Below are 51705 nucleotides of genomic sequence, written 5' to 3' on the forward strand. Positions count from 1 at the left end.
CGTATCCGGGGGCCCGGGAGTGGTCGCAGGAGCTGGCCGCGCTGTTCGGACCGGGCATCCGGGAGGAGGTGCTGGCGGCGGCCGCGGCGTCGGGCCGCAAGGACGTCCTCGCGGAGCTGGACGCGGACAGCGTGCGCCCCTCGGTGGAACTCCTGCACACGGTGCTGCGGCACGCGGGCGGGCTTCCCGAGGCCCGGCTCGCCGCGCTGCGCCCTCTGGTGCGCCGACTCGTCGACGAACTGACCCGGGAGCTGGCCACACGGCTGCGTCCCGCCCTGCACGGCACGGCCCTGCCGCGTCCCAGCCGACGGCCCGGCGGCGGTCTCGATCTGCCGCGCACCCTGCGCGCCAACCTGACGACCGCACGGCGCGGACCGGACGGCGTGGTACGCGTCGTCCCCGAGCGCCCGGTGTTCCGCAGCCGGGCGCGGCGGGCCGCGGACTGGCGGCTGATCCTGGTCACGGACGTGTCCGGTTCCATGGAGGCGTCCACGGTGTGGGCTGCGCTGACGGCGTCGGTGCTGGCCGGCGTGCCGACGCTGTCGACCCACTTCCTGGCGTTCTCCACGGAGGTCATCGACCTCACCGGTCACGTCGAGGACCCGCTGTCGCTGCTGCTGGAAGTCAGCGTGGGCGGCGGCACGCACATCGCGGCGGGTCTGCGGCAGGCCCGCGAGCTCGTCACGGTGCCGTCCCGGACCCTCGTCGTGGTCATCAGCGACTTCGAGGAGGGCTATCCGCTCGGCGGGCTGCTCGCCGAGGTGCGGGCGCTCGTCGGGTCGGGCTGCCATGTGCTGGGCTGCGCGAGTCTCGACGACTCGGGCCGGCCGCGCTACTCCACGGGCGTGGCCGGGCAGCTCGTCGCCGCGGGCATGCCCGTCGCCGCCCTCAGTCCGCTCGAACTCGCCCGCTGGGTAGGGGAGAAGATCGCATGAGCCCGGAACTGTTGCCTCCGGTCGCCCCGTCCGTCACCGCCGACCTGGTCGAGGCGCTGTCGCCCCGGCTGCGCAAGCGTCTGGACGCGGGCATCGCCAAGCTGGCGGCTCGTCCGGTCGTTCGGGACGGGGACACCGTGCGGATCGCCGTCGACGACGAGACCGACCTCGAACTGCACGCCCCGGACGGCGTGGTGAGCAGCGCGGACGCGATCCGCTGCGGTTGTCTGCTGGCTCCCGACTGTCTGCACCGTGCGGCGGCGGCCTCGGCCGCGCCGGTGGCGCAGGACGTCCCGGCCGCCGCGGCGACGCTCCCGCCCGGACAGGAGCCCGAACAGGCACGCTGGGACGGACCCGCACGAGAGCAGTCGCCGGGGCCGGGCTCGGCGGCGGGGACCACCGTTCCCGACGCGTCCTTGGCCCCCGACGCGTCCCCCGCCGTCGAGGCGCCCGACGCCGGAGACGCGCCCGCCGTCGATCTCCCCACGCCCGCCCAACTCACAGCCGTGCAAGCCGTGTTCGACGCGGCGGCCGCCGTGCTCGACGCCGGGACGGACGGGTCCGGCGCGGTGCTCCAGGCGGCGCTGCTGCGTGCCGCGCACACCGCGCGACTCGCGGGACTGCCCCGGGCCGCCGCAGCGGCGGTCTCCGTGGTCACCGGGGTGCGCGCGGCCCGCTCCGCCGACCCGGCCTACCGGCTGCCCGAACTGGCGGACGCGCTGAGGGACGTCCTCGCCGTGGCACACCGTCTCCCGTCCGCGAGCGGAGCGGCGCTGGCCGAACTGCGCGGGACGGTGCGGCAGCCGTACACGCCGGACGGATCGCTGCGCCTGTACGGGGTCTTCTCCGAGCCCGTCCTGACGGCGACCGGTCACGCGGGGGCCGTCACCTGGACCGCCGATGCCGAGGGCCGCCTGTACACGGTCTCCGACGTGGCTCCCGGCGGTCCCGGCCGGGCGACCGGCGCCGCCGACCGGACCGTGCGGATCGGCGACACCGCGCTGACCCACCGTGAGCTGGCGCGCGCCGGCCTCGCGGTGTCGGGCGCGACCGTCTCCCCGACCGGCCGGCTCGGCGCGGGGGCCCGCGTGCGGGCGGTGCGCGCTTCCGGCGCCCTCTGGAGCGCCGAACCGCTGGACCGGCTGTGGCAGGTCCCCGTCGCCGAGCAGGTCGCCGGGGCCCTGGCCGGTGGCCGAGACCTGCTGTTCCTCACGGTGACCCTCGCGGGCGCGGCCCGGGAGGCGACGGGCGAGTGCCTGCTCGCCGACTGCGAGGGGCGAGCCCTGCGGCTCGTCGCGGCCCACGACCACCCGGCCCTGCCCTACCGCGACAACCTCCGTCTGCTGGCCGCCGCCCGTGGGAGCCGCCTGCGGATCGTCGTCCGACTGACCCCGGGGCCGCTCCCCCGCGCTCAGTTGCTCGCCGCCGAGCACCCGAGCGGGTCCGACGCCCGGGTGGACCTGGGTCTGGACCGTCTCCGCCGCGCCGACCTGCCCGGCGTGACGGACGTCCCCGCGCCCGGCGCCGTCCCCGTGGCGGACGAGGCCCCGCTGCACCTGCTGCGCCGGCGCGTGCACCAGACCGTGTCCGGGGGCCGCCGGGTGCTGGCCCTCCCAAGCGGCGGGAGGGGTGACGGCTCCCGGCTGCGTCGCGTGGGCCTCGGTACCGCGGGCGACCTCCTGGACGAACTGGGGGCCGCCGCCGCGGACCGCTCCCGCGACGCCTTCGGCCGGCTGCTCCCCGCCGACACGAACCGTTTCGCCCGCGCATGGCTCGCGTCCGCCCTCTACACCGGCGAGGTCGAACGAGCACTGTGCGCGGCGGCATGGGGTCCGGCAGGGAGGTGACCGCCCCGGCGTTTTAGGTCAGGATCTGACCTCAATCGCTCCTACTGTGGTCCTCGACCGCGGAACAGGATCGACCGAGGACAGAACTATGAGCGACTCCCCCACCCTCACCCCGTCCCTCACCGGCGAGCGCGCCGACCTGCTGGCAGCACTGACCAAGAGCCGGCACTTCCTGCGCTTCACCACGCGGGACCTCACCGACGAGCAGGTCGGACAGCGCACCACGGTGAGCGAACTGTGTCTCGGGGGGCTGATCAAACACGTCACCTCCGTCGAGCGGAACTGGGTCGGCTTCATCCTCGAAGGCCCTTCGGCGATGCCCGACTTCACGAAGATGACGAAGGACGACTGGGCCGCGCGGGCCGCCGAGTTCCGGATGCTGCCCGGCGAGACGCTGTCCGGTGTGCTGAAGGAGTACGCCGAGGCGGCCTACCGCACGGACGAGCTGCTCACCACGCTTCCCGACCTGGACGCCGAGCAGCCGCTGCCCCCGGCTCCCTGGTTCGAGCCGGGCGCGCGTCAGACGGCCCGCCGGGTCCTGCTGCACATCATCGCCGAGACCGCCCAGCACGCCGGGCACGCGGACATCATCCGCGAGGCCATCGACGGGGCGAAGAGCATGGGCTGAGGCGCGCTGCCCTCATCGGTGCGGGCGGCTGGCGCCGCCCGCCGCCGGCTCAGCGGCCCACGCCGATGAGGCCCGTCAAGTAGCGCCAGAGCGAGGAGCGTTGCCGGATCGCCGGGTCCGGCAGTGTCGGGTCGGGCGCCGTCGAATCCGCCGTCGGCTCGGAAGGATCCGTGTCCGGGGCCGGGCTCGGCTGCGGTCCGGGCGTCGCGGCGAGTTCGTACCGTACCGGGAGCGAGCGCAGGCCCCGCATGAACGGCGAGGAACGCCAGGGCAGTTGGTCGACGGGCAGGGCGAGCTCCAGATGGGAGAACCGCTCGAACAGCCGGCCCACGCCGACCGCCGCGACCGTCGAGGCGAGCTCGCGCGCCGGGCACTGGCGGCGGCCGGCGCCCCAGGCGAGATGCGCCCGTGTGCTGACCGTGGTGCCGGACTCCACATGACCGGCGAACAGCGGGTCGGCGTGCGCCGCCGCGGAGGACACCCACACCGGGTCGCCCGCCCGGATGACGTGGTTGCCCAGCGGGGTGTCCGCGGCCGCGAAGCGCGGCACGAAGTTGACCAGTGGCGGCTTGCGCATGACCACCCGGTTCATGCTCTCCCGGACCATGCCCGCGGACAGGCTGGCCCGCGCGCCGCCGCCCTCGCCGGAGATGACCTCGACCACCGTGTTGGAGATGAGGATGCCGACGTGGTCGGAGGTCATGCCCAGCAGCATGAACAGCTCACGGGCCAACTCGTCGAGCGACAGGTCGGGATGGGCCGCCAGCAGGTACGAGGGGAAGTCCTCCCCCGGCGTCCTCACCTTCACCGCCGCCAGTTCCGCGAGCGCCGCCAGCAGGCGCTCCAGCGCCGGCTCGGCGTCCGGGCCCGCGTCCAGCACCCGCCACATGTCCATCAGCGCGTCGTCGCCCTGGGATCCGGGGAACCCGAGCAGTCGGCTCGCGACCATCAGCGGCAGCGGACGGGCGAACTGGGCGGACAGATCCGCCAGGCCCGTCCCGCCGGCCTGGCCCACCAGAGTGATCAGCTCGTCGGCGTAGGCGGTGACGGCCGCCTTCAGACGCTTGGCCTGGGGATGGCGCGGATCCTGGAACGGCTTGAGCGCCGCGTCCCACGCCGTGCGCAGCGCCGGGTAGCCGGGGCCGCCCTGGATCAGCACGTGGTTGACCTCGAGGGACGGTCCGAGCGGCCAGTCGGCCGGCACCCTGCCCTCCGTGCGGGCCCGCCAGTTCTCCAGCCCCTTCGGCCACGCGGCGTCGTCCTGGAGCACCTCGAGCGACTCGCGGTAGCCGAGGACCAGCCAGGCGGGAACGCCCAGCAGGTCGACCGGCGCGACCGGGCCGTGGCGCTGGCGCAGCCGCTCGTACACGAGGGAAGGGCGCGTCTCGTAGTCCCGGGTCAGCAGCGGTTCGAGAGTCATCGACTCCAACCGCGCGCCGTCGAGGTCCACGGATCCGCCGCCGTCCACCTGCGATTCCACTGCTCTGCCGCCCCCTTGGCACTCCCCACCGGCGCGTCGTCGATCGGCAGCCGGAACCGGGGGGACCCTATCCCAGGCCCAGGCCACGGGGAAACGGCCGGGGCGCGACCCGGCCGCACGAACCAGCCCGCGGCCGACGGGAGACGTGAGGGGACCCGGTCGGCGATTGCTGGTCACGACAGGACGAAGCCGCGCCCGCCGGGACTCATCTCCCGCAAACGCGACGGCGATCACCGGGGGCCGCGGCGACATCGCCGCCGTATCCGAGAACCACTTTCGCAGGCGCCTGTGACGCGACAGGCGACAACACCCCAGGCGGACATGACCGGTTCGGCGAACGCCGCCGCACGCATCACGGACCTGAATTCCCGTCCACAGCACCCCTCCGAGAAACGCGAATACCTTGGGACTTCCCTTTTCCGTAGGCGCGCACGCGCCGCATCCTCGAAGGCTTCCCATGCGTATGCGCCTTGCTTCGCCGCACTCTCCCTCGTCGGCGGGGGCGGATGGACCGCCCTCACTGCCTCCACGGCATCCGCCACCGCCTGCTCGAACATCGGCGTCGTGGCAGCTCACGGCACCTTCGAGCCGGGCACGCCGGGCCTGATCGTCGGCGACCCGGTGAATTCCGCTCTGCAGAGGAAACCGACCGAAAACAAACTCTCCAGCTATGCGGTGAACCATCCCGCCGGCCTTCCCTGACATCCGCCGCGCAGGGCGTGTCGGCGCACCTCGGCTACACCTCCGGCGCAGGCGCGGCGCGTCGCCATGTCCTGCCTCTGCCGGGACTCGTCTTCCCGGTCTTCACCGACGTCGTGGCCGTCATGCGCTTCAGGGATGTCATGCGCTTCAGGGATGTCATAGATTTCATGGACTTCATGGGGGGGACCGTAGGGCGGCGGGAAGCGCCCTGTCGGGGAGTGCTCACCACAACGCAGCGCCCGACGGCGTCCTGGTCACCGGCCCGCGGTCACCAGCCCGCGGTCGTCGACCGTCACCCGAACGCCGGAACGGCAGCCGTACCCCGCCGTGGCCGGTGACGCCGACCGGTGGTTGGCTGGTCCCGTTCCGGCAGCCAGTCCATCCGCAGGAAGGCCCCCAGACATGAGCAACCCGCACGCACTCGAGTACAAGGTCGTCACCTTCCGGGAGTCGCTGATCGGCGACGCGCTGGACAGCGACAAGCTGGAGAAGGTCCTCAACAAGCACGCCGAGGACGGCTGGGCCCTGAAGGCGATCACCTCCGCCGACGTCAAGGGCCGCATCGGCCCCGGTGCGGTCGAGGGCCTGCTCCTCACCCTGGAACGTCCGCGCCGCTGACGAACACGGGCCGGCCCGTCGTGGTGAACGACGGGCCGACCGGACCTCCGCGTCGGAGAAGGAACCCGAGGCGACCGCGACGGGCCCGTACCGGCCCGTGCGGGCTGTCGCGCTGTGCGGGCTAGGCGCCGCGCCGGATCCGGGCCGCCTTGCGGGCCTCGGCGATCTGGCGTGCCTCGGCGGACCTGCGGGAGTCGCCGCCGGCCCTCCCGGGGCGGGTGCCCATGCCGCGGAAGGGGGCCCCGCCGCGCTTCGGACTCTCGGTGGCCGCACCGCTGCCGGGGAGCGGGACGCCTGAGGGAGCCTGGGCGCCGGTGATGCGGCTCAACTCGGCCTCGCCGGAACGGACCTGCGTGATCTGCGGCCGGATGCCCGCGTCGGACATGAGGCGGGCCATGTCCCGGCGCTGGTTGGGCAGCACCAGCGTGACCACGCTGCCCGACTCGCCTGCGCGGGCGGTGCGTCCGCCGCGGTGCAGGTAGTCCTTGTGGTCGGCGGGCGGGTCCACGTTGACGACCAGGTCGAGGTCGTCGATGTGAATGCCGCGGGCCGCGACGTTGGTGGCGACCAGCACCGTCACATGACCGGACTTGAACTGGGTCAGGGTGCGGGTGCGCTGGGGCTGGGACTTGCCGCCGTGCAGTGCCGCGGCCTTCACTCCGCTCCCCAGCAGGTGCCTGGTGAACTGGTCCACCGCGTGCTTGGTGTCCAGGAACATCAGCACGCGCCCCTCACGCGCGGCGATCTCGGTGGCGGCGGCGTACTTGTCGGCGCCGTGCACCTGCAGCAGGTGGTGCTCCATCGTGGTGACCGCGCCCGCCGAGGGGTCGACCGAGTGCACGACCGGGTCATGGAGGTACTGACGGACCAGGAGGTCGATGTTGCGGTCCAGGGTGGCCGAGAACAGCATGCGCTGGCCGTCGGGGCGTACCTGGTCGAGGAGTTCGGTGACCTGGGGCATGAAGCCCATGTCGGCCATCTGGTCGGCCTCGTCGAGGACGGTGATCTTCACCCGGTCCAGGCGGCAGTCCTTGCGCTCGACGAGGTCCGCGAGGCGGCCCGGCGTCGCGACGACGACCTCGGCCCCGGCGCGCAGGGCGCCGGCCTGCCGGCCGATCGACATGCCGCCGACCACCGTGGCGAGCCGCAGCTTCAGCACCCGTGCGTACGGGGTGAGCGCGTCCGTGACCTGCTGGGCCAGTTCGCGGGTGGGGACGAGGACCAGGGCCAGCGGCTTGCGCGGCTCGGCCCGCTGACCCGCCGTGCGCACCAGAAGCGCCAGGCCGAAGGCGAGCGTCTTGCCCGATCCGGTGCGGCCGCGGCCGAGGACGTCGCGCCCCGCGAGGGAGTTGGGCAGGGTGGCGGCCTGGATCGGGAACGGCTCGTGCACACCGAGATCGGTGAGCGTGTTCAGCAGTTCGGCGGGCAGGTCCAGTTCGCCGAAGGCCGTGACAGCGGGAAGCGCCGGGGTGATGGTGTCCGGCGGCGCGAACTCCCCCTGCTGCGCGACGGGGCGACGTCCGCCGCCTCCCTGAGCGGCGCCGGTGCGCCCCCGGCCCTGCGGCCGGAAACGGTCGTTCGAGCGAGCTGAACGGCTCACGGAGAACCTTCCTCGAGGGCACGCATCGAGGAATTCCCGACAGATATGAGCCGGATGAATTGCAAGTACGAGCCGAATACATGAATGACAGCGTTCCGAAGGGACGTTCCTACGGAACCACTGGACAGCTGGAGAGCTGGAGAGCTGGAGAGCTGGAACCGGTGTCCTGGTGGTACTGGTGGAACACAGAAAGCAGCAAGCTGGGGCCCCACCGAGCGGTGGGACCCCAGCTGTCGCGGTTATCGCGCGCGCTTCGGCATCAGGCGGGGGTGATGTTCTCCGCCTGCGGGCCCTTCTGGCCCTGCGTGACGTCGAAGTTCACCTTCTGGCCTTCCTGGAGCTCACGGAAGCCGGACGAGGCGATGTTCGAGTAGTGGGCGAAGACGTCGGGGCCGCCGCCGTCCTGCTCGATGAAGCCGAAGCCCTTTTCCGAGTTGAACCACTTGACGGTGCCAGTAGCCATGTCACATCTCCTTCGGGGCAGTGCCCAGAGGTTCACACCGTGCGAACCTCTTGTGTTGTCACAAATGAACCCCGTCCGGATAAGCACCGGAGATACAAAAAACGCCCCACGGCTACGGCCGTAGAGGCACTTGAAGATTCGGGAACCACAACTGCAACTAGGTCCAGACTACCACGGCGTGCACAAACGCACTACCTTTTCGCCGCGCGTGCCGCGCGCGCCGCTCGCGCCCCATTGGCCGCACGGATCGCAGCCACCGCGCGGATCGCGAAGACCGCCCGGACGGCAAGGGCCGCAGGCGGCCTCGGGGCCGCGCGAACCCCCGCGGGCGCCCCGGCGGTGATCCGCACGGGGCGCCACCCTGCGCTCATGAGCCCGTCCGTGGCGGCTCAGCTCCCCAGGAAGCTCAGACGCACCTGGCGGTCGGCGTTGTCGCGGTTAGTGTCCACGAGGCACACGGACTGCCAGGTCCCGAGCTCCAGCCTCCCGTCGACGACCGGCAGGGTCGCATGGGGCGGGACCAGGGCCGGCAGTACGTGGTCGCGGCCGTGGCCGGGGCTGCCGTGCCGGTGCTGCCAGCGGTCGTCGGCCGGCAGCAGCGTGTGCAGGGCGGTCAGCAGGTCGTCGTCGCTGCCGGCGCCCGTCTCCATGATCGCGACGCCGGCCGTGGCGTGCGGCACGAAGACGTTCAGAAGACCGTCGCGGCCGTGGGCCGCCTCGCGCAGGAACGCCTCGCAGTCACCGGTGAGGTCGACGACCCTCTCCCGGGAGCCGGAGGACACATGGAGGACTCGGGTGGTGAACGCGTCTGACATGCCCTCCATCCTGACGCATGGGCCGGATGCGCACGCGCCCGGCGGAGACCTTCTGCGCTCGGGGAAGATCCACGCCCGTCGCGCCGTTGGTAGAAGCGTGAACAATGTGCGTGAGGTCGAGGTCGTCGTCATCGGGGCGGGTCAGGCCGGTCTGGCCGGGGCCTACCACCTGCGGCGCAGCGGTTTCGAGCCGGAGCGCGACTTCGTGGTGCTCGACCACGCCCCGGCGCCGGGCGGCGCCTGGCAGTTCCGGTGGCCGTCGCTGACCTTCGGCAAGGTGCACGGAATGCACGCACTGCCGGGCATGGAACTGACGGGCGCGGATCCCTCCCGGCCGTCCTCCGAGGTGGTCGCCGAGTACTTCGCCGCCTATGAGCGCGCCTTCGACCTGCGCGTGCGGCGGCCCGTGGACGTGAAGGCCGTGCGGGAAGGCGTCGACGGGCGCCTGCTGGTGGTGACCTCCGACGGCGTGTGGTCCACACGGGCGCTGATCAACGCGACCGGCACCTGGGACCGGCCCTTCTGGCCGCGCTATCCGGGTCAGGAGACCTTCCGGGGACGGCAGCTGCACACCGCGCGGTATCCCGGCCCCGAGGCTTTCGCCGGACAGCGGGTGGTCGTGGTGGGCGGCGGCGCGTCGGGCACGCAGCACCTGCTGGAGATCGCGCCGTACGCGGCCGCCACCACGTGGGTGACCCGGCGTCCGCCGGTCTTCCGCGAGGGACCCTTCGACGAGGACGCGGGCCGTGCCGCCGTCGCGCTCGTGGAGGAGCGGGTGCGGCAGGGACTGCCGCCGAAGAGCGTGGTCTCGGTGACCGGACTGCCGCTGAACGACGCGATCCGGCAGGGGCTGGCCGACGGGGTACTGGGGCGGCTGCCCATGTTCGACCGGATCACCCCGGACGGAGTCGCATGGGACGACGGCCGACAGGTCGCCGCCGACGTGATCCTCTGGGCGACCGGTTTCCGGGCTGCCGTCGACCATCTCGCGCCGTTGCGACTGCGCGAGCCGGGCGGCGGGATCCGCGTCGAGGGCACCCGTGCGGTCGCCGATCCGCGCGTCCACCTGGTCGGCTACGGACCGTCGGCCAGCACGGTGGGCGCCAACCGGGCCGGGCGCGCAGCCGTGCGGGACATCCGGCGGCTGCTGGCTCGGGAGCCGGTCGCCGCCTGATGGCCCGCCCGGGCGCTCGGTCGCCCCGGCAGCTGGCTCCGGTCGGCTCATCCGGCCGCCGAAGCGCTCCCCGGCGTCTTTACGGGGCTCTTCTGCGGGGTCGCCCCGGGGCTCTGCCGGCTGCGGTTGAACTCGGCGACGTTGCGCTGGTGCTCCGCGAAGCTCGACGTGAACCGGGTGTCGCCGGGCCTCACCGTGACGAAGTACAGCCAGTCGCCCGGCGTCGGGCTGACGGCCGCGCGCATCGCCTCCTCACCGGGGTTGTCGATCGGCGTCGGCGGCAGGCCCATGCGCTGGTAGGAGTTGTAGGGACTCTCGATGCGGGTGTCGCTCTCGGTCGTGTTCAGGGTGGAGCGGTTCAGCGCGTAGTTGATGGTCGAGTCCAACTGCAACGGCATCCCGCGCTCGAGGCGGTTGTACACGACCCGGGCCACCTTGCCCATGTCCGCCTTGGTGGCGGCCTCGGCCTGGACGAGGCTCGCGACGGTGACCGCCTGATACACGTTCAGGGCGTTGCGCTGGGCGCCGGCCGCGACGGGCGCTCCGTTGAACCTCTTGTTGGCGGTGTCGACCATGTAGGCGAGCAGCGACTGCGGCGTCGACTTCTTGTCCAGCGGATACGTCGCCGGGAAGAGGTAGCCCTCGGGATTGCCCGCGGCCTCGGTCGGGAGCTTCAGAGCTGCCGTCGGCAGCGCCCTGCCGGTGGTGCCGGGGGCCAGGCCGAGTGCCTTGTCCACGGCCTGGAAGACCTGGTTCGCCCGCCATCCCTCGGGGATGAGGAGGGTCGGCGGCGCCTTGGCCGCCTTGACGGGCGGCGTCTGGATGCTCAGCAGCGGCACCGCCACGGCGGCGCCGGCCACGACGGCTCCGGTCGCGATGAGGACGATGCGGCCCCGGCGCGTCAGTCGAATCGCGCTCCGTGGCGGAGTGTTCTTCTGCATGCGGGCACGGTAACCCCCATACCGTCACAAACCTCGGATAACCGGGCATATTTTCATTTTGTCGGCTCCAGTCGGGCATCTCGGCGCAAGAGGGCCGCATACCGGCCGCCCTGTCTCGACAGCTCCTCGTGGGTGCCTCGTTCGGCCACCCGGCCCGAGTCGAGGACGACGATCTGGTCGGCGCCGCGAATGGTGGAGAGGCGGTGGGCGATGGTGAGCGTGGTGCGGTTGGCCGAGAGTGCGTCGATGGCCTCCTGGACCGCGCCCTCCGTCCGGGTGTCCAGGGCACTGGTCGCCTCGTCGAGGATCAGCACCGGCGGGTCGCGCAGGATCGTGCGGGCGATCGCCAGGCGCTGCTTCTCGCCGCCGGAGAACCGGTGACCGCGCTCGCCGACGACCGTGTCGTACCCGTCGGGCAGGGCCGCGATGTGATCGTGGATCTGCGCCGCTCGTGCCGCCGCGTACAGCTCCTCGTCGGTGGCGTCCGGCTTGGCGAAGCGCAGGTTGTCGCCGACCGTGGCGTGGAAGAGGTACGTCTCCTGCGAGACGACGCCGACCGCGCGGGCCAGCGTGTCGAAGTCGAGGTCGCGCACGTCGACGCCGTCGAGGGTGACGCGGCCTCCGGTCACGTCGTACAGACGCGGCACCAGATAGCCGAGCGTGGACTTGCCGGCGCCGGTCGGACCGACGACGGCGAGACTTCCGCCGGCCGGGACGGCGATGTCGACGCCGTCGAGGATCGGCTCGCCCCTGTCGTCGTAGCGGAAGGTGACGTCCTCGAAGCGGATCTCGCCCTTGACGTGGTCGAGGTGGACCGGCTCTTCGCGCTCGGTGATGTCCACCGGCAGGTCGAGGTACTCGAAGATGCGCTGGAAGAGCGCCAGGGAGGTCTGGATCTGCACGCCGGTCGACAGCAGGCTGACGGCGGGCCGGAACAGGCCCTGCTGGAGCGAGACGAAGGCGACGACGGTGCCCAGCGACACGTCGGGGCCGCCGATCTGGAGCGTCATGCCCGCGGTCCAGTAGATGACTGCCGGCATGGCGGACATGACGATTCCGATCACGGCCATGCGCCAGCGGCCGGCCATGTTCGACCTCACTTCGAGGTCGACGAGCTGCTCCGACTCCGCCGCGAAGGACCGGGTGAGGGAGTCGGCGCGGCCCATGGTGCGGCCCAGCAGGATGCCGCTGACCGACAGCGACTCGGTGACCGTGGCGGCCATCGCGGCCATCTGCTTCTGCCGCTGGGTGGTGATCTTCTTGCGTTCGTTGCCGACGCGGCGGCTGATCCACACGAAGACGGGGAGCAGGACCAGCGAGACGACCGTCAGCCGCCAGTCGAGCGCGACCATCGCGATGATCGTGGCGACGACACTGGTGAAGTTGGAGACCAGGGAGGTGGCGGTCGAGGTGACGGTGGCCTGCATGCCGCCGATGTCGTTGGCGATGCGGGACTGCACCTCGCCGGTACGCGTACGCGTGAAGAAGGCGAGGGACATGCGCTGCAGGCGCCCGTAGACGGCGGTACGCAGGTCGTGCATGACGCGCTGGCCCACCGTCGTAGAGATCAGCGTCTGCAGGACGCCGAAGACCCCGCTGAGGAGGGCGCTGAAGATCATGCCGAGGGCGAGCAGGCTCAGCAGGCCGGTGCGCCCCTCGGGGATGGCGACGTCGAGCGTCTCCTTCAGCAGGAACGGGGTGGCCACGGCGACCAGCGACGAGGCGGCCACCAGGAGGCCGACCACCGCGAGGCGGGCGCGGTAGGGCTTGAAGAGTCGGAGGATGCGGCGCACCTGCCGGGGCTGATCGGGCGCGGCGCCGGGCGAGGGGGTCCAGTCGATGTGATCGCGGGGCATGGCTCCTACGGAGGGTGAGACGATGACGACTGACGGAGCATAGCTCATTGTTACCTATACTCACAATGAACGGCGTCCTGATATTGTTCCCCCATGACCACCCCCGATTCCGACGGCCTGCTCGCCGAGCAGCTGCTGCGGCTCACGCGTCGGGTGCACCGCATCCAGAAGCGCCATCTGCAGCAGAGCGGTCTCGGCGTGACCCCGGCCCAGTCCCGGTTGCTGCGCACGCTGGCGCACTGCGACGCACCCCCACGCATGGCGGACCTCGCCGCGCGGCTGGAGGTGGTGCCCCGGGCCGTCACGACACTGGTCGACGGGCTGGAGGCGAGCGGCAAAGTACGGCGGGCGCCCGACCCCACCAACCGACGGGTCATCAGGATCGAGCTCACCGACGACGGCCGTGCCGCCCTGCGCGAGCTGCAGGGCGCGAAAAGGTCCGCCGCGGAGGAGATCCTGGATCCGCTGACGGACCTGGAGCGCCAGGTCCTGGGCGGGCTGCTGGACGCTCTGGTGGGCGTCGGCGATCCGGCCGATCCGGAACACGGGGCGCACCGCGCGGGACGGACCCCGGGTCAGACCTGCTGAACACGCGCGAACGGGCCGCGGCCGCGCCCCCGACAGTGCCGGGGAGGCGGTCGCGGCCCGTGGCAGGGCCGCCGTCGCTGAGCGTCAACTGTTTCCGGCGGCGGCTTCCTTGCCGAGTCGAGGGGGGACGACCGCGACCGGGACGCCGTCGGCCGCCTGCGTGCTCGCGGAGAGCGACGGGCTCCCCGGACCTGCGTGGCTCGCCGCGCCTTCCGGCTTCTCCGACTTCTCCGATTCGCCCGGCTCCCCCGGCTCCTCCTGGGCTTCGGCGGCAACCTCCTTGCCGTCCAGGACCTTCTTCGCCTGCTCCACGTCCAGCGCGCCCTCCCAGCGGGAGACGGCGAAGACGGCCACGCAGTTGCCGAGGAGGTTGGTGACGACGCGCATCGAGTCCATGATGCGGTCGACGCCCAGCAGCAGGGCGACGGCGCCGGCGGGGATGGCCCCCAGCGAGGAGGCGGTCGCGGACAGGGCGAGGAAGGCCGACCCGGGAATGCCGGCCATGCCCTTGCTGGTGAGCATCAGGACCAGGACCACGGTGATCTGCTGGCTCAGGCTGAGGTCCACACCGACGGCCTGGGCGATGAACAGCGTGCCGATGGACAGGTACAGCGACGCGCCGTCGAGGTTGAAGGAGTACCCCGTCGGCAGCACCAGGCCCACGGCGTCCTCGCGGGCGCCCGCCCTGCGCAGCTTCTGCATCACGCGCGGCATGACGGACTCGGTGGAGGCCGTGCCGAGCGCGAGCAGCAGTTCCTCGCGGATGTAGCGCAGGAACTTCCACAGGCTCAGCCCGGTGACCAGGCGCAGGGCAACCGCCAGCAGCACGACGAACAGGGCCGCCGCCACGTAGCACAGGATGATCAGCTTGCCGTAGGTCTCGATCACGCCGAGGCCGTAGTTGCCGATCAGGACGGCCATCGCGCCGAACACGGCGATCGGCGCGAGCCGCATGACGAAGCCGACGATCGCGAAGATGATCTCCTGGGCCTGCTCGACGGCCGGCAGCACCTTGGGCACCTTGGTGTGGCCGAGGTGCAGCAGCGCGGCACCCACCAGACAGGCCAGGATGAGCACTTGGAGCAGTGAGTTCTCCGCGAACGCGCCGACGAAGCTGGTGGGCAGCGAGTGCAGGACGAACTCGGTGGTCGTGGGCAGCGAGCCGCCGCCCGTCTTGGCGTCCACCGCCGAGGCGTCGAGCGTGGCCGGGTCGACGTTCATGCCCGCGCCGGGCCGGACGACGTTGGCGGCCAGCAGCCCGATCAGCAGAGCGAGCGTGCTGGCGACCTCGAACCAGATCAGCGCCTTGAGCCCGATCCGGCCGAACGCCTTCAGGTCACCGGCCTTGGCGATACCGACGACGACCACGCAGAACACCAGGGGCGAGATGATCGTCTTGATCAGCCGTGTGAAGCCGTCGCCGAGCGGCTGCAGATCCGTGGCCACGTCGGGCCAGAGTTTTCCGACGGCGACGCCGAGCACGAGCGCGCAGGCGACCTGCACGAACAGCGAGGTACGCAGTATGCGTGCGACGCGTCGCGACGGGGACGGGACGGACGGCGGCACGGGCACTCCTAAGGGGCGCGACGGCACAGAAGCAGGGACGGGACTTCTGCGATACGGAAAGCGGATTCCGTAGCGCCCACTTTGGAGGGCATGCCGACGGCGCACAAGACCTCCGTGTTGCCAGTCTGTAAATCCCGTCACCCCTGACGCCTCGCACCCAGCCAGGTCAGAGGTCCGGGTGATCCCCCGTCAGCACCCCCTGTCGCGCCGCCGGTCGAGCGTCGCGGCAGCTCGTGGAGCGGTACGGCCGCTCCTCCGCCGGAGGCGCTACCCCTTCAACGCGGCCCTGTCCCCCATGACCATCACGGGATGCCGATCCGGGTCGAGCGTGCGCAACAGGTACTCCATGCCGGCCCCGGGCAGGCTGACACAGGCCGAAGTGCCGCTCCCGTGGTCCAAGTGCAGCCAGATGCCGCCGCCCCTCTCCTCGCCCTCGGGCCGCCTGGGATCGTCGGGCGGGGCGCCCTTGACGCGGTTGTAGTCGATGGCGATGACGTAGTCGAAGTCATGCCAATGCGAACGCGCCCACCAGCGTGGCGCCGCGAAGGCGGCGGACCGCGTGTACGGGAGCCCGCTTCCCGGGTCGGCCAGGACGCCGCCCGCGTCGGTGAGGGTGAAGACGCCGACCGGACTGCGGTTGTCGCCCGCCCGGTGCCCGAAGGTCCACCCCCTCTTGCCGTTGTGCCCCGGCCAGCTTCTGACGCGCACCCAGTTCGGGCCATGCTCGGCGTAGAGGACGACGGTGGAGTCGGCGGAGTCCCTCCCGTCGCCGTAGACCGCCACGACCTGACGCGCGTCCGCGGGGATCCGCCGCTGCAACCGGCTCCCGACGCCGGGGATCCGGGGCGCGGCGGCCGCCTTCGGCGGGACGTCACCACCACCACCGCCACCGCCGCCGCTCCCGTCGCCCCCGTTCCCGGCGGCCGGAACGCCGCCGACCGGTTCGCCACACGCGGCCGACGCCGCGAACAGGAGAGCGCCTACCGCCAAGGCGGCTCCCGCGCGCCGTACTTCACCATGTCGCATCGGGCCATGCTCGCATCACTTTCCGGACTTTCGGGGAAGCTTACGGACATCATGACCCCATCGGACGGCTGCCGGATTCTGTCGCCGTCACAGAAAACCGGTTGAATCCGACCGCTCCGCGCCGTCAACCTTGCACGGTTTGCTGCCGCTTCCCGCAAACCCGTCCGTCACCTTGCCGGTTGCCCCCTCCTCCCCCCTCCCCCTCCCCCTCCGCCTCCTCTCCCCTCCCCGCTGACTCGAGCCACTGGGACGTCATGCAGATCCAAGACCTTCCGTATCCCGACCCGGGCGTGCCGGACGTTCGATCGGGCCCCCGCTTCCTGTGGTGGCTCGGCCGCAACCAGCTGGGCGGCCAGCTCAAGGCGCTGCTCTGGGGCCTGCTGCACTTCGTCGCCGTCTCCGCGCAGCCGTTCTGCGTCGGCTTCGCCATCGAGGCCGTGGTCGACCGCTCCGGAACCCGACTGGCCCTCACCGGCGCGGTGATGGCCCTGTGCGGCGCCGCCACCGCGATCGGCGACACCTTCCTGCACCGCGCCGCCGTCACCAACTGGATCACCGCCGCCGCGCGGGTCCAGCAGCTCCTCGCCCGCAAGGCCTCCCATCTCGGCTCCGCGCTGACCCGGCGCGTCGCCGCCGGGGAGGTCGTGGCGGTCTCCACGGGCGACGTCGAGAAGATCGGCTGGTTCGTGGAGGCCGTGTCCCGCTTCACCGCCGCGGCGATCACGGTACTGCTGGTCTGCGTCGGCCTCGTCGTCTACCAGCCGGCGCTCGGCATCGTGGTCGCCGTGGGCCTGCCCGCGCTGGCCCTGGCGGTCCTGCCCCTGCTGCCCAGGGCGACGCAGCGGGCGGACTTCCAGCGCGAGAAGGCCGGACGGGCCACCGAACTCGCCTCGGACACCGTGGCCGGCCTGCGGGTGCTGCGCGGCATCGGCGGCGAGGAACTGTTCCTCGACCGCTATCGCAGCGCCTCGCAGGAGGTTCGGCACGCGGCCGTGCGCAGCGCGCGCATGTGGTCGCTGATCAGCGCCATCCAGGTGCTGATGCCGGGCCTGCTGTTGATCGCGGTCGTCGTCCACGGCGTCCACCTGGCCCGCGAGGGCCGCATCTCCGTCGGCGAACTCGTCACGGTCTACAGCTCCGTGATGGTCCTGACCTACCCGCTCAGGCACTTCGAGGAGATCGCGATGGCGTACTCCTTCTCCCGTCCGTCGGCGACCCGGGCCGCGGGCGTGCTGTCCCTGGAGCGGGCCGGGAACACCGGCGGATCCCGTCCGGCCGGCGCTCCTACGGGCGATCTGTACGATCCCGCCACCGGGCTGCTCGCCCCGGCCTCACAGCTGACCGCCGTGGTGTGCGGCGACCCGGACGCGGCAGGACGACTGGCCGAACGCCTCGGCGGACACCCCCCGGAGAACGGGCCGTCGGTCCTGCTCGGCGGCGTGCCGCTGGACGAACTGCCGCTGGACTCCGCGCGTTCGGTCGTCCTCGTCCAGGACAAGGACCCCGTGCTGCTGTCCGGTGCGCTGCGCGACCTGCTCGACGTGCCCGCCTCCGGCGCGGTCGACGCGCAGGCCGCGCTGGCCGCGGCCCAGTGCGGCGACGTCCTCGACGCGCTGGTCCAGGGCTCGCTCGACGCCGACGACCCGATGGACGCCCGCATCACCGAACGCGGCCGGTCCCTGTCCGGCGGGCAGCGCCAACGCCTCGCCCTGGCCCGCTCGTTGTACACGGACCCCGAGGTCCTCGTCCTGGACGAGCCGACGTCCGCCGTCGACTCGCACACCGAGGCCCGGATCGCCGAGAGCATGCGCGACCTGCGCGAGGGACGCACGACCGTCGTGTTCACCTCCTCTCCGCTGCTGCTGGACCGCGCCGACCGCGTCGTGCTCGTGCACGAGGGTGAGGCCGTCGCGAGTGGAGCGCACCGCGCGCTGTTGCACTCCGAGCCCCGGTACCGGGCCGTGGTGACCCGGGAGACCGACGAGGAGGCCGCCGGCCGAACGGGCCCCGATTCCGCGGCAGGCGGGGCTCCCAAGGCGGAGAAGGCCTCCCTGAGCGATGTGTTGAAGGACCTGGAAGCCGACGAGCTCGCATGCGACCGGCTCGAAGAGATCGAGGAGACGGCATGATCGGCGTGGCGCCGCCCGCCTACGACCCGGCAGCACCGACGACGGCGAACACCCTGCCCGTCGGGGCGCCCGCGACCGTGCGCGCTTACGTGGCCGAACTCCTGCGCCGGCACCGGCGCGCCTTCCTGCTCCTCCTGCTCGTCAACACGATCGCCACGGTCGCCTCCATGGTGGGCCCCTGGCTGCTCGGCGACACGGTGGAGCGGCTGTCGGAGGGAGCACGAGAACTGCATCTCGGGCTCACCGCGACCCTGTTCGTGCTGGCCCTGGCCGTCCAGGCCGCCTTCGTACGTCAGGTACGGCTGCGCGGCGCGATGCTCGGCGAACGGATGCTGGCCGACCTGCGCGAGGACTTCCTCGTCCGGTCGGTCCGGCTGCCGCCGGGCGTGCTGGAGCGGGCCGGGACGGGCGACCTGCTGTCCCGTATCACCACGGACATCGACCGGCTGGCCAACGCGATGCGGGAGGCCGTGCCCCAGCTGACGATCGGCGTGATGTGGGCCCTGCTGCTGCTCGGCGGGCTCGTGGTCACCTCGCCGCCGCTGGCGCCGGCGGTGCTGATCGCGGTGCCGCTGCTCGTGGTGGGATGCCGCTGGTACTACAAGCGGGCGCCCGCCGGCTACCGCTCCGAGGCCGCCGGCTACGCGTCGGTGGCCGCCGCCCTCGCCGAGACCGTGGACGCGGGCAGGACGGTCGAGGCACACCGCCTCGGCGAGAGCCGCATCGCTCTTTCGGAGCAGCGCATCCAGCAGTGGACCGCATGGGAGCGCTACACCCTGTGGCTGCGGTCCGTGCTCTTCCCGGTGATCAACATGGTGCACGTCACCGTGCTCGGCTCGGTCCTCATGCTCGGCGGGGCCTTTGTGCTGCAGGGCTGGATCGACGTCGGTCAGCTCACGACGGGAGCGCTGCTGGCGCAGATGCTCGTCGACCCCGTGAACCTCATCCTGCGCTGGTACGACGAGCTCCAGGTGGCCCAGGTGTCGCTGGCGCGCCTCGTCGGTGTGCGCGACATCGAGCCGGACGCAGGGGACACCGGGGTGGCGCCGGACGGGCGGGACGTGCTCGCGGACCAGGTCCACTTCGGCTACCGGGAGGGCGTCGACGTGCTGCGCAAGGTGTCCCTCGAGGTCTCCCCCGGCACCCGGCTGGCGCTGGTCGGCCCGTCCGGCGCGGGAAAGTCCACCCTGGGCCGGCTGCTCGCGGGGATCTACGCGCCCCGCGACGGCCGGATCACCCTGGGCGGCGCCGAGCTGTCGCAGATGACCGCCGAGCGCGTCCGCTCGCACGTGGCGCTCGTCAACCAGGAGCACCACGTCTTCGTCGGCTCCCTGCGCGACAACCTCCGGCTCGCCCGCACCGGCGCCGGGGACGCCGAACTGTGGGCAGCCCTGGGCGCCGTCGACGCGGACGGCTGGGCGCGGGCCCTGGACGACGGTCTCGACACCGAGGTCGGCTCCGGCGGCGTGGTGCTCACTCCGGCACAGGCCCAGCAGATCGCCCTGGCCCGGCTGGTCCTGGCCGACCCGCACACGCTGGTCCTGGACGAGGCGACCTCGCTGCTCGACCCCCGCGCCGCACGCCACCTCGAGCGGTCCCTGGCCCGCGTCCTCGAGGGCCGCACCGTGGTCGCCATCGCCCACCGGCTGCACACCGCCCACGACGCCGACGTCATCGCCGTCGTCGAGAACGGCCGGATCAGCGAGCTCGGCAGCCATACCGAACTGGTCGCTGCGGACGGGGCCTACGCGGCCCTCTGGCGTTCCTGGCACGGCTGAGCCGGCGCGCGCCGCGCCCGCCGGGCCTGCGGGACCGCCGCCGCGGTACGGGGACCGGCCGGTGCTCCCGGGGCGGGCGGCGCCACCGGTTCCGTCCGCGCGGACGGCGCGGGGTCCCGCGCCGGCACGCGCCGGTCGCGGTCCCGGCGCCGCCGGGGAGTCGCCGCGGCGACGGCGGCGCGGTGAGCGCTCTGGCGTTGCGGGGAACCGATCAGGGGTGGAACGCTGGATATCGGCACCCGTGCGGGCGACCGTCGGGATCCACCCGGAAAGACACGACGAGACCGGCCGGTGCCCCGTGCGGCGGCAGCCCGTCGCCGACCGCGGTGAGAACGGGCCCGTCACCCCCTGGAGGTAGCCGTGACCAGCGCCGACGGATGGGGAGACGATGTCTACCAGCCCGACTCGTCCGACATCCAGGACGACGCGGGGCTGCTCGACGCGGAGGACACCCTGGAGGACGACGGTGTCGACGACCCGCTCGACCGCGGCTGGTCCCCTCCGGACCGGCCCTGGGCCGTGGAGCACTCCGGGGTGACCGCCGCGGAGCGCCGCCGGGGGGAGACCCTGGACCAGCGGCTGGCGGAGGAGCGCCCCGACCTCCGCGTACCCGACGGTGACGGTCTGGGCGACTGCGACGGCACTGACGGGGAACTCCTCGACAACGAGGTCGGAGCAACACGCTCCGGCCGGCTCGTGGCGCCCGACGAAGGAGCCCACGAGGACGAGGAGAGCGCGCTGGTCGCCACGGACGTGGGCATCGACGGGGCGGCCGCGTCGGCGGAGGAGGCCGCGATGCACGTCGTCGACGAGGACGCCCTGTCCGGCTGACCCCCGCCCGGCCCGTCCGGCTCCGGCCCATCCCTCCGGCCGGGCCGTTCCCGGCGGGTCGCCGCCATCGCCATCGCACGAGGAGCGCTCATGCAGCAGGACCAGAAGCCCGACTACCACCCGGTCGTCTTCCGCGACCGGGCCGCCGGCTACGCCTTCCTGACCCGGTCCACCGCGACCAGCGAGCAGACGATCGAATGGGACGACGGCGAGACCTACCCGGTGGTGGACGTGGAGATCTCCTCGGAGAGCCACCCCTTCTACACCGGCAAGTCGCGCACCGTGGACACCGAGGGGCGCGTGGCACGCTTCGAGCGCCGTTACGGCGACGGCGGGGAGATGACCTGAGCCGACCCGGTCGGCACCGGCTCCGCGACGGTCTCCGCCGCGGCCGGCCGTCGCGGCGGAGCCACGGATCAGATGTAGTTCAGGGCAGCCGCCCCGCCCACTCCCCCGAGCACCATGAACACGGGCATCAGCACCTTCAGCTCGACCCAGCTGCCCGCCCGGAACCGCATGGCCTTGGGCGGGCCGATCGGGTACCAGCGCTTGCGCCCGATCGGGATGGGCCACAGCACCGGACAGCCCGAGACCGTCAAGGCGTCCCCGATGTCGTGGACCAGGGCGCCGAGCACGATGGGCAGCCCCAGCCACAGGTACTCCTGGCCGGGCTGCGTGAACAGCCAGTCCGCGCCGTTTCCGGGCTTGTCCAGCACGCCGGCCAGGATCCACGCGCTGGTCGCGGCGAGCAGCCACACCAGGACGTCGCTGCTGGAACCCCGGGCGGCCCGCCACAGCAGGCCCTCGATGGCCAGCACCATGTGCACGAAGAGGAGCCCCAGCACCGCCCAGCGGCCACCGGTGATCGCCAGCGCCGAGGCGCCCGCACCGATCATGACCGCCCACAGCCAGGTGTGCGTGAGCGTGCGGTGCCCGCCGGAGCGGCGTGGGTCGCCCTGCTTCCGCGTGGACTTGTAGACGGCGTAGGAGAGCTTGTCGACGATCTCGCACAGCCAGCGCGAGACGGGACCGAAGGACCGGGAGATGGTGGCGGCCTTGTGGTCGAGATCCGGCGCGAGCGCGGCGCCGGCGCAGATCAGCGCACCGGCGAGCAGGACGGGCCAGGGCATCGTGTGTCCGGCCGCGGCCGCGGCCGCACCGACGCCGAGCCAGGCGGCGGCGCCCGACAGTGAGTGTGCTGGTCCCATCATGGCCCTTGCCCGCCCTATCCCTCATGTACCGCTGTCCAGTTGACCGGGTGCGATGACGCTCCGTCGGCGACACAGCGTAGCTGCCATGATCTTGGGGTCGGGAGCCGATTCCCCTCTGTGGACCGGGGGCAGGCAAGATGGGGTCGTGACCCTCATCGATCAGCTGCCGCCGACCGCAGATCCCGACGCCCTGTACGACGCCTTCGAGTCCTGGGCGCAGGAGCGCGGTCTGGCGCTCTACCCCCACCAGGAGGAGGCGCTGATCGAGGTGGTCTCCGGGGCGAACGTGATCGTCTCGACGCCCACCGGTTCCGGCAAGAGCATGATCGCCGCGGCAGCGCACTTCGCGGCCCTGGCCCGTGACGAGGTCACTTTCTACACGGCACCGATCAAGGCGCTGGTGTCGGAGAAGTTCTTCGAGCTCTGCAAGATCTTCGGCACGGAGAACGTCGGCATGCTGACCGGCGACGCGTCGGTGAACTCCGACGCCCCGGTCATCTGCTGCACCGCCGAGGTGCTCGCCTCGATCGCGCTGCGCGACGGCAGGCAGGCGGACGTCGGCCAGGTCGTCATGGACGAGTTCCACTTCTACGCCGAGGGCGACCGCGGCTGGGCGTGGCAGATCCCCATCCTGGAACTGCCGCAGGCGCAGTTCGTGCTCATGTCGGCGACACTGGGCGACGTGTCCTTCTTCGAGAAGGACCTCACCCGGCGCACCGGCCGCCCCACGGCGGTGGTCCGTTCGGCGACCCGGCCCGTGCCGCTGTCCTACGAGTACCGCTACACGCCGATGACGGAGACCCTCACCGATCTGCTGGACACCAGGCAGGCTCCCGTCTACATCGTGCACTTCACGCAGGCACAGGCGGTGGAGCGGGCACAGGCGCTGATGAGCATCAACATGTGCTCGCGTGAGGAGAAGGAACGGATCGCCGATCTCATCGGCAACTTCCGCTTCACCACCAAGTTCGGCCAGAACCTCTCGCGTTACGTGCGGCACGGCATCGGCGTCCACCACGCCGGCATGCTGCCGAAGTACCGGCGCCTGGTGGAGAAGCTCGCCCAGGCCGGTCTGCTGAAGGTCATCTGCGGTACCGACACGCTCGGCGTCGGCGTCAACGTACCCATCCGCACGGTGCTGTTCACCGCGCTGACCAAGTACGACGGGAACCGGGTGCGCACGCTGCGCGCCCGTGAGTTCCACCAGATCGCGGGCCGGGCCGGCCGGGCCGGGTTCGACACGGCGGGGCTGGTGGTGGCGCAGGCGCCCGAGCACGTCATCGAGAACGAGAAGGCCCTCAGCAAGGCCGGCGACGACCCGAAGAAGCGCCGCAAGGTGGTGCGCAAGAAGGCGCCGGAAGGATTCGTGGGCTGGACGGAGAGCACCTTCGACAAGCTCATCGAGGCCGACCCGGAACCACTGACGTCGCGTTTCCGGGTGACGCACACGATGCTGCTGTCCGTGATCGCCCGCCCCGGAAACGCCTTCGCGGCGATGCGGCATCTGCTGGAGGACAACCACGAGCCGCGCAAGCAGCAACTGCGGCACATCCGGCGCGCCATCGCGATCTACCGGTCGCTGCTGGACGGCGGCGTCGTGGAGAAGCTCGACGAGCCGGACGCCTCCGGCCGTATCGTCCGCCTCACCGTGGATCTGCAGCAGGACTTCGCACTGAACCAGCCGCTGTCGACCTTCGCGCTGGCCGCCTTCGAGCTGCTGGACCCCGAGTCGCCCTCGTACGCCCTCGACATGGTCTCCGTCGTGGAGTCCACGCTGGACGACCCCCGCCAGATCCTGGCCGCCCAGCAGAACAAGGCGCGCGGTGAGGCGGTGGCGGCGATGAAGGCGGACGGCGTCGAGTACGAGGAGCGCATGGAGCGCCTGCAGGACGTCTCGTACCCGAAGCCGCTGGAGGAACTGCTCTTCCACGCGTACGACACCTACCGCAGGAGTCACCCGTGGGTGGGCGACCATCCGCTGTCGCCGAAGTCCGTCATCCGTGACATGTACGAGCGGGCGATGTCGTTCACCGAGCTGGTCTCCCACTACGAGCTGGCCCGCACCGAGGGCATCGTCCTGCGGTACCTGGCCGGCGCCTTCAAGGCGCTCGACCACACCGTCCCGGACGATCTGAAGTCCGAGGACCTGCAGGACCTGATCGCGTGGCTGGGCGAGATGGTGCGCCAGGTGGACTCGAGCCTGCTGGACGAGTGGGAGCAGCTCGCCAACCCGGAGGTGATGACGGCCGAGGAGGCGCAGGAGAAGGCCGACGAGGTCAAGCCGGTCACGGCGAACGCGCGCGCGTTCCGGGTCCTGGTCCGCAACGCGATGTTCCGCCGTGTCGAGCTCGCCGCCCTCGACCACGTCGCCGAACTCGGCGAGCTCGACGCGGACGCCGGCTGGGACGCCGACGCCTGGGGCGAGGCGATGGACAAGTACTGGGACGAGTACGACGACCTCGGCACCGGCCCCGACGCGCGGGGTCCCAAACTGCTCGTCATCCAGGAGGAGCCGCAGAACGCGCTGTGGCGCGTCCGTCAGATCTTCGACGACCCGAACGACGACCACGACTGGGGCATCAGCGCGGAGGTCGACCTCACGGCCTCCGACGCGGAGGGCCGCGCGATCGTCCGCGTCACGTCCGTCGGCCAGTTGTGAGCGCAGCGGCGGCGGCCGCCGCCACGGGAACCGGACCAGGACCAGGACCAGCACAGGGCACAGGAGAAGCACACCGATGACGAATCCGGCCGAGAGACTAGTCGACCTGCTCGACCTGGAGCAGATCGAGGTCAACATCTTCCGGGGCCGCAGCCCGCACGAGTCCCTGCAGCGGGTCTTCGGCGGCCAGGTGGCCGGCCAGGCGCTGGTCGCGGCAGGGCGGACCACCGAGGGCGACCGGCCCGTGCACTCGCTGCACGCGTACTTCCTGCGCCCGGGCCGGCCGGGCGTCCCCATCGTGTACCAGGTGGAACGGGTGCGCGACGGCCGGTCGTTCACGACCCGCCGGGTCACCGCGGTGCAACAGGGGCGGACGATCTTCAATCTCACCGCCTCCTTTCATCAGCCTGAGGAAGGTCCCTTCGAGCACCAGCTGCCGCCGGCACGTGAGGTGCCGGACCCGGAGTCACTGCCCTCCGTCACGGACGAGGTCCGGACGCATCTGGGTGAGCTGCCGGAGCAGTTGGAGCGGATGGCGCGTCGCCAGCCCTTCGACATCCGGTACGCGGACCGGCTGCGCTGGAGCGCCGACGAGGTCAAGGGGGCCGAGCCACGCAGCGCCGTGTGGATGCGTGCGGTCGGGCCGCTCGGCGACGACCCGCTCGTCCACACCTGCGCGCTCACCTACGCCAGCGACATGACGCTCCTCGACGCGGTCCGCCTCCCGGTGGAGCCGTTGTGGGGTCCGCGGAACTTCGACATGGCGTCGCTGGACCACGCGATGTGGTTCCATCGGCCGTTCCGCGCGGACGAGTGGTTCCTGTACGACCAGGAGTCGCCGATCGCCACGGGCGGGCGCGGGCTGGCCAGGGGCCGCATCTACGACCTGGAGGGGCGGCTGCTGGTGTCCGTCGTCCAGGAAGGTCTTTTCCGCGCGCTGTAGGCCGGGCGTCAGCCGCTGCGGCGGCGCAGCCAGCCGAACAGGCCGCGTGCCGACGGGTTCGGATCGCCGAATGCGTCCGACCGGTCGTACGCATCCGACTCGGCCGGGGAGTCCAGTGGGTCCATTGCGTCCAGTCGTGCGTATCGCGGTGACGGACGACGCCGGGCGGGCTTCGGGAAGGGGTGCGGCGCGGGCTGTGCCGCGCGTGCCTCGGCCAGGGTGTTCGCCAGATCGGAGCTCAGCCAGTCGATCTCGTCGCGGTCCTGTGCGGTCATGATCTTCTCGATGAGCTGGGCGGCGGGAGAGCCCGGGGCTCCGTGCGCCGGCGGCGCGGGCCGCAACCTGTTCAGATGCGCGCGCTCGTAGGAGTCGTCCACGACCTCCGCGACATGTGGCGGGCCGAGGAAGGCCGCCAGCACTCCGGCGCGCTGCCAGGGGTCGTCGGTCTGCCGGAGCAGGAAGCCCAGGTGGCGTCCCCGCCAGTTCCGGGCCCGCAGGTCGACGCCTGCGGCCAGCTGGCTGCGCAACACCTCGGGCGTCCGCCCCGTGAGCAGGAAGGCGTTCGTCCGGTCCGCCGCGAACTGGCGCAGTTCCTCGGCGAGATACAGCCATACGACGGCCCGGTACCGGTTGAGATAGAACTTGACGGGCACCACCAGTCCGACCCGTGCGAGACGGGTGAACCGGGTGGGCGGCACCTCCAGGATCGCCGCGCCCTCGCCGGTGCCCACGGCGTGCACCCGTTGACGGAGAGTCTCGGGAAAGCCCGGTTCCGCCCGCAGGCGGTCGATCTCGGCGCGGGCCACCCGACGGCCCCCTCCCCCTTCGTCGGGTGTCGTCCTGATGCGCCCTAGGTGCACGCCGAGGTCGAACTCACTGCGTTTCAGGCTCAGTTCGCGTGCCGCGCGACCGGGCGCGAGTGATGTGGAGTGCAGGCGTGCGAAGGTGTTCGCGGACATGGCGGATCTCCCCCGTGGAGTGAGTGGAGTGAAGCGGGCCCGCGCCGTCGGCGGTGGCCCCGGAAAAAACCGTACCCGTGGACGCCGATTCCGTGGCGGCCTGTGGATAACTCCGAAGGGGAGGGTGAAAGTGCAGGTCAGATACCTGTCAGTGGGGCGCGGTCAGGGTGCCGGGCGTCCACGGTGAGGTGTTCGCCGACCCGGTTGACGAGCAGAGTCATCTCGTAGGCGACACGACCCATGTCGGCGTCCACCCCGCTCAGCACGCACAGGCAACTGCCTGCTCCGGCCGCGGTGACGAACAGCACCGCGTCATCGAACTCGATCATCGTCTGCCGTACCCGGCCCGCCCCGAAGTGACGTCCCGAGCCCTTGGCCAGGCTGTGGAGGCCGGACGCGACGGCGGCGAGGTGCTCCGCGTCCTCCCGGCGCATTCCGGTGCTCGCGCCCGCCACCAGCCCGTCGTCGGACAGGACGAGCGCGTGTCGTACGTGGTCGACGCGCTCGGCCAGATCGTCCAGCAGCCGGCCCATTCCCTGGTTGCCCGCCATGTCCCGCTCCCCGTGTGACATTCCCCGTATGCCGTCCCCTGCGATCCGCCGGCTCGCCGGAGGACCCGCCCATCACCCTTCCCCAGGGACGGCGGCGGGAGCAAGGAGGACGGCGGCATGGCGCGGAAGTCGACGTCCACCACTGCGTGCAACAGCAGGAGTTCGCCCTTCGCCGGGGCGCAGGACATCGCGAGCCGGCCCCGCGGCGGACGCCCAGGTCAGCCGACCGAGTCGAGCAGGCGGGCGGTGTGCATCCGCCCGGCGTACTCGACCAGCCGGATCAGCACCTCCTTCCCGGAGTCCCGGTCACGGGCGTCGCACAGGACGACCGGGGTGCCCTCGTCCAGGTCGAGCGCACGCGACACGTCCCGGGCGCCGTACGTTCGCGTGCCCGTGAAGCAGTTGACGGCCACGACGAACGGAATGTGCCGGTGCTCGAAGTAGTCGACCGCGGGGAAGCAGTCCTCGAGCCGTCGGGTGTCGGCCAGAACCACCGCGCCCAGTGCTCCCTGCGACAGTTCGTCCCACAGGAACCAGAAGCGGTCCTGCCCCGGAGTGCCGAACAGGTAGAGGGAGAGTCCGGAACGGATGGTGATCCGGCCGAAGTCCATCGCGACGGTGGTCGTGACCTTCTGGTCCACGCCGTCGGTGTCGTCCACCGACTGGCCCGCCTGGCTGAGCAGTTCCTCGGTGCGCAGCGGTTTGATCTCGCTGACCGCGCCCACCATGGTGGTCTTGCCCACGCCGAACCCGCCGGCGACCAGAATCTTCAACGCCATCGGGGCCGACTCGCCGTCGGCGGTGTCGGAGTGCTCGGAGACCATGGATCACTTCTCTCGGGATCAGGTCCGGGGCGTCGGCCAAATTCGACGCCGAACGGAGGATGCGAGGCAGGGCGGAGGCGAGGCAGGGAGGAGACGCGATACGGGGGAGGCGTCGCGGGTCCGGGCGCCTCCGGTCGGGTCGGCGAGGTTCGTCTACAGGGCTCGCAGCCCTGCGATCACCTCGCGCAGGATCCGTTCGTCGGGGAGCTGCGCGGGCGGGACCGGCCGGCTGACGGTGACGCAGCCCAGTTCGAGCAGATCACCGAGGAGCACTCGGACGACGCCCACGGGCAGGTCGGCGCCGGCCGCGAGTTCCGCGACGGACTGGGTCTCCTCGCGGCAGAGACCGACGAGGGCACGGTGCTCCGGTCCGATCGCCAGACCGTCCGTGCCGGGCGCGCCCGGATCCAGGGTGACCAGGGCGATCAGGTCGAAGCGCACTCCCGTCGGGCCGGGTTTCGTCCGTCCGCCCGTCATGGCGTACGGGCGGACCAGGGGGCCGGCGTCGGTGTCGAACCACTGGCTGCCCGGTCGGTGCGGGGCGCCGGTCATGTCCTCGGTCATCGGCACGGACTCTCGTCTCATCCGACGGAGGGCGGCCGCGCGGCGAGGCGCGTGGGCGTGTAGAGGTGCTCTCCGACGCGCTTGACCAGTCGTGCCATCTCGTACGCGACCAGGCCGATGTCGGCGGTCACGGCGGTGAGCACGGCCAGACAGGAGCCGTCGCCGGCGGCGGCCACGAACAGGAAGCCGTCATCCATCTCCACCATGGTCTGGCGTACGCCGCCGGCGCCGAAATGGCGGCCCGCGCCCTTGGCGAGGCTGTGGAAGCCGGAGGCGACGGCGGCGAGGTGCTCGGCGTCCTCACGTCTGAGGTCGGTGGAGGCGCCGACGGCGAGGCCGTCGTTGGACAGCACCACCGCGTGCCGTACCTCGCTCACCCGCATGACCAGGTCGTCCAGCAGCCAGTCGAGTTCGCCGGACCGCTGGGCCGATCTCATGCTCGGATCCTGGATCATGCGTGGTCTCCTTCAGTGCTTTCGCTGCCCGGTGCGGAATCCGGGGCCGCGCCGCGGCCGGGTTGCCTTCCGCCGCCTCGGGCCCAGCCCGCCCGGTACGCGGCCAAACGGTTCCGTGCGAGCTCGGGGGTGCGTCCTTCGTCGCCGCGCGGGGCGGTCGTCCGGGCCGGTTCGCCGGGGCCCGAGCGGCGCAGTTGGGGAGCGAGGCTGGCCTGCCGGACCCGGCGTGGAAGGTCGTCCGTGTCCTCCCCCTGTCCGGTCCCGGCTTCGTCGTGTCCGGTGGCCTCGCCGTGTCCGGCGTCCTGGTCGTCGTCCGGGGGACGGTGCAGACGCAAGGCTGTCACTCCGGTGGGCGGTGGAACGGCCGCGGCGGGCTCGGCGGCGCCCTGCGCGGAGGCAGCGAGCGCGGGTCTTTCGGCGGGCGGGAGGACGGACTCGCGCCGTCGGCCGGCAGGGCCGGGGCTGACGGCCTGCCGGTGGTCGAGCGGTCGCTCGGACATCTCGTGCGGCCCGAAGGCGTGCTCGTCGGCAGCGCGGCCGTCGGAGGCGCGGCCGACGGGGTTGTGGCCGCCGCCTCCGGCCACGCGCGCGTAGGCGCGTTCCGTCGGCTGCCCCGCCGCCTCCCGGGCGGAATCCTCCGGCGTGCCGCTGTGCAGCAGGGCCGTCGGGAGCAGGACGACCGCCGTGGTGCCGCCGTAGGGCGAGGTTCGCAGATGCACCTTGACGCCGTGCCGGGCGGCGAGCCTGCTCACGACGAACAGGCCGAGCCGGTCGCTGTCGAAGAGGTCGAGGGCCTCGGACTGGGCGATGCGGCGGTTGGCCTCGTCGAGGGTCTCCCTGCCCATGCCCAGGCCCCGGTCCTCGACTTCCACGGCGTAGCCGTTGCCGACGGGTTCGCCGGTGACGCGCACACGGGTGTGCGGGGGCGAGAACTGTGCCGCGTTCTCGACGAGCTCGGCGAGCAGGTGGGTGAGGTCGGCCACGGCCGTGCCGAGGACGGCGGCCTCGGGGAGTTGCCGTACCTCCACGCGCGCGTAGTCCTCGACCTCGGAGACGGCTGCGCGGACGACGTTGGTGAGGGAGACCGGCATCCGCCAGGCCCGCCCGGGCGCCGCACCGGAAAGGATGATCAGGCTCTCCGCGTGGCGTCGCATGCGGGTGGTGAGGTGGTCGAGCCGGAAGAGGTCGCTGAGCTCGTTCGGGTCGTCGGAGCGGCGCTCCATGCTGTCCAGGAGGCTCAGCTGGCGGTGGACGAGGACCTGGCTGCGGCGGGCCAGGTTGACGAACACCCCGGAGATGCCGCTGGCGAGTTCGGCGCGCTCCACGGCGGCGCGCAGTGCGGCCCGGTGCACGGTGTTCAGCGCCTCGGCGACCTGGCCGGTCTCGTCCTCGGAGGGAGGACCTGGCGGAGCTTCCGCGCGGACGTCGATCTGCTCCCCGGCGCGCAGTTTCCCCATCGCCTCCGGGAGTTTGCGCCGGGCGATCTCCAGAGCGCTGTTGCGCAGGCCGACGAGTTCGACGACGAGCCCGCGACCGATGCGCACGGAGATGACGAGCGAGGCGAGGACGGCGGCGAGGCCGAGCAGCACCGCGGCTCCGGGTGCGGTGAGCAGACCGCGGGTGAGCGGGTCGGCGCGGCCGGCGACGTCATTGCCGGCGTTCGCCTCGATGGTCCGCATGCCGTCCTGCACGCGGGCGTGTGCCGACTCCCAGGCGCCCTCGGGGGCGGCGGCGATCGCCTTGGCTCCCGGCCGCCTGGCGAGCACCCTGTCCTCGGAGGCCCCCAGGGCCGCGTAGGCGCTGCCGGCGGCGAGACGGCGCCAGGCGGTGTGCTCGGGCCCGCGCAGGTCCGCGGTGGCCGATCCGGTGAGGGCACGACGCGTGTCGACCGCGCCGGTGAACAGTCGCAGACGGGTTCCGTCGAGGCGCCCCTCCAGACGCGCGCCGGCGAGCACGGCGTCCTCCTGGGCCAGTGCCTCTCCCGCGCGGGAGAACTCGAGCAGCACGCGCGCGTCGGAGCCGAGTTCGGCGTCCTGGATGCCCGTGAGGGCACCGCCGACCGCGAAGGCCGACGAGATGGCGCCGGTGTAGCGGCTGTAGGCCGTCTCCCAGCCGGCGCTGCCGTCGAGTACGGCGCTCCGCAGCTCGGACAGGCGTCCGGCGTCGGAGACGAACGTCTGGAGACGCCGGGCCACGCCCGCGGGCAGGTCCTGGCCGTCGGCGACGGTGCTGTCGTCGCCGAGCCGCAGGCCGGACACCGCGCGGTCGGTGCGTTCGGCGAGCGTCCGCAGGCCGGCGTCCTGTCCGGGTGCGGGACGGGTCGCGTACCGTACGGCGGCTGTCCGTTCGGCCTGGAGGGCGGCCACGGCGGCCGCGACGGGGGCGCGGACCTGGGAGTCGACGCGCTGCAACTGGCGCAGCCGGGAGACGTCCTGTGCGGTGCCGACCGTGGCGAAGGCCCACAGGGCGAGCAGGGAGACGACCGGCACCATCAGCAGGCAGACGATCTTGGCTCGTACGGTGCGTGGCCGGAGGCGCCAGCCTTGCGTGCGCGGGGTCGACGTGTCCGGGGCGGGGGTCTTCGACGGGTCCGTCCGTTCGTCCGGACCTTCGTCGGCCGGGGGTCCGGCGTGGGCGCGCCTCCCGCGCGCGGGGGGCGGCGCGTCGGCGCCGGCCGTCGGGGTCCTGCGGGGTGTGCGCATGGCCTCCTCGCTCGGAAGGGGGGCTGGGACGGGTGTGCCGGCCGGTCAGACGGTCCGGGCCGGTTGTCGCCCCGGACCGCCCTGGGCGATCTCCACGGCCTGCTGTGCCGAGGCGGAGGCCGCGCGCTCCCCGGTGGTGGGTGACAGGGCGACGAAGGCCGAGGTCAGGAAGAGATAGGACCCGAGGCCGACGGCGAGGGGGAAGATGAACTGCATCGCCGTGGCCCCGGGCAGCGTCTCCCCCGAGGGCGTGACGTGCACCCGCACCGCGAACATGCCGGTGTAGTGCATGCTGCTCACCGCCACGCCCATGACGAGGGAGGCGAGGGTGACGGCGACCGGCGACTTGATGTTGAGCGCCGCCCAGAGCGCCGCGGTCGCCGCGACGACGGCGATCAGGACGGAGAGTCCCACCCGCACCGCGTCGTAGGTGACGTCGCCGTGCAGCCGGACCGCCGCCATGCCCAGGTAGTGCATGCTCGCCACGCCCAGACCGGTAGTGAGTCCGCCGATCAGCAGCGCGCGCGTGCGGTCGCCGCCGTAGCCGACGGCGAAGACGCCGGCGCAGACCACGACCATGGCCACGAGAAGACTCAGCACGGTCAGGGGGACGTCGTAGCGGATGTCGGTGCCGGTCACGCCGAATCCGAGCATCGCCACGAAGTGCATGGTCCAGATTCCGGTGCCGATCGCCGACGCGGCGGTGATCAGCCAGTTGCGGCGGGAGCGCCCGGAGACGCCGAGCGCGCGCATGGTGCAGCGCAGCCCGAGGGCTGCGCCGATGCAGGCCATCGCGTACGACAGCACGGGGGTCAGCCAGCCGAAGGCGGCGTGGTCCAGGTGTCCCATGGCCACGGGACGCTAGCGGGGGCCAGGGAGCACAAGGGCGGCGCATTTCGAAAGCTGTTGGAATATGACTCAGAGATGCGCCTGAACGATCGGGTCACGCTCGAACATGTGCGCCGAGGCGTCCTCCGGTCCGGTGAGGGATCATGCGGAGAATGAGCGACCGTCACACACATGTTCAGGAGTTCTTCGGCGCCCGCGCCGCCGGCTGGGACGACCGGTTCCCCGACGACGGTCCCGCCTACGCGGCTGCGGTCGGCGGCCTCGGGCTGCGCGAGGGTGACCGCGTGCTGGACGCGGGGTGCGGCACCGGACGGGCTCTGCCGCCGCTGCGTGCCGCCGTGGGGCGTTCGGGAGTGGTCGTCGGGGCCGATCTGACCCCGGCCATGCTGGAGGCCGCCGTACGGGCCGGCCGGGACCGCGACGGGCGGCTGGTGCTCGCGGACGTCACCGCTCTCCCCCTGCGCTCCGGGGCCCTGGACGCCGTCTTCGGCGCGGGGCTCGTCTCCCACCTGCCCCGGCCGGCCGAGAACCTCGGCGAGCTGGCGCGCGTGGTGCGCCCCGGCGGCATGCTGGCGCTGTTCCATCCCCTAGGCCGGGCGGCGCTCGCGGCCCGCCAGGGGCGTCGGATCACGCCGGAGGATCTGCGGGCCGAACCCAACCTCCGCCCTCTGCTGGCGGGGGCGGGGTGGCGTCTGACGTCGTACGTCGACGAGGACGCGCGGTTCCTGGCCGTGGCCGTACGCGAGGGCTGAGGAGTCACTCGCCTCCGGCGACCGCCCGCACGAACGCGTCGGGGTTGTCGAACATGACGTTGTGGCCGGCGCCCGGCACCGTGACCACGCGCACCCCGGCGGCCGCCAGCGCGTCCGCTCCGTCGAGCGGGCCGGTGAACTCACCCTGCAGGTAGACGCGTTCCACCGTGTGCAGGCCGGTCAGGATCTCGCGCATGACGGGATCCGATCCGCGCCGCAGTCCGACGGCGCTGCGGTGCAGTGCGCGCGGGTCGGCGAGCCGCATCGTCGCCGCCCACACAGGCCCGACCTCGTCGAGCACGCGCGCGTACTCGCCGGCGACGAACTCGTCCTCCCCGTAGGAGGCGATGCCGCTGCTGCCCGCGGCGGGCGGCGGGAACGCGTCGAGGTTGGCCTCCGTCAGCACCAGCCGGGCGACCAGGTCGGGCCGGCGGTGCGCCAGGACGACGGCCACGGAGCCGCCCATGCTGTGGGCGACCAGTTCGGCGCCGGTCACCCCGGCCGCGTCCAGCGCGGCCGCCAGGGCGTCGGCGTGTTCCTCGAGCGTGTAGCCGAAATCCGCCGGGCGGTCGCTGATGCCGTGACCGGGCAGGTCGACGAACATGCTCCACCGGCCGGCCAGTTCCGGCCGCGCCGCCACGTGCGCGTGGTACACGGTCGAGGCCGCGCCGAGCCCGTGCACGTACACCCGCGCGGGCCCGCCGCCCCGGGTCTCGGTCCAGCGCACCCGGCTCCCCTCGCCGTCGAACTCGGTCTGCTGCATCGCTCCCCCTCGGATCACGGTCGTCGCCCGGCCCGGTCGATCGCCACCAGGGCCGGCACGGGTATCGACATGGCACCGGGATCGGCATCGCGATGACCATACATCGTTCACGAGGTACTACGTCAACGATGTATGTCCATAGTGCAGTACGGCAAGGACGTGGTACCAAGACTGCGAGGTACACCTGTTCTGCGGCAGAATGCGGACATGCTGGAGCTCGCCGTCCTCGGTTTCCTGTTCGACGCCCCGCTGCACGGCTACGAGCTGCGCAAGCGCATCACCGCACTCACCGGGCACGTGCGCCCCGTGGCCGAGAGCACGCTGTACCCGGCGATCAAGCGCCTGGAGAAGGCGGGCCTCCTGGTGCGCGCCACCGAGCCCGGCATCGCAGCCGCTCCGCGGCACGTCCTGAGCCTCACCGCCGACGGCCGGGACGAACTGCGCAGGCGGCTCGCCGAACCCGACCGGCGGGACATCACCGACGAGAACCGCTGGTTCACCGTGCTCGCCTTCCTGCGGCACCTGGACGACTCCGCCGCCCAGGCCGCGGTGCTACGCCGCCGGCTGGCCTTCCTCGAGGAACCGGCGAGCTTCTTCTACGACGGCGACCGCCCGTTGCGGGCCGAGGAGCTGACGGATCCGTTCCGGCGCGGCATCCTGACCATCGCCCGGGCCACCTCGCGGGCCGAGCTCGCCTGGCTGCGCGAGACCCTCGGGTCGCTCGACGCCCGATCAGTGACCGCAACCCCGTTCCCTTCCGCCCCCGGGCGGGCAACTCCAGGGTGAGCAGCGGGAGATGGACGGCCCGTCGACGCATTGAGGCACTGGGAAGGCGGACGGCATGATCGGTGCGATACGCAAGGCTTGCGGAAGACTCCTCGACGCGGGGCGCGCGCGGCCCGGTCCGGACAGCGCGGCGAGCCCGGACGCCACGGCGCGCTCGGGCAAAAAGCGCACGCACAACCTGTTCGAGGCGGCCGCCGTGTACGTCTCGGCCTGCGCGGAGGACGATCAGGACAAAATCGACGAGGCAGCGGACTGGGTGTCGCCGGAGGCGTTGTCCTTCGGCGTCAACGAACTGGCCTGCCGCGCCGTCATCGCCCTGGCGCGGCAACGCGACGAATCGCCGCAGACCGTGGCTCGCGAACTCCTCGGACTGCCGGCGGCGTGACGCATCCGACCGCTCCCCGTGGTCGATTCGCCCCGTCCGGCCGGAAACCTGCAGCTCCGGGTAGTCGGCGGCCGTGACAAGCGCCTTCTCGCCGCACTAGGGTGCGCGCGGTTGGACGAACCGATGGGGAGGCTGGGATGGCCGGGACGGACGAGGACACCGTCGCCGCCGCGGACGACGCGCTCTATGTGCTCACGGCGGTGCTGTTGACGCCGGCGAAGTTCCCGAGCGCGCTGGGCGACGACTATCCGGAGGCCTGCGCGGCGCTCGGCATGCCGCCGCTCGCCGACGGGTACGGCCTGGTGCTGGGCCAGGACGGCGGAGGAGCACGGTGGACCGTCGTCATCGACGACGTGTCCTTGGTGGCCGTCGCCATCGCGTCGTGGGACTGCGGCATGGAGTACGACCTGTCGCCCGACGAGCGGACGGTCGTCGCCGCACTGCCCGGCTGGCCGCTTGCGGTCGCCGTCGCGGCTCCCGGCGTGCCCGCACCGCACGACCCCGCCCCGGACGTCGCGGACGGTCCCACGCTGACGCCTCCGGACACCAGCACCTGGGGTCCCGCACAGCGTCGTCTGGGTGCAGACGAGATCGCGCTCCAGTGGGCCGTGTGGCGGGAGCAGATCGACGACGCGGAGTTCGCTTCGTCGCGGGAGCGCGCGGAGACGGCCGCAGGTTCCGCGGGCGACGCAGCAGTGACCGAGGGCGACGCCGGTCGTGCCGGCACGGCCGGCGAGCCCGGGTCCGGCGGGGCCGGCAAGGCGTCGCCGGGCGGGCACAGCGGCATCCGCCGAGTGCTGGCCGAGGTGCGCGCCTACGTGGACAGCCCGCCTCCGCTCGGACGGGTGCGCTCCTCGTTCGCTCCCGGTGACGCGCGAACGCTGCGCGCCGACGGTCCCGGCTGGTCGCTCGTCGCCAGGACCGACGACATCGCGTTCGTGCTGCTCGACGAGGAGCCGGGCGAGGTGCTGCCCGTCGGCCGCGGACCCGAACTGCCCGGACTGCTGGAGGCACTCGACAAAATGGCCGTACGGCCCCTGTGAGACCGGTCGGGTCTCCCCGAGCGGGCGACGGGGGCCGCCACGCGGTCCCCGTCTCTCAGCGGCCGAGCTCCTTGCGCGTGACACGGCGCAGCCTGCGCCGCTGCGACGGATCCAGCGTGAGGTAGGCCGCCGCGGGAACCCCCACCACGATCAGCAGGGCGGCCCACCAGGGCAGCCAGATCAGCAGGAGGAGCCCTACCGCCACGCCCCCTGCGGCGATCTTCGCGTTCTTCGACATGTGTGCGTCGCCTCCTTCGCGGCCGTTGCCGCTCTCTGCCATGAAAACGGGTCCACGCCGCCCGCGGTTCCGGCAGCGACCCTGAGACGTCCCTGAAACCCACCCCCGAGAGTCCCCGAGGCGCCCTCGAGGCGTCCGGCGACGCCCGGGCGCCGGACTGGGCGTGCGGAGAGAGCCGCCCCGGACCTGTCCGCCGAAGAAGCGGTGCGCCCTCTCCTCGCGAGTCCTGTACCCTCGGCGACTCCGCCCCCGGTAGTCAAACTTGAGGAGCAGGCTTATCACCGTGCAGAGGGTTCCCACGGAAGTATCACCCGAGACCTCCGAACTGGTCCGCTGCTGCGCCCTGTTCGTGCCCGGCGTCCCCGCCCGCGCCGGCGGCGTCGCCTTCTGGCGACCCGACGGCGAGGCCCCTCCCGTCGCGTGGCCGCGAGGCGCGCGGGATCCGTCCACGAGTCTGTCCGTCGTCCGGCCGACCGGCGCGGGCGTGACGGTCGCCCGCGTGCCCGTCCTGCTGCTGCCGGTGCTGGACGCCCTTCCCGTCCTCGTCCACGCGCGTACCGCGCCGGACGCCCACCGATCCGCCGCGTTCTGGGGTGCGGCCGCACTGCTGTCCCTGCGGTTCACGGCCCGCGGCCTGCTGCTTCCCGGCCTGTCCGCACAGGACCACGACGCCTGGCGGGCCGGCCCGCTGGGCCCGGACGACACCGAACAGGTACGCCGGCTCGCCGCCTCCATGCCGCCCGAGGCACACGCAGAGCCGCTGGACGACGCCCCGCCGCTGCGGCTGCCCGACCCCGAGCGGCTGCTGCGCGCGTTTCTGGACGCCCTCGCGGACGCGCTGCCCCGCACACCCGCGGCGTCGCTCGTGACCGGCGGACCCGCGTACGCGACGCGAGAGCCCCAGGCCGCGCCGGAGCTGCGCGACTGGGCGGCCGACGTCGCCGCGGGCCATGACGCCGGCGTACGGATCTCGCTGCGGATCGAGGTGTCGGGCGTCGGAGTCCCGGAGTTCGCGGCACACGAACCTCCGGCCGTCGGGCCGCCCGCAGGCGAAAGCGAGGCCGCCGAGTCCCGGTCCGGCGTCCGCGGAACCGGCAGAATCGGCAGAACCGGTGCAGCCACACTCTCCTCGAGCGGCGTCGGCGCAGGCCTCGGCGGCGACCCCGATCCCGACCTTGACGGAGTGACGCCCCGTTACCGGGCAGTGCCGCAGGTGCACAGTGTCAGCGACCCCACGCTCGTCGCCGACGCCGCCGCGATCTGGGGCGACCCCGAGGCAGCGCCCGAGGGGCTCGGCCCCCGTGCGCGTACCGACGCACTGCTCGCCCTGCGCCGTGCCGCGCGGGCCTGGCCCCCGCTCACCCCCCTGCTGTCGGCCGCGGTCCCCGAGGCGGTCGATCTCGTGGACGAGGAGATCGTCGAACTCCTGGGGGACGGTTCACGAGCGCTGGCGACGGCAGGCGTCGAGGTGCACTGGCCCCGTGAGCTGGTGCGGACGCTGACCGTACGCGCGGTCGTGGGTCCGCCGGAGGAGGGCTCGACGTCACCACGCGCGGGGTCGGAGACACCGCCGCTCCTGTCTGCGGACGCCGTTCTGACGTTCGCCTGGCGGTTCGGGCTCGGTGGACGGCAGCTCACGCGTGAGGAGCTGGACCGTCTGGCCGAGGCGAAGCGGCCGCTGGTGCGGCTGCGTGACCGATGGGTTCTGATCGACCCGGGGGAACTGCGTCGCGCCGCCGACCGGCAGGACCGCAGGCTCACCCCCGTGGACGCCCTGAGCGCGGCTCTGACGGGCTCCACGGAGGTAGACGGCCACCGGGTCGACGTGGAGCCCACCGGGTGGCTGGAGGCCCTGCGGGAGCGGCTGACGCACCCCGACCGCCACGAGCCGGTGGCCCAGCCCGCCGCGCTCGAGGCCACCCTGCGCGACTACCAGCGACGCGGGCTGGACTGGCTGGCCCGCAACACGGCCCTCGGCCTGGGCTGCTGTCTGGCGGACGACATGGGGCTGGGCAAGACCGTCACGCTGATCGCCCTGCACCTGCACCGCCAGGCGGACGCCTCGGCCGCGGGTCCCACCCTCGTGGTCTGTCCGACGTCGCTGATGGGCAACTGGCAGCGGGAGATCGAGAGGTTCGCCCCGGGCACTGCCGTACGCCGCTTCCACGGCCCGCGTCGCGACCTCGCGGCGCCGGCCGACGGGGACTTCGTGCTCACGACCTACGGCACGCTGAGGCTGGACGCCGAGCGGCTCGGCGCGGTCGCGTGGGGCCTGGTCGTCGCGGACGAGGCGCAGCATGTGAAGAACCCGTACTCGGCGACCGCGCGGGCGCTGCGCACCATCGGCTCACGCGCGCGGGTGGCCCTCACGGGCACTCCGGTGGAGAACGACCTGTCGGAACTGTGGGCGATCCTCGACTGGACGACGCCAGGCCTGCTGGGCCGGCCCGGCCACTTCCGCGCGCGCCATGCGCGAGCCGTCGAGGGCGGCGGGGATCCGGCGGCGGCGGAGCGGCTCGCCCGGCTGATCGGACCGTTCCTGCTGCGCCGGCGCAAGTCGGACCCGGGCATCGCGCCCGAGCTCCCGCCCAAGACGGAGACCGACCGGCCCGTCGCCCTCACCGACGAGCAGGCGGGCCTGTACGAGGCCGTGGTGCGCGAGACGCTGGCGGCGATCGCCGAGGCCGACGACATGGCGCGGCGCGGCCTGATCGTGAAACTGCTGACCGGTCTCAAACAGATCTGCAACCATCCCGCGCAGTACCTCAAGGAAGACCGGCCGAGGACCGCCGGACGCTCCGGGAAGCTGGAGCTCCTGGACGAACTCCTCGACGTTCTCCTCGCCGAGGGGGCGAGCGTGCTGGTCTTCACGCAGTACGTGCGCCTGGCGCGGCTGCTGGAACGGCACCTCGCCGCGCGGGGCGTCCCCACGCTGTTCCTGCACGGCGGCACGCCGGTCGCCGAACGCGAGGCCATGGTCCGGCGCTTCCAGGACGGCGAGGTCCCGGTGTTCCTGCTGTCGCTGCGGGCCGCGGGCACCGGGCTCAACCTCACGCGCGCGGAGCACGTCGTGCACTACGACCGCTGGTGGAATCCGGCCGTCGAGGCGCAGGCCACCGACCGTGCCCACCGCATCGGCCAGACCCGTCCCGTGCAGGTGCACCGGCTGATCGCCGAAGGGACGATCGAGGACCGCATCGCCGACATGCTGCGGCGCAAACGGGCTGTCGCGGACGCCGTCCTGGAGGCCGGGGAGGCGGCGTTCACGGAGCTGACGGACGCCGAGCTGGCCGATCTGGTGGAACTGCGGGAGGGCACGCGATGAACGGGCACGACGGCGCCGGCAGGCGCGGCGGGGAACCCATCGAGGGCGCCGAGGCACGCACGTTCGCGGCGCTGCCTCCCGCGCACGGGAGAGGATTCGCGCAGACCTGGTGGGGCAGGGCGTGGCTGACGGCGTTGGAGGACGGCGCCGTGGACGGGAAGCAGGTGAAGGAGGGCCGGCGGCTCGCGCGCGCGGGCGCCGTGGGGGCGGTGACCGTGCGACCGGGCCGCGTCACGGCCGTCGTCCGCGGTCGTGACCGCACACCGCACCGGGCCGACGTGCTGCTCGACCCGCTTTCGGACGCGCAATGGGACCGCTTCCTGGACCTGACGGTGGAACGGGCCGGCCACATGGCCGCACTGCTCGACCGGGAGATGCCGTCCCATCTCGTCGAGGACGCGGACGCCGGGGGCGTCCGCCTGCTGCCGGGGCTCGGCGACCTGGAGGCGCAGTGCGACTGCGGCGCCTGGGACCACTGCGGTCACACGGCGGCCGTCTGCTACCAGGTGGCCAGGCTGCTCGACCAGGATCCGTTCGTCCTGCTGCTGCTTCGCGGCCGCGCCGAAGGGGCCCTGCTGGACGGCCTCCAGGCGCGCGGCGCCGGCGCTGCGGCCGGCGCCGGGTCGGCGGCGCCCCGAGCCGACGGGGTGGACGCGGCGGAGGCGTACGCGGCCGGTGACATCCTGCCAGCGCTGCCCGCCGTGCCCGCTCTCCCGCCGCAGCCGGGCGTCCCGCCCGCGTTGGACACGGACACCCCGCCCCCGCCCGCGGTGGAGCCCGCCGCTGTGGAGTTCCTGGCCGCCCGGACAGCCGCCGCGGCGCACCTGCTGCTCGCGGAGGCGCTGCACGAGCGCCCGGGACGGAGCGCCGGCGAGGAGGCGTTGTCGGTCGGTCAGGACGCCGTACGACTGGCGGCCGGCGCCGTCGGCGGCCGTCCAGGCGCGCATCGGCTCGCCGTCGTGACCGGACGGCTGGCCGCGGGCTCCGGGCGCAGCCGTGAGCAGCTGGCCTCGGCCGTACGGGCCTGGCGGCACGGCGGGCCCGCCGCCCTTTCGGTGTGGGAGGAGGAGTGGGCCGTCGAAGGCGATGCGCTGGCCCGCGCGCGTGCCGCGCTGGAAGCCGCCTGGGAGGAGGACGAGCGGCCGGCTCTGCGGGCACAGGCCAACCGCTGGACGGTCGTCGGTGAGCCCTGCCAGCTCCGGCTGGGACGGGACGGTCGCTGGTGGCCGTACCGCAAGGAGGGCGGTCGCTGGACGCCGGCCGGGGAGGCCGCCGACGACCCGGGGACCGCCCTGGCGACAGCGCGCCCCGACGGCGAGGAGACGCCGTCCCCTCCGTGACGGAAGCGCCGTCCCCCGGCGGAAGCGCCCTCCGCCGTCACGCCGTCGGCATGAGGAACGGCGTGCCTCACGCGCGTCGGCCGCGGGGCCGGTGACGCCGGTTACGGCGCGAGGTCCCCCACCGAGGGGAGCAGCGACTCCAGCCCGCTGGGCAGCTCGGTCGGCAGCGTGCTCGGAAGCGCGGTGGGCAGATCCGTCGGGAGCGTGCTCGGCAGCGCGGTGGGAAGGCGGCTGGGGAAGCCGCTGGGCAGGTCGGTCGGAAGACCGGCGGACGGTGTGGGCGAGCCCGTGGCGCCGACCCCGGTCGTGGGTTCGTCGTCCGGCGAGTCGCCGCTTCCCGACCTCATCAGCACGACGGCGACGACCGCTGCGGCCAGGACCAGCAGGGCGAACACCACGAAGAGCGGGTTTCTGCGCCGTCGGCCGGGGCCGCCGGGATCACCGGCCGCGCCGGTCCCGTAGGGGGCGGTGGGCGGTCCGTAGCCGCCGGGGGGCGGCATGTCTCCCGGCGGTCCGGGCGGCTGAGGCGGTACGGGCGGCATGGCCATGCCGTCCAGCGTGACCGTGAGCCCTCCCGAGGGCGACCCCCGCACGCGGCTTGATACCGGTTCATGGCACGGAGGGCATGGTTCCGGCATATTGCGGGCGGAGGCCGACCGGAGGAGGAGCGTTCGGCGGCACGCGCGTGTGTGGCCGCGGGGCACCCACGCGCGTGTGCGCGGCTCAGTTACGGGCGCCCAGCAGGTGGTCCATCGCGAGCTGGTCGAGCTGCTCGAAGGCCATGCCACGCGCGGCGGCCGCCTCGGGGTCGAAGTCCTCGAAGGCGGTGCGGTCGGCGAGCAGGCTCTCCAGGCCGTCGGACGCGGTGGCCTGGGCCAGCTCGTCGAGGCGGGAGGCGCGCAGGGCCTCCTGGACCTCGGGGTCGGCGCGGAAGGCGGTCGCCCGCTCCTTGAGGATCAGGTAGTTGCGCATGCAACCCGCCGCCGACGCCCACACGCCGTCGAGGTCCTCGGTGCGCGGCGGCTTGAAGTCGAAGTGCTTCGGGCCCGCGTAACCGGCGCTCTCCAGCAGGTCGACCAGCCAGAACGCGGCACGCAGGTCACCGGCGCCGAAGCGCAGGTCCTGGTCGTACTTGATGCCGGACTGACCATTGAGGTCGATGTGGAAGAGCTTGCCCGCCCACAGCGCCTGCGCGATGCCGTGCGGGAAGTTCAGCCCGGCCATCTGCTCGTGGCCGACCTCCGGGTTGACGCCGTACAGCTCGGGACGCTCCAGGCGCTCGATGAACGCCAGGGCGTGGCCGACGGTGGGCAGCAGGATGTCGCCGCGCGGCTCGTTGGGCTTGGGCTCGATGGCGAACTTCAGGTCGTAACCCTGCGAGGTCACGTACTCGCCGAGGAGGTCGAAGGCCTCCTTCATGCGGTCGAGCGCCACGCGGACGTCCTTGGCGGCGCCGGACTCGGCGCCCTCACGGCCGCCCCAGGCCACGTACGTCGTTGCGCCGAGCTCGACGGCGAGGTCGATGTTGCGGATCGTCTTGCGCAGGGCGTACCGGCGCACGTCACGGTCGTTCGCGGTGAACGCGCCGTCCTTGAAGACGGGGTGCGTGAAGAGGTTGGTGGTGGCCATCGGCACGGTCATTCCGGTGGTGTCCAGGGCCTGCCGGAAGCGCTTGACGTGCTCCTCGCGCTCACTGTCGGAGGATCCGAACGGGATGAGGTCGTCGTCGTGGAACGTCACGCCGTAGGCGCCCAGGTCGGCCAGGCGCGTCACCGTCTCGACCGGGTCGAGGGCACGCCGCGTGGCGTCGCCGAACGGGTCCCTTCCCTGCCAGCCGACGGTCCACAGGCCGAAGGTGAACCTGTCGTCGGGGGTGGGCTGGTAGCTCATGCCGGGCTCCTTGCTCGAAGTCTGCGGTGCGGGGGCGGTGGCGAACTATTTCGTCATGGCCGTTTACAAATTAGTATGCGGACGCATCTCTGGGAAGACAGATCCCGCAGAGCCGCGGAAAAACTTGAGGGAGAGCCCGATGTCAGCAGCCGAGGGTCCGCTCGTCGTCGGCGTGGACACGTCCACCCAGTCCACGAAGGTCCTGGTCGTCGACGCCGCCACCGGCGCCGTCGTCGCGAGCGGCCAGGCGCCGCACACCGTGTCCTCGGGGGCGGGCCGTGAGAGCGACCCCCGCCAGTGGTGGGACGCCCTGCGTGAGGCGCTGCACCAGTGCGGCGACGCGGCCCGCGAAGCGGCCGCCGTGTCGATCGGCGGCCAGCAGCACGGACTCGTCACCCTGGACGAGCGTGGCGAGCCGGTGCGCCCGGCGCTGCTGTGGAACGACGTCCGCTCGGCTCCCCAGGCGCGCCGGCTGACCGAGGAGCTGGGCGGAGCGAAGTTCTGGGCGGAGCGCACCGGATCCGTGCCGGCGGCCAGCTTCACGGTGACCAAGTGGGCGTGGCTGGCGGAGAACGAGCCGGAGGCCCTGCGCGCGACCAAGGCCGTGCGCCTCCCCCACGACTACCTCACCGAACGCCTCACCGGCGAGGGGACCACCGACCGGGGTGACGTCTCGGGGACCGGCTGGTGGGCCTCGGGGACGGAATCGTACGACCCGGAGATCCTCGCCCACGTGGGACTCGACCCCGCCCTGCTGCCCCGCGTGGTGCGGCCCGGAGAGGTGGCGGGCACCGTGCGCGACAGCCACGACCTGCCGTTCGCCAAGGGAACGCTGGTCGCTCCCGGCACCGGCGACAACGCCGCGGCGGCGCTCGGCCTCGGGCTGCGTCCCGGCACTCCCGTGCTGAGCCTCGGCACCTCGGGCACGGTGTACGCGGTGGCCAAGCGCCGCCCCACCGATCCCACCGGCACCGTGGCCGGCTTCGCCGACGCCCACGGCGACTGGCTGCCCCTGGCCTGCACCCTGAACTGCACGCTCGCCGTCGACCGGGTCGCCGCTCTGCTGGGGCTGGACCGCGAGGCCGTGGAGCCCACCGCGCACCTCACGCTCCTGCCGTACCTCGACGGGGAGCGCACCCCGAACCTGCCGAACGCGTCGGGCGTGCTGCACGGTCTGCGTCACGACACGACCGCCGGCCAGCTGCTCCAGGCCGCCTACGACGGGGCGGTGCATTCCCTGCTCGGCGCGCTCGACCTCGTCCTCGACGCGGAAGCGGACCGCTCGTCCCCCCTGCTGCTGATCGGCGGCGGCGCCCGGGGCGCGGCCTGGCAGCAGACGGTGCGCCGGCTGTCGGGCCGTCCGGTCCAGGTCCCCGAAGCGAAGGAACTCGTCGCGCTGGGGGCAGCCGCGCAGGCGGCGGGGCTGCTGACCGGCGAGGACCCGGCCGCGGTCGCCCGGCGCTGGAACACCGCCCGGGGCCCGGTCCTCGACGCCGTCGAGCGGGACGAGGCGACGCTGACGAGAATCGCCGGGGTACTCTCCGACGCGTCCCCGCTGCTGGAGCGGAGCCCGAACGCCAACTGACCATCAAAGAGACCGGGCCGAGAGGCCGGGCCGTCCGACAACCCGGCATCGACCATCGACCCGATCGACCCACATCGACCCACCAGCCCATCGACGAATCGACGAATCGACGGAGGCATGACCGCACCGCTGCACGAGGCCCGGCCCGCCGGCCGGGGGCGCGCGACTCCTGACACCCAGCAGGGCATGCGCCGCCGCAACCTGGCCCGGGTGATGCACGCCGTCCGTGCCGAGGGCTCGCTCTCGCGCGCCGCCGTCGCCTCACGGATCGGTCTGACGCGGGCGGCGGTGTCGACCCTTGTCGACGAGCTCATACGCACCGGGCTGCTCGAGGAACTCGGCCCCGAACGGCCCGGCCGGGTGGGCCGGCCCGGCTCGGCCCTCGCGGTCAGCGGACACGGTCCGGCGGGCATGGGCGCCGAGATCGGGGTCGACCACCTCGCGGTCTGCGCCGTCGACCTGCGCGGCGAGGTACGGGCGCGGGCGGTGCGACACGGCACCAACCGCGGCCGCTCCCCCGAGCCGGTCGTCGGGGAGCTGACCGAGCTCCTGCGCCAGGTCGTCGCGGGCGCGGAACGCGAGGGGCTGTGGCCGGCCGGGCTGTCCGTCGCGGTTCCGGGCCTTGTGGCACGGGACGCCCGTACGGTCGTGCGCGCACCGAACCTCGACTGGCACGACGTCGATCTCGGCGCGCTGCTGCCCGCGGAGTACCCGCTGACCGTGGACAACGAGGCCAACTTCGGCGGCCTGGCCGAACTCTGGCTCGGCACGGACACCCCGAGGGACTTCCTGCACGTGTCGGCCGAGATCGGCATCGGCGCGGCGCTCGTCGTGGACGGGGCCCTGCTGCGCGGCACCCGCGGTTTCGCGGGCGAACTCGGCCATGTGCCGGTGCATCCCGACGGTCCGGCGTGCGTGTGCGGCGGGCGCGGATGTCTGGAGCAGTACGCCGGTGAGGAGGCGGTGCTGCGGGCAGCCGGGCTGGAACCCGGCGAGGACCGCGTCGGTCTCCTCGCCGGACGGGCCGCGGACGGCGACCCGAACGTACGGCGCGCGCTGCGGGACGCCGGAACATCGCTCGGCATCGCCCTGACCGGGGCGCTCAACCTGCTGGACCCCGAGAGCATCGTGCTGGGCGGCGCCCTGGCCGGCCTCGCGCCCTGGCTCCTCCCGTCGCTGGAGACAGAACTCTCCCGGCGCACCGCGGGACCCGCCCGCCCTGTCTCCGTGTCCCGGCTGGGCCCCGAGGGACCGTTGCTCGGCGCCGCGCACTCGGTGGTGCGGGCGGTGCTCGACGACCCGGCGGCGGTGGCGGAGCGGGTCCGGCCGGACTGAGGACCGCTCGGGTCCGAACGGTTTCGAGCACTTCCGAGCGGCTCGGACCGCGGCCGGTGCCCGCCCTGGTCGTCCTCGCGAACCGATCGACGCCGAGCGCCCGGAACACGCCGCACGCGGCGGACACGCCAAGCACACCGGGCACACCAGGCACGTCGACACCCCGGGCCCCTCTGGCACGCCGGACGCCTGGGACGCCGACAGCGCCGAGCGGGTGGCCGCGCGGTCCACGCGACCCATGCAGCCCACGCGACCCGCGCGGAACTGCCCGTTCGGGTGAGGGAGTTGTCCACAAGCACCGGGCCGTCCACGGATTCCGGGCGCGGGGCGCACGGCTGCGGGTCATGGGACACCATGAGCTGTCGGGCGCCGATCGCCCGATCCCGGGACCGGAGGAACTGGTTTCGGTGAGGATCGTCCGGACGGTTGTCGGGCCGCACACCCGGAGTGACGATGTCTCCAGCCGTATCGCCCACCAGGAGGACGAGTTGAACGATCCCTGGGTGGCCCTCGAACCGGGGGCCGACCCCGCCGAGCGGGTACGGGTTCTGCGCCGGGCCCACGAGACGTTCACCGAGGCGGGCACCGTGCCGCGGCCGGTGCGGGCCGTGGTGGCCGACTCGTGGCGGCGTTCGGCGCGGGCCGGCGTCGTCCCCGACGGCACGGCGGACGTGGAACTGACCGACGGCGACCTCGGAACCTACCGGTCGGAGCATCCTCTGGCGCGGGTGATGCCCCTGTTCCGCGAGCTGATGGGCACGTTCGCCTCGGACGGCGAGCATCTCCTGGCGGTGTGCGACGCCCACGGCAGGCTGTTGTGGGTCGAGGGCCACGCGGCGACACGGCGACACGCGGGGCGGATGAACTTCGTGCCCGGGGCGAGGTGGGCGGAGACCGCGGTCGGGACGAACGCCCCGGGCACGGCGGTCGCCCTGGACCGGCCGGTGCAGGTGTTCGCGGCCGAGCACTTCACACGACGGGTGCAGCCGTGGACGTGCGCGGCCGCGCCGGTGCACGACCCCCGAACCGGTCGGGTGCTGGGCGCCGTGGACATCACGGGCGGCAACGGGCTCGCGCATCCGCACAGTCTGGGTTTCGTGCAGGCGGTAGCCCGGGCCGCGGAGGCCCACCTGGCCCTGCTCGCCCCGGCGCAGCCCAATGCCGACACTCCGCGGCTGAGCGTGCTGGGCCGCGACGAGGCGCGACTGGTCACCGGCGGCCGGGAGTTGCGGCTGAGCCGTCGGCACAGCGAGATCCTGCTGCTGCTGGCCCGGCATCCCGAAGGTCTGACCGGCGACGAGCTCATGTGCGCGCTGTACGAGGACGAGTCGGTGACCCCGGTGACCCTGCGGGCCGAACTCGCACGGCTGCGCGGAATCCTCGGTCCCGGGCTGCTGGCGTCGCGCCCCTACCGGCTCACGGTCGCCTGCGACTGCGACCTGACCGTCGTCGAGAGACGGCTGGCGACCGGTGCGGTGACGGCGGCGGCGACGGCGTATGCGGGACCGCCGCTGCCGGGGTCCCAGGCTCCGGCGGTCGTGCGGCTCAGACGCCGGCTCACCGAGGGACTGCGGGCCGCGCTGATCGCCTGTGGCGACCCCGATCTGCTGACGGACTGGGCACACGCGCCCTGGGGCGAGGACGACGTCGACGTGTGGCGGGCCCTTGTGGAGGCCCGTCCGACGGCGGCGACACGGACGCGCCTCGCCTCGCTGGAGGCGGAGCTGACGACCCCGCCGGGATGGCCGCACCGCTGAAGCGCGGCGAACACGGTCCGGGACGCCAGGAACTCGAAGCTCGCCGAGCACGGAGCCTCACCGGGCACGGAGTGTCGGGTGCTGCGCGCCGGCACTGCCCGTGCCGCCGGGCACCTGGCCCCTGTCGTGCGCGGCGGCGGGAACTGCTGCACCGCGCTGTCACGGTCTCCGCCCACACGCAACGTGGTTGCAACGTCCGTTTCCCTAGCCTCGCGCGAAGAGCTGTCCAACGGCGGGCAGCGCTGCTGAAGGAGGCAGAGCAGGATGACCCGTTACGCGGCGCCCGGCACCGAAGGCGCGATCGTCTCCTACCAGACGCGTTACGACCACTTCATCGGCGGCGAGTACGTCCCCCCGGCCCTCGGGCGCTACTTCGAGAACCCGTCGCCGGTCAACGGGCAGACCTTCACGGAGGTGGCCCGCGGCACGGCGGAGGACGTGGAGCGGGCGCTGGACGCGGCGCACGCCGCCGCGCCGGGCTGGGGGCGCACCTCGGCGACCGAGCGATCCGACATCCTGCTGAAGATCGCCGACCGGATGGAGGCCCATCTGGAGCCGCTCGCGGTCGCTGAGAGCTGGGAGAACGGCAAGCCGGTCCGGGAGACGCTGGCGGCGGACATCCCCCTGGCCATCGACCACTTCCGGTACTTCGCCGGCGCGATCCGCGCCCAGGAGGGCTCGCTCAGCGAGGTCGACGACGACACCGTGGCGTACCACTTCCACGAGCCGCTCGGCGTCGTCGCGCAGATCATCCCCTGGAACTTCCCCATTCTGATGGCCACCTGGAAGCTCGCGCCCGCCCTCGCCGCTGGCAACGCGGTGGTCATCAAGCCCGCCGAGCAGACCCCGGTGTCGCTGCACTACTGGATGAGTCTGATCGCGGACCTGCTGCCGCCCGGCGTGGTCAACATCGTCAACGGGTTCGGACCGGAGGCGGGCAAGCCGCTCGCGTCCAGCCCGCGGGTGGCGAAGGTCGCCTTCACCGGCGAGACGTCCACGGGCCGGCTGATCATGCAGTACGCGGCGGAGCACCTCAAGCCGGTCACCCTGGAACTGGGCGGCAAATCGCCGAACATCTTCTTCGACGACGTCTGGGAGAAGGACGACGACCTCCGGGACAAGGCCCTCGAGGGGTTCACCATGTTCGCGCTGAACCAGGGCGAGGTCTGCACCTGCCCCTCGCGCGGCCTCATACAGAGCGGCAACTACGGCGACTTCCTCCAGGCGGCCGTCGCCCGCACCGAGCTCATCAAGCCCGGGCACCCCCTCGACACGGACACGATGATCGGCGCGCAGGCCTCCGGCGATCAGTTGGCGAAGATCCTCTCCTACATCGACATAGGCCGGAACGAAGGCGCCAGGATCCTCACCGGCGGTGAACGCGCGGAGTACGACGGGGAGTTGAAGGGCGGTTACTACGTCCAACCGACGATCTTCGAGGGCGACAACCGCATGCGGGTCTTCCAGGAGGAGATTTTCGGCCCGGTCGTCTCGGTGGCGTCGTTCGACGACTTCGACGACGCCATCAAGATCGCCAACGACACCTCGTACGGCCTCGGCGCGGGGGTGTGGACACGGGACATCAACACGGCGTACCGCGCCGGCCGGGCGATCCAGGCCGGGCGCGTGTGGACCAACTGCTATCACGCGTACCCGGCGCACGCCGCCTTCGGGGGCTACAAGCAGTCCGGCATCGGACGGGAGACGCACAAGATGATGCTGGAGCACTACCAGCAGACGAAGAACCTCCTGGTGTCGTACTCGCCGAAGAAGCTGGGCTTCTTCTAGAGGCACGAAAAAAGGCGTCTGACCTGGGCTTTTGCCCGCCAGGCGCCTTCCCCTCGGTCGGCCCAGAGCAGGGACCGACTTACGTCATAACTCCCAGTTCCTCCCACCGCTGTCCCGCTCCTGACCAGTACTTCCGGACCAGTCACGGACCAAACCCCGACTCACCCCCTTCAGACTCCGCGCCGTGGCTGACGCGGTCCCACTCCTGCATGGACTGCTCGATGAGGCGGTTGGCCTGCTCTCGAACGCCGTCCAGGAACTTGGCGTAGTGACGGAAGAGGACCTCGATGCTCTGGCCCGCGCGACGAGCGCACTCGGCGGGGTCCACACCGGAGTACAGCCAGAACGAGATCCCGGCATGCCGGAGATCGTAGGGCCGCTTGGCCAGCTTGGAGGCGAGTTCTGTACGGGTCAGGACGTACTTCCGTGCCCGCGACCACGTTGTGCCATATGCAGCCGCGTCCACGTAGTTGCCGGCCTGGTTCCGGAACAGTCGACCGTCCGGCGCCACACCGAAGCGTTCGATGTGTGCGCGGAGCATGCGTACGAACTGCGGCGGGATGGGCACAGGCCGAGTCGCGGTGGCCGCACGGCGCTTGAGGGAGTGCACTTCGTGCACCGCGCCGCCGTCCGTCCAGTCTTTGCCTGCGATGACGACGCCATCAGCAGGCCGCATCGCCGCGTAGTACATGCAGCCGAAGAACGCCTCCAGGTGAGGGCCGCGCCCGCGCTGCTGGGCAACCGCTGCGAGCAGCCGGGCGACCTGGGCGGGATTGGGAACGGCAGCCGGGTCCACTTCCTCGTTGACCGCTGGAGCGTTCCACCTGAGCCCATTGAGAGGATTCTCCGTGAAATAACCCTTCTCCACAGCGATGTTGAGGCCTTCGTTGAATGCAGCCCGCTTGCGTCGTGCCGTCTTGGCCGCAGCCTCTTTGCCATCCAGCTTGAGGCACAGGGCGTCCAATGCCCGTCGCAGCACATCGGCTTCCGCGAGAGCGCTGACGGGCAGGGAGTTCCGCTTCATCCAGTCCAGCGCCTGCCGCCATTCCTCAACGGGCTCTTTCTCCCAGGCCTTCTTGTTGAACGCCCAGGAGTACAACGCTCGCCGCAGCACACGCGGCTCCGAATAGGTCGCGCCAGAGCGCACAAGGGCAGGCGTGATGGTGGCGAATGCATCGGCCAGTGTGCGGCGGGTGTTTCCCGGCGTGCGGCCCCAACGCTGGTCGAGGTATTCGTGCGCAAGGTCATACCATGTCGTCCGCTGCTTGATAGCTCGCAGCTCGGTCGCTGGCAGCCCTGTGTGCTCATCGAAGGGCTCACCATCGCGCGCTGCGGTCATCAGCTTTGACCGCCTACTGTCGGCGAGCCCGACGGTCATGAATGACTCTGATTTCTCGCGCCCATTGACTGTCCACCGGACCATAAACGGCTTGCGCCGATCGGGGCGCTCCCGTATGTCCCAGAAACGGACGTTGTAACTCATCGCCAAGTATCAGTATCTTTCTCGCACATGTCCCACCAGGCATCCAGGTCAGAACGACGACACCGGAGTTCACCATTGGGCAACTTGACCATGCGGGGCGCTTGCCCGCGAGCGCGCATTCGGTAGAACGCCGACGGACTCATACGAATCTCCGCGAGAACCTCGGCGAGCTTCAGCGCCGGAGGACGAGCCATGCAATATCACCTTCACATTATTGATCCGAAACTCAAAGGGTTCTATTCGAGGGTGTAGCGGACGTGTGGGCCGCCGAAGTAGCCGCGGACGATGTGTGGTTGGCGTTGGCGGCGGTGGAAGAACCGGCGGGTCTCGGTGGCGAGTTGGGCCTGGTCGCGGGCCCGGCTGTGCATCGGCAGGCTGCGTTTGAGGTCGGCGTTGACCAGTTCGTCGGGGTTGAGCTCGGGCGAGTACGCGGGCAGGAAGTGCAACTCGATCCGGTCGGGGTGGTCGGCGAGCCAGGTGCGGACCTTGCGGGAGCGGTGGGCGGAGTGGCCGTCCACGACGAGGTGGACCTTGTGGTCGA

At 72.3% G+C, this 51705-nt stretch carries 46 protein-coding genes (1 of these 46 running past the window's edge); 23 read left to right on the plus strand and 23 right to left on the minus strand.

The window, feature by feature from the left end; all coding sequences use genetic code 11:
- From ACH4ZA_RS26605 to ACH4ZA_RS26615, 3 genes are all read left to right on the plus strand, one after another.
- A protein-coding gene (locus tag ACH4ZA_RS26605; protein WP_398431989.1) for a DUF5682 family protein crosses the window boundary here: on the plus strand, positions 1-935 show its end. Its footprint begins 2848 nt before the window's first position; the window shows 935 of its 3783 coding nt (coding positions 2849-3783); the start codon falls outside the window, past its left edge; its stop codon occupies positions 933-935.
- Positions 932-2782, plus strand: a complete 1851-nt coding sequence (locus ACH4ZA_RS26610) for a hypothetical protein (protein WP_398431990.1) — start codon at positions 932-934, stop codon at positions 2780-2782. The genes ACH4ZA_RS26605 and ACH4ZA_RS26610 overlap by 4 nt, the downstream gene beginning before the upstream one ends.
- Before the next feature lie 88 nt (positions 2783-2870).
- The gene (locus ACH4ZA_RS26615) at positions 2871-3410 is read left to right on the plus strand and encodes a DinB family protein (protein WP_398431991.1); all 540 of its coding nucleotides are present in this window, start codon (positions 2871-2873) and stop codon (positions 3408-3410) included.
- Positions 3411-3459: 49 nt separating this feature from the next.
- On the opposite strand, the gene ACH4ZA_RS26620 is transcribed toward ACH4ZA_RS26615, so the two are convergent.
- Entirely contained in the window at positions 3460-4890 is a 1431-nt protein-coding gene (locus tag ACH4ZA_RS26620) for a cytochrome P450 (protein ID WP_398431993.1), read from the minus strand.
- A 321-nt stretch (positions 4891-5211) separates the two neighbouring features.
- Here ACH4ZA_RS26620 and ACH4ZA_RS26625 point away from each other — a divergent pair, with 321 nt between their 5' ends.
- Positions 5212-5592, plus strand: a complete 381-nt coding sequence (locus tag ACH4ZA_RS26625; protein ID WP_398431994.1) for a hypothetical protein — start codon at positions 5212-5214, stop codon at positions 5590-5592.
- A gap of 402 nt (positions 5593-5994) precedes the next feature.
- Complete coding sequence (locus tag ACH4ZA_RS26630; protein WP_057582602.1) at positions 5995-6210, plus strand: DUF4177 domain-containing protein; 216 nt, start codon at positions 5995-5997, stop codon at positions 6208-6210.
- Between the two features lie 121 nt (positions 6211-6331).
- On the opposite strand, the gene ACH4ZA_RS26635 is transcribed toward ACH4ZA_RS26630, so the two are convergent.
- The 3 genes from ACH4ZA_RS26635 to ACH4ZA_RS26645 form a co-directional block, all read right to left on the minus strand.
- On the minus strand, positions 6332-7810 hold the full coding sequence (locus ACH4ZA_RS26635; RefSeq protein WP_398431995.1) for a DEAD/DEAH box helicase: 1479 nt from the start codon (positions 7808-7810) through the stop codon (positions 6332-6334).
- 259 nt (positions 7811-8069) lie between these two features.
- Complete coding sequence (locus ACH4ZA_RS26640; protein ID WP_151476138.1) at positions 8070-8273, minus strand: cold-shock protein; 204 nt, start codon at positions 8271-8273, stop codon at positions 8070-8072.
- Positions 8274-8662: 389 nt separating this feature from the next.
- A complete protein-coding gene (locus ACH4ZA_RS26645) occupies positions 8663-9088 on the minus strand; it encodes a secondary thiamine-phosphate synthase enzyme YjbQ (RefSeq protein ID WP_398431996.1) in 426 nt (141 codons plus the stop codon).
- Positions 9089-9185: 97 nt separating this feature from the next.
- On the opposite strand from ACH4ZA_RS26645, the gene ACH4ZA_RS26650 reads away from it, so the two are divergent.
- Entirely contained in the window at positions 9186-10262 is a 1077-nt protein-coding gene (locus ACH4ZA_RS26650) for an NAD(P)-binding domain-containing protein (protein ID WP_398431997.1), read from the plus strand.
- A gap of 47 nt (positions 10263-10309) precedes the next feature.
- Here ACH4ZA_RS26650 and mltG read toward each other — a convergent pair whose 3' ends face one another.
- The gene (gene mltG, locus ACH4ZA_RS26655) at positions 10310-11203 is read right to left on the minus strand and encodes an endolytic transglycosylase MltG (RefSeq protein ID WP_398431998.1); all 894 of its coding nucleotides are present in this window, start codon (positions 11201-11203) and stop codon (positions 10310-10312) included.
- A gap of 53 nt (positions 11204-11256) precedes the next feature.
- Positions 11257-13059, minus strand: a complete 1803-nt coding sequence (locus ACH4ZA_RS26660; protein WP_398431999.1) for an ABC transporter ATP-binding protein — start codon at positions 13057-13059, stop codon at positions 11257-11259.
- A gap of 93 nt (positions 13060-13152) precedes the next feature.
- Between ACH4ZA_RS26660 and ACH4ZA_RS26665 the strand changes: the two genes are divergently transcribed.
- The gene (locus ACH4ZA_RS26665) at positions 13153-13647 is read left to right on the plus strand and encodes a MarR family winged helix-turn-helix transcriptional regulator (protein ID WP_398432000.1); all 495 of its coding nucleotides are present in this window, start codon (positions 13153-13155) and stop codon (positions 13645-13647) included.
- A gap of 84 nt (positions 13648-13731) precedes the next feature.
- Here the strand turns inward: ACH4ZA_RS26665 and ACH4ZA_RS26670 are convergent, their stop codons facing one another.
- Entirely contained in the window at positions 13732-15213 is a 1482-nt protein-coding gene (locus ACH4ZA_RS26670; RefSeq protein WP_398432001.1) for a cation:dicarboxylate symporter family transporter, read from the minus strand.
- Between the two features lie 267 nt (positions 15214-15480).
- The gene (locus ACH4ZA_RS26675; protein WP_398432002.1) at positions 15481-16239 is read right to left on the minus strand and encodes a hypothetical protein; all 759 of its coding nucleotides are present in this window, start codon (positions 16237-16239) and stop codon (positions 15481-15483) included.
- Between the two features lie 254 nt (positions 16240-16493).
- On the opposite strand from ACH4ZA_RS26675, the gene ACH4ZA_RS26680 reads away from it, so the two are divergent.
- The 4 genes from ACH4ZA_RS26680 (at position 16494) to ACH4ZA_RS26695 (ending at position 21325) form a co-directional block, all read left to right on the plus strand.
- Entirely contained in the window at positions 16494-18368 is a 1875-nt protein-coding gene (locus ACH4ZA_RS26680; RefSeq protein WP_398432003.1) for an ABC transporter transmembrane domain-containing protein, read from the plus strand.
- Entirely contained in the window at positions 18365-20146 is a 1782-nt protein-coding gene (locus ACH4ZA_RS26685) for an ABC transporter ATP-binding protein (RefSeq protein WP_398432004.1), read from the plus strand. Before ACH4ZA_RS26680 ends, ACH4ZA_RS26685 begins: the two co-directional genes overlap by 4 nt.
- Positions 20147-20506: 360 nt before the next feature.
- Positions 20507-20977, plus strand: a complete 471-nt coding sequence (locus ACH4ZA_RS26690; protein WP_398432005.1) for a DUF5709 domain-containing protein — start codon at positions 20507-20509, stop codon at positions 20975-20977.
- Positions 20978-21067: 90 nt separating this feature from the next.
- On the plus strand, positions 21068-21325 hold the full coding sequence (locus tag ACH4ZA_RS26695) for a type B 50S ribosomal protein L31 (protein ID WP_398432006.1): 258 nt from the start codon (positions 21068-21070) through the stop codon (positions 21323-21325).
- Between the two features lie 68 nt (positions 21326-21393).
- Here the strand turns inward: ACH4ZA_RS26695 and ACH4ZA_RS26700 are convergent, their stop codons facing one another.
- Positions 21394-22188 carry a metal-dependent hydrolase gene (locus tag ACH4ZA_RS26700; protein WP_057582614.1) on the minus strand — a complete coding sequence of 265 codons (795 nt, stop codon included), beginning with the start codon at positions 22186-22188 and terminating at the stop codon, positions 21394-21396.
- A gap of 145 nt (positions 22189-22333) precedes the next feature.
- On the opposite strand from ACH4ZA_RS26700, the gene ACH4ZA_RS26705 reads away from it, so the two are divergent.
- Together ACH4ZA_RS26705 and ACH4ZA_RS26710 are read left to right on the plus strand one after the other, a co-directional pair.
- The gene (locus ACH4ZA_RS26705) at positions 22334-24847 is read left to right on the plus strand and encodes a DEAD/DEAH box helicase (RefSeq protein ID WP_398432007.1); all 2514 of its coding nucleotides are present in this window, start codon (positions 22334-22336) and stop codon (positions 24845-24847) included.
- Between the two features lie 76 nt (positions 24848-24923).
- Positions 24924-25790, plus strand: a complete 867-nt coding sequence (locus ACH4ZA_RS26710; RefSeq protein WP_398432008.1) for an acyl-CoA thioesterase — start codon at positions 24924-24926, stop codon at positions 25788-25790.
- Between the two features lie 8 nt (positions 25791-25798).
- Here the strand turns inward: ACH4ZA_RS26710 and ACH4ZA_RS26715 are convergent, their stop codons facing one another.
- From ACH4ZA_RS26715 to ACH4ZA_RS26745, 7 genes are all read right to left on the minus strand, one after another.
- A complete protein-coding gene (locus ACH4ZA_RS26715; protein WP_398432009.1) occupies positions 25799-26749 on the minus strand; it encodes a DUF6397 family protein in 951 nt (316 codons plus the stop codon).
- 137 nt (positions 26750-26886) lie between these two features.
- A complete protein-coding gene (locus ACH4ZA_RS26720) occupies positions 26887-27300 on the minus strand; it encodes a roadblock/LC7 domain-containing protein (RefSeq protein ID WP_398432010.1) in 414 nt (137 codons plus the stop codon).
- A gap of 218 nt (positions 27301-27518) precedes the next feature.
- A complete protein-coding gene (locus ACH4ZA_RS26725) occupies positions 27519-28124 on the minus strand; it encodes a GTP-binding protein (protein ID WP_398432011.1) in 606 nt (201 codons plus the stop codon).
- Positions 28125-28277: 153 nt separating this feature from the next.
- Positions 28278-28688: a DUF742 domain-containing protein gene (locus tag ACH4ZA_RS26730; protein ID WP_351678145.1), complete on the minus strand. Its 411-nt coding sequence runs from the start codon at positions 28686-28688 to the stop codon at positions 28278-28280.
- A gap of 17 nt (positions 28689-28705) precedes the next feature.
- A complete protein-coding gene (locus ACH4ZA_RS26735) occupies positions 28706-29143 on the minus strand; it encodes a roadblock/LC7 domain-containing protein (protein WP_398432012.1) in 438 nt (145 codons plus the stop codon).
- Positions 29140-31845 (minus strand): nitrate- and nitrite sensing domain-containing protein, encoded by a 2706-nt coding sequence (locus tag ACH4ZA_RS26740; RefSeq protein ID WP_398432013.1) that lies wholly within the window; start codon positions 31843-31845, stop codon positions 29140-29142. The genes ACH4ZA_RS26735 and ACH4ZA_RS26740 overlap by 4 nt, the downstream gene beginning before the upstream one ends.
- A 45-nt stretch (positions 31846-31890) precedes the next feature.
- On the minus strand, positions 31891-32694 hold the full coding sequence (locus tag ACH4ZA_RS26745; protein ID WP_398432014.1) for an MHYT domain-containing protein: 804 nt from the start codon (positions 32692-32694) through the stop codon (positions 31891-31893).
- A 152-nt stretch (positions 32695-32846) separates the two neighbouring features.
- Here ACH4ZA_RS26745 and ACH4ZA_RS26750 point away from each other — a divergent pair, with 152 nt between their 5' ends.
- Positions 32847-33446, plus strand: coding sequence for a class I SAM-dependent methyltransferase (locus ACH4ZA_RS26750; RefSeq protein WP_398432015.1), 600 nt, complete (start codon positions 32847-32849; stop codon positions 33444-33446).
- A 4-nt stretch (positions 33447-33450) separates the two neighbouring features.
- On the opposite strand, the gene ACH4ZA_RS26755 is transcribed toward ACH4ZA_RS26750, so the two are convergent.
- A complete protein-coding gene (locus ACH4ZA_RS26755) occupies positions 33451-34209 on the minus strand; it encodes an alpha/beta fold hydrolase (RefSeq protein WP_398432016.1) in 759 nt (252 codons plus the stop codon).
- Positions 34210-34416: 207 nt separating this feature from the next.
- On the opposite strand from ACH4ZA_RS26755, the gene ACH4ZA_RS26760 reads away from it, so the two are divergent.
- From ACH4ZA_RS26760 to ACH4ZA_RS26770, 3 genes are all read left to right on the plus strand, one after another.
- Complete coding sequence (locus ACH4ZA_RS26760) at positions 34417-34995, plus strand: PadR family transcriptional regulator (RefSeq protein WP_398432017.1); 579 nt, start codon at positions 34417-34419, stop codon at positions 34993-34995.
- A gap of 55 nt (positions 34996-35050) precedes the next feature.
- Entirely contained in the window at positions 35051-35380 is a 330-nt protein-coding gene (locus ACH4ZA_RS26765) for a hypothetical protein (protein WP_398432018.1), read from the plus strand.
- Between the two features lie 137 nt (positions 35381-35517).
- The gene (locus ACH4ZA_RS26770) at positions 35518-36423 is read left to right on the plus strand and encodes a hypothetical protein (protein WP_398432019.1); all 906 of its coding nucleotides are present in this window, start codon (positions 35518-35520) and stop codon (positions 36421-36423) included.
- A gap of 55 nt (positions 36424-36478) precedes the next feature.
- Here the strand turns inward: ACH4ZA_RS26770 and ACH4ZA_RS26775 are convergent, their stop codons facing one another.
- Entirely contained in the window at positions 36479-36661 is a 183-nt protein-coding gene (locus ACH4ZA_RS26775) for a hypothetical protein (protein ID WP_053851965.1), read from the minus strand.
- A gap of 283 nt (positions 36662-36944) precedes the next feature.
- Between ACH4ZA_RS26775 and ACH4ZA_RS26780 the strand changes: the two genes are divergently transcribed.
- Entirely contained in the window at positions 36945-39986 is a 3042-nt protein-coding gene (locus ACH4ZA_RS26780) for a DEAD/DEAH box helicase (protein ID WP_398432020.1), read from the plus strand.
- The gene (locus tag ACH4ZA_RS26785; protein WP_398432021.1) at positions 39983-41326 is read left to right on the plus strand and encodes an SWF or SNF family helicase; all 1344 of its coding nucleotides are present in this window, start codon (positions 39983-39985) and stop codon (positions 41324-41326) included. Before ACH4ZA_RS26780 ends, ACH4ZA_RS26785 begins: the two co-directional genes overlap by 4 nt.
- A gap of 101 nt (positions 41327-41427) precedes the next feature.
- Here the strand turns inward: ACH4ZA_RS26785 and ACH4ZA_RS26790 are convergent, their stop codons facing one another.
- Together ACH4ZA_RS26790 and xylA are read right to left on the minus strand one after the other, a co-directional pair.
- A complete protein-coding gene (locus tag ACH4ZA_RS26790) occupies positions 41428-41874 on the minus strand; it encodes a hypothetical protein (RefSeq protein ID WP_398432022.1) in 447 nt (148 codons plus the stop codon).
- A gap of 175 nt (positions 41875-42049) precedes the next feature.
- The gene (gene xylA, locus ACH4ZA_RS26795; RefSeq protein ID WP_398432023.1) at positions 42050-43216 is read right to left on the minus strand and encodes a xylose isomerase; all 1167 of its coding nucleotides are present in this window, start codon (positions 43214-43216) and stop codon (positions 42050-42052) included.
- Positions 43217-43355: 139 nt separating this feature from the next.
- Between xylA and xylB the strand changes: the two genes are divergently transcribed.
- The 4 genes from xylB (at position 43356) to ACH4ZA_RS26815 (ending at position 49681) form a co-directional block, all read left to right on the plus strand.
- Complete coding sequence (xylB, locus tag ACH4ZA_RS26800) at positions 43356-44801, plus strand: xylulokinase (protein WP_398432024.1); 1446 nt, start codon at positions 43356-43358, stop codon at positions 44799-44801.
- 117 nt (positions 44802-44918) lie between these two features.
- The gene (locus ACH4ZA_RS26805; protein ID WP_398432025.1) at positions 44919-46136 is read left to right on the plus strand and encodes an ROK family protein; all 1218 of its coding nucleotides are present in this window, start codon (positions 44919-44921) and stop codon (positions 46134-46136) included.
- Positions 46137-46624: 488 nt separating this feature from the next.
- A complete protein-coding gene (locus ACH4ZA_RS26810; RefSeq protein ID WP_398432026.1) occupies positions 46625-47893 on the plus strand; it encodes a GAF domain-containing protein in 1269 nt (422 codons plus the stop codon).
- Positions 47894-48157: 264 nt separating this feature from the next.
- Positions 48158-49681, plus strand: coding sequence for an aldehyde dehydrogenase family protein (locus ACH4ZA_RS26815; protein ID WP_398432027.1), 1524 nt, complete (start codon positions 48158-48160; stop codon positions 49679-49681).
- 142 nt (positions 49682-49823) lie between these two features.
- Here the strand turns inward: ACH4ZA_RS26815 and ACH4ZA_RS26820 are convergent, their stop codons facing one another.
- The 3 genes from ACH4ZA_RS26820 to ACH4ZA_RS26830 form a co-directional block, all read right to left on the minus strand.
- Positions 49824-51164, minus strand: a complete 1341-nt coding sequence (locus ACH4ZA_RS26820) for a tyrosine-type recombinase/integrase (protein WP_398432028.1) — start codon at positions 51162-51164, stop codon at positions 49824-49826.
- Positions 51161-51358, minus strand: a complete 198-nt coding sequence (locus tag ACH4ZA_RS26825) for a helix-turn-helix transcriptional regulator (RefSeq protein WP_398432029.1) — start codon at positions 51356-51358, stop codon at positions 51161-51163. Before ACH4ZA_RS26825 ends, ACH4ZA_RS26820 begins: the two co-directional genes overlap by 4 nt.
- A 42-nt stretch (positions 51359-51400) precedes the next feature.
- A partial coding sequence (locus ACH4ZA_RS26830) for a transposase (RefSeq protein ID WP_398432030.1) occupies positions 51401-51705 on the minus strand: 305 nt, incomplete at its 5' end.

This window comes from Streptomyces sp. NPDC020597, from assembly GCF_044335095.1.
In the GTDB taxonomy this organism is placed as follows: domain Bacteria; phylum Actinomycetota; class Actinomycetes; order Streptomycetales; family Streptomycetaceae; genus Streptomyces.

Bases quoted from the DNA above. Each gene is read 5' to 3' on its own strand.
- ACH4ZA_RS26610 (WP_398431990.1), top strand. From the start codon at position 932: ATGAGCCCGGAACTGTTGCCTCCGGTCGCCCCGTCCGTCACCGCCGAC.
- ACH4ZA_RS26615 (WP_398431991.1), top strand. From the start codon at position 2,871: ATGAGCGACTCCCCCACCCTCACCCCGTCCCTCACCGGCGAGCGCGCC.
- ACH4ZA_RS26625 (WP_398431994.1), top strand. From the start codon at position 5,212: ATGACCGGTTCGGCGAACGCCGCCGCACGCATCACGGACCTGAATTCC.
- ACH4ZA_RS26630 (WP_057582602.1), top strand. From the start codon at position 5,995: ATGAGCAACCCGCACGCACTCGAGTACAAGGTCGTCACCTTCCGGGAG.
- ACH4ZA_RS26640 (WP_151476138.1), bottom strand. From the start codon at position 8,273: ATGGCTACTGGCACCGTCAAGTGGTTCAACTCGGAAAAGGGCTTCGGC.
- ACH4ZA_RS26645 (WP_398431996.1), bottom strand. From the start codon at position 9,088: ATGTCAGACGCGTTCACCACCCGAGTCCTCCATGTGTCCTCCGGCTCC.
- mltG (WP_398431998.1), bottom strand. From the start codon at position 11,203: ATGCAGAAGAACACTCCGCCACGGAGCGCGATTCGACTGACGCGCCGG.
- ACH4ZA_RS26660 (WP_398431999.1), bottom strand. From the start codon at position 13,059: ATGCCCCGCGATCACATCGACTGGACCCCCTCGCCCGGCGCCGCGCCC.
- ACH4ZA_RS26665 (WP_398432000.1), top strand. From the start codon at position 13,153: ATGACCACCCCCGATTCCGACGGCCTGCTCGCCGAGCAGCTGCTGCGG.
- ACH4ZA_RS26675 (WP_398432002.1), bottom strand. From the start codon at position 16,239: ATGCGACATGGTGAAGTACGGCGCGCGGGAGCCGCCTTGGCGGTAGGC.
- ACH4ZA_RS26680 (WP_398432003.1), top strand. From the start codon at position 16,494: ATGCAGATCCAAGACCTTCCGTATCCCGACCCGGGCGTGCCGGACGTT.
- ACH4ZA_RS26685 (WP_398432004.1), top strand. From the start codon at position 18,365: ATGATCGGCGTGGCGCCGCCCGCCTACGACCCGGCAGCACCGACGACG.
- ACH4ZA_RS26695 (WP_398432006.1), top strand. From the start codon at position 21,068: ATGCAGCAGGACCAGAAGCCCGACTACCACCCGGTCGTCTTCCGCGAC.
- ACH4ZA_RS26700 (WP_057582614.1), bottom strand. From the start codon at position 22,188: ATGATGGGACCAGCACACTCACTGTCGGGCGCCGCCGCCTGGCTCGGC.
- ACH4ZA_RS26710 (WP_398432008.1), top strand. From the start codon at position 24,924: ATGACGAATCCGGCCGAGAGACTAGTCGACCTGCTCGACCTGGAGCAG.
- ACH4ZA_RS26715 (WP_398432009.1), bottom strand. From the start codon at position 26,749: ATGTCCGCGAACACCTTCGCACGCCTGCACTCCACATCACTCGCGCCC.
- ACH4ZA_RS26720 (WP_398432010.1), bottom strand. From the start codon at position 27,300: ATGGCGGGCAACCAGGGAATGGGCCGGCTGCTGGACGATCTGGCCGAG.
- ACH4ZA_RS26725 (WP_398432011.1), bottom strand. From the start codon at position 28,124: ATGGTCTCCGAGCACTCCGACACCGCCGACGGCGAGTCGGCCCCGATG.
- ACH4ZA_RS26730 (WP_351678145.1), bottom strand. From the start codon at position 28,688: ATGACCGAGGACATGACCGGCGCCCCGCACCGACCGGGCAGCCAGTGG.
- ACH4ZA_RS26735 (WP_398432012.1), bottom strand. From the start codon at position 29,143: ATGATCCAGGATCCGAGCATGAGATCGGCCCAGCGGTCCGGCGAACTC.
- ACH4ZA_RS26740 (WP_398432013.1), bottom strand. From the start codon at position 31,845: ATGCGCACACCCCGCAGGACCCCGACGGCCGGCGCCGACGCGCCGCCC.
- ACH4ZA_RS26745 (WP_398432014.1), bottom strand. From the start codon at position 32,694: ATGGGACACCTGGACCACGCCGCCTTCGGCTGGCTGACCCCCGTGCTG.
- ACH4ZA_RS26750 (WP_398432015.1), top strand. From the start codon at position 32,847: ATGAGCGACCGTCACACACATGTTCAGGAGTTCTTCGGCGCCCGCGCC.
- ACH4ZA_RS26755 (WP_398432016.1), bottom strand. From the start codon at position 34,209: ATGCAGCAGACCGAGTTCGACGGCGAGGGGAGCCGGGTGCGCTGGACC.
- ACH4ZA_RS26760 (WP_398432017.1), top strand. From the start codon at position 34,417: ATGCTGGAGCTCGCCGTCCTCGGTTTCCTGTTCGACGCCCCGCTGCAC.
- ACH4ZA_RS26765 (WP_398432018.1), top strand. From the start codon at position 35,051: ATGATCGGTGCGATACGCAAGGCTTGCGGAAGACTCCTCGACGCGGGG.
- ACH4ZA_RS26770 (WP_398432019.1), top strand. From the start codon at position 35,518: ATGGCCGGGACGGACGAGGACACCGTCGCCGCCGCGGACGACGCGCTC.
- ACH4ZA_RS26775 (WP_053851965.1), bottom strand. From the start codon at position 36,661: ATGTCGAAGAACGCGAAGATCGCCGCAGGGGGCGTGGCGGTAGGGCTC.
- ACH4ZA_RS26785 (WP_398432021.1), top strand. From the start codon at position 39,983: ATGAACGGGCACGACGGCGCCGGCAGGCGCGGCGGGGAACCCATCGAG.
- ACH4ZA_RS26790 (WP_398432022.1), bottom strand. From the start codon at position 41,874: ATGGCCATGCCGCCCGTACCGCCTCAGCCGCCCGGACCGCCGGGAGAC.
- xylA (WP_398432023.1), bottom strand. From the start codon at position 43,216: ATGAGCTACCAGCCCACCCCCGACGACAGGTTCACCTTCGGCCTGTGG.
- xylB (WP_398432024.1), top strand. From the start codon at position 43,356: ATGTCAGCAGCCGAGGGTCCGCTCGTCGTCGGCGTGGACACGTCCACC.
- ACH4ZA_RS26805 (WP_398432025.1), top strand. From the start codon at position 44,919: ATGACCGCACCGCTGCACGAGGCCCGGCCCGCCGGCCGGGGGCGCGCG.
- ACH4ZA_RS26815 (WP_398432027.1), top strand. From the start codon at position 48,158: ATGACCCGTTACGCGGCGCCCGGCACCGAAGGCGCGATCGTCTCCTAC.
- ACH4ZA_RS26820 (WP_398432028.1), bottom strand. From the start codon at position 51,164: ATGAGTTACAACGTCCGTTTCTGGGACATACGGGAGCGCCCCGATCGG.
- ACH4ZA_RS26825 (WP_398432029.1), bottom strand. From the start codon at position 51,358: ATGGCTCGTCCTCCGGCGCTGAAGCTCGCCGAGGTTCTCGCGGAGATT.